A 55756-nucleotide genomic window follows, 5' to 3' on the forward strand; every position below is an offset into this window, starting at 1 on the left:
ACAGATCAGGCACCGGCATCTGCCTCCACCGGAAGCCCGGCAATATGGGCGTACAGGGCTCTGAACTGTTCTGTCAGCGTGTGCTTGGGTGCAAAGTAGACCAGCGGCTGATGCGCCTGGTGTGACTCCTTCATCTTGACCGAGCTGTTCAGGCGGACCGGCAGTACCGGCAGCCCTTCGTCCTCCAGCGCCTGGACCAGGGTTTGCGGCAGAGAGGCGCGTGGCTGGAACTGGTTGACCACAATTCCTTCGATGGTGAGCTTCGGATTGTGATCTTCCTTCAGGTCCTGAATCTCCCCGAGAATGGCGTACAGTGCCTGACGGGCAAAATCATCGCAATCAAAAGGAATCAGCACCCGATCGGCTGCGATCAGGGCCGATCGGGTATAGAAATTCAGCGCTGGTGCCGTGTCGATATAGATTTCGTCAAAGGTGCCTTCCAGCTTTTTCAGCGCATCCCTGAGCTTGTAGATCTTGTGCCGGGCTTCGAGCTTGCGTTCCAGGTAATCCATTTCCGGGCTGGCCGGCAACACGAAAAGCCCCGGAAACTGCGTGGCGTGGACATAATCCTCAAACTTCTTGTTGAACAGATTGAAGGCAATGGTCTGTTCGAAAAAGTCGGCGGCATTGTCCCTGACCTGAGATTGCCCGAGCAGGTAGAGCGTGCTGTTGCATTGCGGATCCAGATCCACCACCAGCGTACGTCGCCCGTGGCTGGCGCTGACGGCGGCCAGGTTGCAGGCGATGCTGGATTTGCCGACTCCGCCCTTCTGATTGAATACGACCCGAGTGATCATGCCTGTCTCCTTGTTTTCCGAGCCATGTTAACGATGCTTTACCAGCCTGTCACCTTTTTGATGAAGGGGACGGTGATGCGGCGCTGCTCGGCTAGTGACAGGTGGTCCAGCTCATCCAGCAGGTGAAGCAGTGCCGGCAGGTCGCGGGTGGCCCGACGCATGATGAACTGCCGCACCTCGTCGTCAATGACGATACCGCGCTCCCTCGCCCGCTCCGTCCAGAAGGCAAACATGCTGTCCTCGTCCAGCCGGGGCACCTGGCGTACGATCCCCCACTGCATGCGGCTGACCAGATCCGGCAATGTCAGTGGCAGTTCACGTGGTGACACGGCAGCACTGACCAGCCAGCGGCACCCGGCTTCACGACAACGATTGAACAGATGAAAGAAAGCCTGTTGCCAGCTTTCGCCCAGGGACGGTTCCGACAGGGCATCCAGATCATCGATGCAGAGCAGGTCAAGAGATTCCAGCCCTTCAAGCATGCCCGTATCACAGGTGACAAGCTCGCGTACCGGCAAGTACATGACGGTCTGGCCGGCCTCGCTGGCCGCCTGCGCCCCCCCTGGAGCAACAGGGTACGGCCCGTTCCGGCGCTTCCCCAGAGATACAGCAGCATTTCGTCACACTGGCCGAGGACAAACTGCCTGACCAGCGGCTTCAGCGGTGGCTCGGCCACATCCTGCCAGTCATCCAAAGAACTCGACCCGGGCCACCGGAACGTCAGCGGTATCTGTGCTGGGATCCTGTTCACCGGGCCGCCTCCTTTTCCCGGCGTCCGCGGATCCACCACCGCAGGGTGTAATCCAGCGCACTGACACCTGCCAGGGCAGTCACGGCCCACATCAGGACACGGATCCAGACGTCAGACAGAGGCAGTCCGGCACCCTGAACAATGATGCTCGCCAGATAGGCGATCTGAAAGAACGTGGACAGCTTGCCCCAGAGTGAAGGCTGAATTTCGAAGTGCCCCGTCCACAGTCTGTACATGAGCGTGCCGGTGATGATCCACAGATCACGGGCCAGCGCCAGCCACATCAGCCACATCGGCACCTTGCCGCTCAGGGCGAGAATGACAAAGGTCGTGACCAGCAACAGCTTGTCCGCCAACGGGTCCGCCATGGCTCCAAACCGGGATCGCCAGTCAAACCGGCGTGCGAGAAAGCCGTCCAGGGCATCCGTCATCCCGGCGATCAGAAACAGGCCGATGGCATTGCGATAGTGCTCCGCCTGCAGCTCCCAGGCCACAGGCACCACCAGGCAGATCCTGATCAACGTGAGGACGTTGGGCAATTGTCTCATGGTGTGCTGTCCGTGACCTCATCAGGATAGCGGTAGTACAGTGTTGTCGTGCTGTCCGCACCAGCGCTGCCCTCCGCTTCCGGCAACATCGGCTGCAGAAAGGGCCGCAGGGCCATGTATTCGGTCAGTTTTCCGGGCGTGCTGGCTAGCTCCAGTTCCACCGTCATGGTGCTGTCCCGGAGTTCGACCGGACGCACCTGTTCAATCGGCGGCAGGCTGTCAAGCCATGACAGCGTGCGCGCATAGGCATGATAGCTGCCGACATTCCGAACGATCATGCGTATCTGGTTGCGGGCAGCCGTGTCGTACACGACCGCGTAACGACGCGAGAGCACCCTGGCGACCTGCCGGACGACGTCCGCCATGAGTGCCCCGGGTTCGCCCTGAGCCGCCTCCAGGGGTTGCGGTGCATCCTGCCCCACGGCCAGTTGTCCTGTCAGACGCATGCGGGCACCATCGCTGTCGCGCAGACGCAACACAAGATAACCTTCCGCCCCGAACGCAGGCTGGGCAGCCACCAGTGAGTCCGGAAAACCACCGGCCACCTCTGCCATCCTGACCTGCTGCAGCACCTCGGGACGGCTTTGCGGCCAGACGAGCGGGATGCCCCAGTACTGTGCCTGCCGGCCGAGTGCCTGGCCAGCCTCATCATCCGGTCCGACCCAGCTTCGTCCGCCCAGGCGCTCCTGCAGCACCCATGCCACCATCTGAGGTCGAGGCCCCTCCCAGATGGCATAGCCGCCCTGCTTGAGTATCCGGGACACCGCCTCACGGGAGAAGGTCACCGAAAGCATCAGTTGCCTCGGCGCCGCAAGCCCCTGAAGAGCCAGAAGATCCGGTTCCGCCTGCTCACCTTCATCCGGAATCACTTCCCTGTAGGCATAACGCTCCACCCACTGATCCGACCTTGGGATGGCGGCGCTGACTGCAGGATCCTGTCGCCAGATATCATCCCCCACCAGCCGGTCAAACACTTGGGACAATGCCTGAGAGAAGGCGATCTGACGCGCCTCGGGTGAACGGTCTTCAACTGCCACCTCCGCATCGTAAAGGGGGATGACAACTGCAGACTGCGCCTGGAAAACAGACAGCACCAGAACAAAAAACAACAGGACGTGCCTGATTGGATGACGTGTCACGTAGGAATTCTGCCTTGCCGATAAATGGATTACGGGGCAAAAGGATACACAATTTGAAGCGACCGGAATACCGTTTTGAGAGTTGACCTGCCCGGCAAACCCGCTATAATCCGCCTCCTGACTCCATCCTGTGCCGGAGTGGCGGAACTGGTAGACGCGCACGACTCAAAATCGTGTTCCTTCGGGAGTGAGAGTTCGATTCTCTCCTCCGGCACCAATTTGTGACATTTTCCATCCCGCTCGCCCCCTGCTCTACGCCTGAATAATCAGCAGGTTAAACGCATAACCTGATGCGCTGCTTCACTTTCCGCATGTTTCTGCAGTCATGCACCCGACATGTCGCAGGTCATGTTGCCCATAACGATGATGCCGCCCCGAACGACATAGTGTGCCCCGGAGCGCCAGCCAGCTGCCGAAACCGCAACCTCGGTAGCTGACGTCAATCGCATCAAAAAGATTGGAAGGCGGTGAATGCGATGGCCACCCGGAGCGCACCGGAGCCGGTTCGCGGGAGCAGGTGGACAGCATTTCCCGGAAACGTCTCAGGCTGCGAAACGGCTCGGGGAAGTGTTGTCGGCTTGCCAGCTCTGCCGGCCCTTTCGGGTGTAGGCCTTCCTGTTCTGTACCACACGCATGCGGAACAGGGGGGTTCTGACAACCGCCTTGACGGCACTCTCTTCGATGGGCTTGCGTTTCTTCCTGGCCATATGAATCTCCTCGGCACTGGTGAATGAACACTGGCCATTATACACGTCCGCAACCGCTTGTGCGCGCCCGAAAATTTCCGTGACACCGGCAGGCGATCCCCCGTCCGAAACCGGTTTGTCGCTCCGCCGGTGAGGCATGCTGTCAGACCCGCACGGCAGACGCTGACATCAGGCACCCGCGCATCCCGGGATGCGCTCAGGGGCGGGCACCGGCCCGAGGCCGGAATACCCGCAGGCGGTCAGGCCAGTGCCTTTTCGAGAATACGGCGACTGGCTGCCAGGTCGATGGCCTTGTGCTCACCCAATGCCACCATGCCATGTTTCTCCAGCTGGGAGAGGATGGCAGAAATGGCACTTTCCCTGGCTTCCCCATAGTCGCGGAGCTGTGTTTCCACATCCAGACTCTGGTAAAAGGTCTCCAGGGCATCAATGGTCCGCTCGGCAAGGTCCGGGCCATCATTCAGGCCAAAGACGGTTGTACCAAGCCGGTTCAGCCGTGCCCGCTTGGCTTCGATCTGGTCCCGGAGCAGCCAGGGCTGGATAATCGCCAGCGACCGCGCATGATCCAAACCATAGCGGGCGGTCAGCTCATGACCCAGCATGTGAGTGGCCCAGTCCTGGGCAACACCGGTGCCGATCAGACCGTTCAGGGCCTGGTTGGCGGCCCACATCAGATTGGCACGCCATGCGTCCGTCTGACGGTGTCGCAGCCGCCCCAGTTCCAGCAGAGTGCGCAGAAGGGTTTCCGCATAGCCTGTCTGTACCCAGGCATCATTGGGATGGGTCAGGTACTGCTCGCACACATGCACGAAGGCGTCCACAATGCCGTTCATCTTCTGCCTTTCCGGCAGGCTGCGGATCACATCCGGATCAAGCACCGCGAACTGCGGATAGACCGCGGGGGAGGCAAAGAACAGCTTTTCCTGCGTGGCCGCCCGGGTCACCACGGCGGCAGAATTCGACTCTGACCCGGTAGCCGGCAGCGTGAGTACAGCACCCAGCGGCAAGGCTTCCGAAACCTTGTGCCGACCGGTCAGGATATCCCACCCGTCACCGTCGTAACAGGCCGCAGCGGCCACATACTTGGTTCCGTCAATGACGGAGCCGCCGCCGACGGCAAGCAGAAAAGTGATTCCCTCCTCTCTTACCCGGGCAACGGCGCGATTGAGTGTTTCGATGGTGGGATTGGGCTCGATGCCGCCGAATTCCGACCAATGATGCTCGCCGAGTGCGGCAATCACCTGGTCATAAACACCGTTCCGTTTGATGGATCCTCCGCCGTAAAGCACCAGAATACGTGCATCCTTGGGCAGATATTCCCCGATGGCACCGATCTGCTGTTGTCCGAAAAGGATGCGGGTAGGATTGAAAAACTGAAATTTCATGCGCTGGCACTCCGTGATCGCCCTGAAAAAACTGAGTTCAGGCGACAGGATACGTCCGTTGGCGTTGCGGCGCTACCCTGACTTGATACCCATGTCAGAGACGATCAAAGAGTGACAGGCGCGTAACCTGGGCATAACTCTGCTGTGCAGCCTGCAGAATGGTGCTCTGCAGGGTGAGCTGGCTGACCGCTTCGGCAAAGTCCACATCCTGAAGCTCGGACAGCACTTCCTTGGTCAGCACCTCCACATCCCCGTGCAGCTGCTGGGTATTCTCAATGGTGTTGAGCCGTGCACCCAGTCCTGCCCTGACCTCCAGCAAACGGGTTTCCGCATTGGTGAGGTTGGCCAAGGCGCTGTCGATCTGATCCTTGAGCACCTGGCGCCCGGTATCCGTATCGGAATAGCGCTCCAGACTGTCCGCCAGACGCTCGACGGTGGTCAGCAGGCCCTGTTTTTCCGACGAATGCACAAAGTAGGTATCGCCGGGCGCCGGATTACCGACAATTTCGAACTGAATGCCATTGGCCGAAATCGGCTGACCGCTGGTGAAGGTCTGATTGCTCAGGATGGGGCGCCCGTCCGATACTCGGCGGATACTGTATTGCGGCGGTGTGGAGGCATCGAATTCGATGACCATGTCTTCAGGATAGAAGGCATCCCAGGCGGCCTGGTCGATCACGCGCCCCTGCGTGATGACCGGCTTGGGGACCGCCTGATTGTTGGGATTGGCTTCCGTATAAAACGTCTTGTTGGCGCTGGGAATCTCCTCGAACAGGCGCTTGCCGTTGTCGCCCACCGCCACGGAAACGGTGCCGTCGATCTGCACGGAGCGCACCCCTTCATCGCCACGGTAGATATAGTGTCCGGATTCATCCTTCACAAAGGGCTCCTGACGTCCCTGAAAGCCTCCGAAGATGTACTCGCCACTGGCATCCCGGGTGTTCATGATCCCTGCCAGCTGATCCAGGCGCTGGCGGATTTCCGAAGCGATGAACTTCTTGTCGTCGGCGTTCTGACTACCGTCTCCGGCCTGCACCGCCAGTTCACGGAGACGCTGCAATACATCCGCCACATTGCCGAGCAGGCTGTCTTCCAGTTTGAGACGGTTTTCAGCCAGATTGATATTGCGCTGGTACTGGCTGATCTGTTCCAGTTCCTGGTTGACCCTCAGGATCCGGGTGGCGGCAACCGGATCATCTGCCGGCGTCTGCACCTTGCGCCCGCTGCTGATCTGCAGTTGTGTCTTCTGGAGCTGCACGGTCACGTTCTGGATATTGTCCAGGCCGCGATTGAAGAGCAACTGGGTGGATATGCGCATGGTAGGCCTCCGTTACCTGAAGGTGCTCAGCAAGGTATCAAACAGCTGCCGGGCGATCGAAACGACCTGAGCCGAAGCGTTGTAGGCGGCCTGATACTGGATCAGCCGGCCCGCTTCCTCGTCGAGGTTGACCCCTGCCATCTCCTGCAGACGGTTTTCGGATTGTTGCAACAGGGACTTGGATGCATCCTTATCAATCTGAGCCTGGTTGGCCGCCGAACCGATGGTTTCCACGAGCTGTCCATAGGCCTCATTGAAAGTGCTCACCTCCCCGTCAAGCCAGCTGGTGTTTTCAAGGTTGACGAGATTCAGCCCGTTGCGGTTATCCGAGACGCCCGAGGTGTTGTAGACAATGGTGAAGGTATCACCCTGTTTGGGCTGTCCGTCGAGCTGGACCTGAAAGCCGGTGTAGGTGGATTTGGCGACCGGTGCCTGGGTAAACAGCGTGTTGGTGTTTGCCGTGAGCGTCACCCCGTCATCCAGCACCACGTCCACAAAACCGCCGACGGTTGTCTCCGTTCCGCCCGAGACAACGACCGGACCATCGTTGGGCGTGGACACACTGACGCTGTCTCCGCCCGAACCACTGAGACTGATTCGCAGATCATAACCCTGAGTGGAACGAATGGTCAGTGTGGTGCCATCACTCTGAGCAAGGATACCCTGATCCTGAAGCACCGAATCATTGTTGATCAGATCCACGTAGTCATCCGGACCAAAGGTACTGCCGGCCGGCAGCGTCAGGCTGCGTCCGTTGATACTGAGCGCCGGAGCCGGTGCACTGCCATCGTCCACAAAACCGGTCAGTGAGGCCAGGGTGTAGGCATAGGCCGTGACCCCCTGACGTTGCGTCAGCGCTGCCGCAATGTCCCTGGCGGAGCTGTTGGCCGCAATATTCAGTGCCGGTTGTGTGGTCACGATCCCGGTTTCCGGATCCCGGTTCTGCAGCGTCAGCGTCTGTGCAGGATAACCATTGGTGGTCACGGATGCGGCAGGTGCCGGAATCTGTGCAACACTGGTGCCCTCCATGCTGACCTGCGTCTGCCCCGGATCACTGCTGAACAGGTTGTTGTTGATACCCGCAACATGGGTACGATTGGTGACTGGTGGATCCAGGGGTTTCGGATTGGCCGGATCGGTGTTGTCGAGGATCTCGTAGACATTATCCGTAATGAATCTCACGATCAGCGGGGGTGTCAGTGCCCCCGGATTCCGGAACTCCGACAGGATACCGCCGGTTGCAGGATGGTTGACGTCCAGCAACTCCCCCGCGCTGATGCGGGCGTTTCCGGTATTGCCGATGCTTGCATCGGTTCGTACGGGACTGGCCAGAGCCAGCTCTTCCACCCGGTCAATGGTCAGATCGATATCACGTGCGCCATAACGGGTCGGCGTGACCAGAAAGCTGTCACCCGTCTGGAAGCTGCCTGCATCAAAGTTAATGCGAATCCCTTCAAGATCCACGGAAGCCGGCAGGGGGGAAGGCAATACCGCACGCTGAATCAATTCGCCTGTTTCTGCATCCAGTATGCTGACGTCCTGATTGGTCGGACCATCAAAGCTCACCTTGTAATCGCGGGTAGTGAGCTGGGTGCTGTCCACAATTTCCACGCGCATCTTGCGGTCTTCGGGCAGGGCGTTGGCCTTGCTGGGTGTCACCCGGGCACGCATCAGCGCATCATCATTCACATCATTGAAAAACAACCCGCCCAGATTGCCTTCCAGATCAATGCCTTTCTGGTGCTGTCGGTTCACCGCATCGGCCAGCGCAATGGCCACACGACCAATACTGTTGAACGCATCGCGCAGCACCGTATCCCGGAAGCGCAACAGTCCACCGATACTTCCCCCGGACATCTCGCTGGTAATTTCATTGGTCCGGCCGGCTTCAGACAAGGCAATCTGAAGTTCCTGCGGGTCATCCGGACTGACCTGTGTCGTCAAACTGTTGGCCCGGGTACCGACCACCAGTGCCTGGCCCTTGCCAATCAATACGTTGACGCCCCCATCTCCCGTATTGACGGCGGTGACCTGGGTGAGTTCCGACAACTTGCGCAGCAGCTCGTCGCGCTGATCCAGCAGTTCATTGGGCTGCTGGCTTCCGCTCCCTCCCTTGGCGGTGGCAATGGCCTGGTTGAGTCGTGCGATACCCTGCGCATAGCTGTTGATCTCCGCGACCTGAGCCTGAAGATCCTGATCCAGTGCCTGCTTCTGGGACAGCAAGCGCCCGTAGAGCACGTCAAACCGATTGATCAGGCCCCTGGCCTGGCTGATGACCAGCTCCCGTTCGGGAATGGCCGAAGGGTCATCCACCGCACCATGGAGTGCGCCAAAAAAGTTCGACAGGCCGGGAGACAGGCCCGTGGTGGGGTCGGCCAGCAGGCTGTCGATCTGGCTGATATTGGATTCAAAAGCTTCCAGTTCGCTGTTCATGGTGGTGTCAATGCGCACCTGATTGACCAGAAACTGGGCGGTTGTCCGCTCGATGGTGGTGACCGCGACCCCGGTACCCTGATAGCCTGCCCCCATGTAGTTGGAATCCGTGGCCTGAAACTCCACACGCTGGCGGCTGTAACCGGGCGTGTTGGCATTGGTCACGTTATTACCGGTTGTGGACAGGGCCGTCTGGTGTGCACGCAGGCCCGACAGCCCGATGTTGATCAGTCCGCCACTCATGATTCCTCACCTCCCACGGCTGCGTCCGGTTCGCGCAGACGCCCCAGAATGCTGAGAATTTTACGGCTGTAGGCCGGATCCGTGGCATAGCCGGCCTCCTGCAAGGCCTTCGTATAAGCCTGCGGATCCGCTGCCTGCTCCAGCGCCGGTGCGTAGCGCGCATTTCCTCTGAGAAACTGCAGATAGTCCCTGAAGCTGTCCTCGAAGGAGTCGTACGCACGGAAAGGCGCACTGATTTTGATGGGTTTTCCACCCACATATTCAGTGGTCTGCGTCCAGGCGGTCCTGCCTGTCCATCCCTCCCCTGCCTTGATACCGAACAGGTTGAAACTGTTACCGCCCGCTTCGTCCCGGATCATGTGCCGCCCCCAGCCGGTTTCCAGAGCTGCCTGTGCCAACAGGACGCGATAGTCCACACCCAACTCATCCGCAACGCGCCGTGCTGCCGGTGCCAGTCGGGTGACAAAATCCTCGGGCGAGTCGAAAGCCTGATCTGCTCTGCCCGCGTCCGGCGAGCGGGAGGACGATGCAACGGGGCCGCCCTGCGAGTCTTCGGGATGCCGGATATCCGTCCGGGCATGCGTGTCACCGTCATTCGGGTGAGTGACAGAAGCCAGGATGCCATCCATTTCCTGCAGCATGCGCTCTTCAACCTGAGTCAGCGGCCGATCAACCGGATGCTTGCGGTAATCTTCAAGATTCGCATAACGTGTGGGCCAGCTGCTGTCGCCGCCCAGCTGCTGCACCAGCAGCCGGGCCAGCCCCAGACCTTTTCCGGTTGACAGACTGACCGCCAGCTGCTGGTCGAACATGTCCTCATAAAACTGAGTGGACCAGGTGTTGAGGGGGTTGTCCTTCGCCAGCACCCGGTTGGCACTGCGCATGGCCTGCAGCATCTGCGCGGTCAGGAGCGACTCGAATTGCCGGGCAACCGCTTCAAGTGACGCCTGTTTGTCCAGGGACGGGCGCTTGAGTGCCTGCAGTGCAGACAGATCCGCATAGCTTTGTGTGGCGCGGGACAGATAGGGTTGCGTCGTCATCTCAGATCACCAGTATCTCCGCGCGCAGGGCGCCCGCCTGCTTCAGCGCTTCCAGAACCGCCATCACATCCCCGGGTGCCGCCCCCACTTCATTGACCGCACGCACAATATCGTTCAGCGTCGTGGCCGGACCAAACTTGAACATGCGGGAAGGTTCCTGATTCACATTGACAGTGGACTGCGGCACCACCGCAGTCTGGCCGCCTGCCAGGGCATTGGGCTGGCTGACCTGGGGATTTTCGGTGATGGTGACGGTCAGGTTGCCGTGTGTGACCGCCGCCGGAAAGACCCGAACGTTGGCCCCCACCACGATGGTTCCGGTTCTGGAATTGATGACAACCCGGGCAGGTGCTTCCGCCGGCGAGACATCCAGATTTTCCAGAATGCTGAGAAAGCTCACCCGCTGGGACGGGTCACGAGGCGCCTGAACACGAATGGATGCCGCATCCAGTGCCTGAGCCACTTCCGGCCCCAGGAGCTGGTTGATGGCCTCTTCCACACGCTTTGCCGTGGTGAAGTCCGGGTTGTTCAGGTTCAGCGTAATGCTGTCACCCCGGTCAAAGGCATTGGGTACACTGCGTTCCACGGTGGCCCCGTCCGGAATGCGCCCCACCACCTGAACATTGACCGTGGTTTTCGATCCGTCCGCCCCCTGAGCACCAAACCCGCTGACCACCAGGCTGCCCTGAGCGATGGCATACACCTTGCCGTCCGCCCCTTTCAGTGCCGACATGAGCAGTGTGCCGCCGCGCAAGCTCTTGGCATTGCCAATGGAGGAGACGGTCACGTCAATCTTCTGACCCGGCTTGGCAAAGGGCGGCAATGTGGCATGCACAGATACGGCCGCCACGTTCTTCAGTTTGGGATCCACCCCCTGAGGCAGCGTGATGCCAAAGCGATTCATCATGTTGCGGAAGGTCTGGTCGGTAAAGGGTGCCTTGTCCCCGGTACCGTCCAGACCCACGACCAGTCCGTAACCGAACAGCTCATTGCTGCGCACGCCGGCAACGGTGGTCATGTCCTTCAGGCGATCCGCTGCCGCAGGCAGACTTGCAACAACCACTACCCATGCAATGAAGATCCGCTGCATCAGGCTCATAACGGCCACCATTCACTGTTGAAGAACCGGGTCAGCCAGCCCTGGCGGTTCACATCGGCAAAGGCGCCGGTACCGCTGTACGCAATCCGGGCATCGGCGATCTTGGTGGACAGTACCGTGTTATCGACACCGATGTCCTCGGGCCGCACCAGACCGACCAAGCGGATATATTCATCACCCTCGTTGAGCTGCAGCCATTTTTCGCCCCGGATGCGCAACAGCCCGTTGGGCAGTTCCTCAGCGACGGTCACGGTAATGGTACCCTTGAGGCTGTTGCTCTGGTCGCTGTCCGCCGAGCCACTGAAGGAGCGTTTCTGCTCCGGGTTGGTCAGCAGACTCAGGTTGGCCGCGGACACGGACGTGCCGAGGATGCTGGCCTCATTGAGTTCATTCTTGGAGTTCTTGCTGACCGTCGTCCCGGCACTTTTCTTGCTCTGGGTGGTTTCCTGAAGAATCACGGTCAGCACGTCCCCGACCCGCGTGGCAATGCGATCGCCGTACAGGGTGTAACCTGATACCTGTGAATAGATGGATCCGTCCACCGGGGCAGGCACACGAAGCGCCGGCGGTTCCACGGGCGCCCAGCTTGGATCCCCCGGGCGGGGCAGCTCACGGGTCATGGGCGCACAACCTGTCATTGCGACAACCGAACAGATTACCAGCCAGCGGATCATCTCAGCCCCCCTGATCACAGGTTATTGGTGATGAACTGAAGCATCTGATCGGCGGTGGAGACGACCTTGGAGTTCATCTCGTAGGCGCGCTGAGTGGTGATCATGTTGACCATTTCCTCGACGATCTCCACATTGGATGACTCCACCATACCCTGACGCGTCGAACCCAGGCCATTCAGTCCGGGCGTACCCTGAAGCGGGTCGCCGCTGGCAGCCGTCTGAGCAAAGAGGTTGTTGCCCAGTGCCTGCAGTCCGGCAGGGTTGATGAAATCCACCAGGGTAATGTTGCCCACCTGGGTGGGTGCCGGATTGCCGGCCTCGGTGACTTCAACCGTACCATCCGTACCGATGGTGATGGAGGTTGCGCCGGACGGAATGGTAATCGCCGGCTCCAGCGGCAGGCCACTGGCTGTGACGATCGTACCATCCGAGCTGAGATGGAACTGGCCGTCGCGCGTATAGGAAATGGTGCCATCCGGCATCAGAATCTGGAAGAAACCGCGGCCATCGATGGCAATGTCCAGCGGCTGTTCGGTCACTTCCAGATTACCCTCGGTAAAGACCTTCTGCGTCCCCACTACCCGCACGCCGGTACCCAGCTGAAGGCCGGAAGGCAACTGGGAATCCTGGGTAGTGCTGCCACCGGGCTGCCGCTTGATCTGATAGAGCAGGTCCTGAAATACCGCACGGTCCCGCTTGAAGCCCGTCGTATTGACGTTGGCCAGGTTGTTGGCAATGGTCTTGAGCTTGGTGTCCTGGGCACTCAGCCCGGTTTTGCTGACCCAAAGTGCGCCGTTCATGTTCAAACCTCCTGACAATCACTCCCGTGGGAGCATCCGGGCAAAACGGCGGAAAATTGCCGTTCTGCCCCTGTTATCAGGAGTTCTGCAAGATGCGTGCCGATGCTTCCTCGGCCTGATCAGCCGCCTGCATGACCTTGACCTGCATTTCATACTGGCGTGCCAAGGTCAGAATGGAAGTCATCTCTTCTACAGCGCTGACATTGGAGGCCTCGACAAATCCGGGTTCCAGACGGACGGTACCATCCGGCGGCAACGGCTGCCCTGCGGCATCACCCTTCTGCCGGACCAGCCCGTCCTTACCCTTTTCCAGAGTGTCCAGAGGCGGATTGACGAGCTTGATACGATCTACCTGGGCCAGCGTTTCGGGCCCCTGCCCCAGCGGCACGATGGAGACCGTGCCATCCTGCCCGATCTCGATTTTCGAGGCCGGCGGAATCACGATCGGGCCTCCCTCGCCCAGTACAGGCTGACCACTGCCGGTCATCAGCAAACCGGTGGCATCCATCTGCAGTTCTCCGGCACGGGTGTAGGCTTCCTGCCCTTCCGCATCCTGAACCGCAATCCAGCCGGGCCCGGCGATGGCCACATCCAGCTCGCGTCCGGTTTCGATCAGGGTGCCCTGCTCGAAGTTGGTCGCCGGTCTTTCGCTCATGGCATAGACCCGGCTGGGAAATGTTTCGCCAAACACCGGCATGGCCCGTGCCTGCTCCCAGTCCGCCTTGAAGGCGGTCGTGTTCACGTTGGCCAGATTGTTGGCATGGGCACGCTGAGACAACATGTTCTGCGCGGCCCCTGTCATGGCTATGTAAAGTGCACGATCCATGACGCTTACCTCAGGTTGATGATGGTCTGGGTGACCGCATCGGCCGTTTCAATGGTCTTGGCATTGGCCTGATAGTTGCGCTGGGCAATGATCAGGGACACCAGCTCCTCCGAAAGCTCCACGTTGGATTGCTCAAGGGAACTGGAACGGATAGCCCCCAGGGAAGCCGTTCCCGGATTGCCGATAATCGGGTTGCCGGACCGGAAGGTTTCCACCCAGGTGGTTTCACCGACAGGCGCCAGACCCTCCTGATCATTGAAGTCTGCCAGCGCCACCTGCCCCAGCACTTTCGACTCTCCGTTGGTATAGCGAGCAAAGATGATCCCGGCATCGTTCACATCCAGCCCCACCAATCGCCCGGTCGTGAAGCCATCCTGCTGCATGTCATTGACCGCAAAGGCGCTGCCGAACTGTGTCATTTTGGAAATATCCACCTGAAAGTTGCTGCTGGTCGGCGGATCCGGAATCGGCAGTGCGCCACCGTTGGCAACGTTCAACGGGCCATCCGCCCCATTGGGATTGCCGGACTCATCCAGAGGTGTCCAGTTGCTGATCAGGACCTGGTCAGACAGGTTGGTATTGAGCGTACCGTCATCATTGAAAACCAGACTGTACGACGCACGGGTTGCCGCACCACCCGGTGTTAACGGATCTCCCACATCCTGCCCGTCAATCTGGACATACATGGTCCAGAGGTTGGCCGGTGTCGAAGTGGTCTGGCGTTCCTTGACGAAATACATCGTCAATACATGGGGGTTACCCAGGCTGTCGTAGATGGTTGTGGATGTTGCGTGGTTGTATGTGTTTTCGTCCGTCGGGCTGAAGGTGTTGCTGACAAAGGGGGTCCCGGTGAAGGTCTGTACAACGCTATTGCCCGAGCTGGAAATCGTCACGCCATCATTGACGGTGAAGTCAATTGTCCCCCCCACAGTTGCCTGGGTATTGGTGCTATTGAGTGTTTGGCTTGAGCCGCCGGCACCCTGCACGACAAAAGAGTCTGTACCGGCACCGCTGAATGTGAAGCGAAGGTCATTGCCCCGGTTGTCACGGACCACCAGATCCGATCCGTTCAGCACCGCACTCACCCCCACCAGTGACGGAGAGTTGTTGATCCGGTTGGCCAGGTCAGTCAGGTCAACGGGATTATCGAAGGGCACACCATTGATGGTGACGCGCAGCGTACCGGATGCATTGTTGAAGCCCGCAGCCGTCAGCGTTGCCGAGGTACTGGCCGAGGCATCGATACCGTCCAGCTGATTGAATTTCGCAGCGATGGAGTTGGCCGATTCGTCATTGCTGGTGGTCACCGTCGCCGTCGTGCCGTTTTCCAGTGTGACGTTAAAGGTTTGCGCCTGGTATCCGTTGGTGGTCCCGGCGACAGCCTGCCCCACGTCCGTACCATCACTGGTCAGCGTATAACCGGCCTTGGACAGAACCGGCTGGCTGGAATCCAGATTGACCTGTGCGTCCACATTGGTGGTCCGGCGGGGCGCCAGATTGCCACTGTCGATGATCAGATCACCCAGCACACCGTTTACCACCCCCTGATCATTGGCACTGAATCCCTGCAGGCGCATGCCCACGTTGTTGACCACATATCCATCCTTGTCCACGCCAAACTGACCCGCGCGGCTGTAGAGACGTGCACCATTGTCACTCAGGATGAAAAATCCGCCACCGTTGATGGCCAGATCCAGGCCATTCTCGGTAAAGTCGATGTTGCCCTGGGCAAAGGATTGCCGGATCTTCTGCACCCGGACACCATCTCCCACCGGATTGGTGCCCAGACTCAGAAAACTGTTGGCATACAGGTCACCAAACTCCACACGGGACTGCTTGAAACCTACCGTACTGGCATTGGCAATATTGTTACCGGTGACTTCCAGATCCACAGATGCGGCCCGGATACCGGTCAAGGCAACATTAAACGGCATGGTGACTCCCCTCCGTTACAGAATTTCTTTGACATCGGACAGGCTGGCCTGCCCCATACCTGCCAGATTCAGGAGAATGGATCCGGTCTGACTGATCGAGACGCTGTCCACATTCGCGGCCATGTAAGCGTTCAGTTGCTGAGTCTCGCTACCGTAGCGCGCCTCGGCTTTCACCGTATACAGGCCTGCCGGCATGGATTCGCCCTTGGCATTGGTTCCGTCCCATTCAAACCGGATATCGCCGGCCGGCTGCTGTCCGAGCTCCATGCGCTTCACCAGTTCACCGGACGGGTTCAGTATGGAAACGGTCAGTGAAGACGTACTGCCCGGCACCTCGATCACGCCCGAAATCCGCCCCTCCGGCCCCAGAACACCTTGGGCATTGGGCACCAGCACATTGCGGCCCACCATGGCGGACGCCTGTAGCGCCTGATTGGAGCGGAACTGGCTGGCCACGCTGTCCACGGACTGATTGAGCTTTTCGATCCCCTCAACTGAGCTGAACTGAGCCAGCTGTGCCACGAATTCGGAGTTGTCCTGGGGCTCCAGGGGGCTCTGATTCTTGAGCTGGGCAATCATCAGCTCCATGAACTGGTTCTGACCCAGTTCATTGGACTTCTTGCTTTCCTGCTGTATGGCATACTTGGCCAGTACATCGCTGGACGCATTGAGAGATTGGATATCCGCCATGGTCATCACTCCTGATTATTGCCCCAGCGTCAACAAGCGCTGCATCATGGTTTTGGCTGTATTCATCACATCGGCATTGAGCTGAAAGCTGCGCGAAGCAGACATCATGTCGGCCATTTCTTCCACCACATTCACGTTCGGGTAATACACATAGCCCTCTTCATCCGCCATGGGATGGTCAGGCTCATAGCGACGCTCCAGTGGTGCCTGACTCTCTACAATGCCCAGCACTTTCACGCCACGACGGGATTGATTGTTCACATCAAGGTCGGAGAATGCCCGATTGGCCTCCTCCTGAACCGCGGCAAACACGGGCTTGCGGGCCCGGTAGGTCTGATCAATGGAGGAGCTGACTGACTCGGCATTGGCCAGATTACTGGCCGTGGTATTGAGCCGTACGGACTGTGCACTCATTGCCGACCCGGCAATATTGAAAATCGAATGAAGCGCCATGCTTATTCCCCCTTGATCGCGGTCACCAGTCCCTTGAACTTGCTGTTCAGGAACTGAAAGGACGTCTGAAAGTCGAGTGCGTTGCGGGCAAACTCGGCAGACTCGATCTGCGTATCCACCGTATTGCCGTCAATACTCGGCTGAACGGGTACACGATAGAGCAAATCCCCCTCGGCAGCCGAACTGTCGTCCGGAATATGCCCCTCATGCGTCCGCTCCAGCGGCAGACGATTGCCCCTTGCCGCCTCGCCGGCAAGGATTGCCCTGAAATCCAGGTCACGCGCCTTGTACCCCGGTGTATCCGCATTGGCGAGATTGTCCGCCAGCACCTCGGCCCGCTGAACCCGCACCTCCAGCGCTTTCTGGTGAATCCCGAGCGCCTTGTCGAATGACAGTGCCATAGTCTTTCCCGCAACAATTCATTTCATCTCTGCTGTCTGTAAAGCAATGACAGTGCCATTGAGCCCTTTTCCTTATATTTCAATTCATTGCAATCGCCACGCCTGTTTCCGAACGGCAAATGCCCGCCGCCGCCACGGCAATGCCAGCACAGCTTTCTACGCAAATGTCCAGCCTTTCTTTCAGCCGATAAGCCGCTATAATGCGCCCCCCGTTCCAAAGCAGTGTTTCGGAGTAGCAGAGCCCCATGATTGTTTTTACCGTTCGCAACAAAGTGACCGGACAGGTTTATGTCGGCACAACCAGCCTCACCATTGAAGAACGTTGGTCCCAGTTCGTGCACTCCATCCACACCTCACTGGATTACCCGCTGTACAACGATATCCGGCAGTATGGCGAGGACGCCTTCGAGCTCCATGAGTGGGCGGTTGCCGAAACCCGTGAAGAAGCCCGCGATCTGGAGGCTGAAGCAATCGAGTCCGAAAATGCGCTTTCGCTGAGGGGATACAAGACGGCGGCCACACTGCGCAGCCAGCTGAAGAAGGCCGATATCGACAAGGCCGTGGAGCGCATGCTGGAAGAGCTGAATTCCCCGTCCGTGTTTGCGGAGGAACGTCCCGCCAGAACAGGCTCACCGTCACGTCAGACGCATTCCGGGGAATCGGTTGCCACTCGGACTGCTGCGACAGGAACATCAGGGGAGCACACCGGATTTTCACGCACGGTCAACCGTGACCCGCATGGTGCCGGCACGCTCAGGCTCTCGACGCGAACCCGGCCGAAAGTTGAGTTACCCAAGAAAGAACCGCTGCAAAAGCGCCTGTCCTCGAGCAAGGAGAAGCGCATCCGGGAAGCGATCAAGGCAGAGAAAGCCCGGATCGAAGCCGAGAAGAAAGCCCGCATTCAGGCTGAACAGGATGAAATGGCCGCCATTCTGGCGCGGCTGGACGAACGTTCCAAATCCGCCGCCAAACTTCACCGCAAACGCTGACAGCTCACTCACCACACCTCCATTTACCTTTTAAGACCGCCGGGTGGAGGTGTGGCCAGGAACCGTCGCTCCCCTAAATACCGTGGAAGCGAGTCCGCTCGATGGCATCGATCACTGCCCGTTGCGGAGGCTCCCCCGCAGGTGTACCCACATACAGATACCCCACAATCGTCTCATGATCTGCCAGGCCAAGCTCCCGTGCGACCTCACGGGATTCCGCCACCGGCCCTGTGCGCCAGATTGAGCCATAACCCAGTTCACTCAGTACACACTGCACCTGATAGGTGGCCAGGGCCGCAGCAATCATCTGTTCATGGGGAGGCACCTTGGGATGAGACTGATGGCTGCACACCGCCATGATAATGACGGGCGCCCGGAATGGCATCTTGGCGAGACGATCAAAAAAAGCCTCATCCTGCTCCGGCTGCGCCAACCTCAGCCCTCTGACATAAGCCTCAGCCAGCAGCTGTCGCCCTTCCCCGGCAAACACATCAAAGCGCCAGGGGTTCAGTCTCGCATGATCGGGGGCCGTCTGCGCACACGCCAGTGCGCGCTCCAGATCGGCGCGTGACGGACCGGGCTCCGTCAACACGGGAACGGAGCGCCGATTCCGGAAAAACTGTTCTACACAACCTGTCGATTCATCTTCACGCATCAGATTTCCCACCTTAGGGCACGGAGATCGCCGAATCACCACGCACGGCTTGCTTTCCAGGGACATGACATATGACATGCCTTCAATCTGCCTATCCTAACGTATTCCCATGCGACAGGCAGCATCGCTGCACCCGGTGAAAGCGATTGCGACTTCACCCGACGACCATCCGGTGATCCGGAAAACACCAACCGGGCATTCAGACGGCTCCCGTGCAGAGTTGCCTTTTGCGTTCCGAGGGGAGGCCACACGGCCACGGCGCCATATTGACAACATGTCACCTTTTAGCCATAGTGGCCGAAATACCCACACAACAATACGACATGTCACTGCAACATACCTTTCACTTTCCGTACCCGGCCAGGCGCGTCTTTCGGCTGTATACCAGCAAACAATTCATAGAAGGGCGGTTTGCCGAGAGTGGCATCCCCTCCCCCGCCGTGGAGGTGGAACAGATGGCCGGAAAAATGCGGATCACCTCCAGGCTGGACATCCGCCACCAGCTCGGCAAGGCCCGATATCTGCTACGCCCCCTTGGCCTGGACACATTTATGCTGGACTATGCCATCGAATGGCACGAGCACTCGGACGCACACATGGAAGCAGAATACAGCTATACCCCTGTCGGACTGAACATGAAACTGGCCGGCACGCTGAAGCTGAGAGAAACCATCCCCGGACAATCCACCCTGGAGCACCGTACCCGCTGGGATGGCCCCTTGTCAGGCCGGCTCCATCAATGGCTGGAAAACATGCTGGTCGAACGCGTCCACAAGGAGTTCAGCGCCGACATGAGCGCACTGGAAATGTTGCTGGAAAACGAGTCAGAAAAAAACGCCCCGTCAGAACGAGGCGCTTGAATGCTATGTCCGTGAAGCCTGGGGGGCGCTGGCGGAACCACGGTGCCGGCTTCTCCTGCCGCCCCGGCCGGCATCCGCCCGGCCTTCCCCGGCGCGTTTTGCCCCGGCAGAAGCCGTTCTCCCGGACCTCGCGTTACCTTGTCCGGCACCACGATCCGACGCCTTTTTTCTGGCGGCGCCATGGGGTGACGGCTCACGTGGCGCCATCGTCGGAACGTCGTGTTCCGGTTCAAAATCATCCACGTAATGTCGCGTGATCTTCTTGCGGATCAGGCGCTCGATGCCGGCCAGTTCCCGCGCCTCATCGGCGCTGACGAGCGATACCGCCTGACCACTCGCACCCGCCCGGCCCGTCCGGCCAATCCGGTGCACGTAATCTTCTGCCACATTGGGCAATTCGAAATTGACCACCTGGGGCAATTGCTGGATATCCAGCCCCCTCGCGGCAATGTCGGTTGCGACCAGCACCCGGACTTCACCTTTCTTGAATCCGGCCAGAGCACGGGTGCGTGCGCCCTGACTCTTGTTGCCATGGATAGCCATGGACGTGATGCCGTCCCGTTCCAGCCTCTGGGTCAGCTTGTTGGCGCCATGCTTGGTCCGTGTAAACACGAGCACCTGTTCCCATTGATGATGCCGGATCAGGTGAGACAACAGCTCGGGCTTGCGCTGCTTGTCAACCGGATGGAGCCACTGACTGACGTTGGTGGCGGTGCTGTTCGGCGGCGTGACGGACACGGATACGGGATCCTTGACCATGGTCGCCGCGAGCTTGCGGATTTCACCGGAAAATGTTGCTGAAAACAGCAGATTCTGACGCTTTGCCGGTAACGCCCGCAAAATCCGGCGGATATCGTGGATGAAGCCCATGTCCAGCATGCGATCCGCTTCGTCCAGCACCAGCACTTCCAGGTTGTCGAAACGTACCGCATTCTGACTGTAAAGGTCCAGCAGGCGTCCCGGCGTCGCAACCAGAATATCGACACCCTTCCTCATGGCCATGAGCTGTGGATTGATTTTTACTCCTCCGAAAACCACTGCGGAGCGCAGGTTCAGATAGCGGCCATATTCCGTCACATTTTCAGCTATCTGGGCTGCCAGTTCGCGTGTCGGTGTCAAAATCAGCGCACGACACTGATTGGCTCCGGCTTTCCGGCCTCGACTCAGGCGATCAAGAATCGGCAGGGTGAACCCTGCGGTCTTGCCGGTGCCGGTCTGGGCGGCGGCCATCAGATCACGTCCCGACAGGACGACCGGAATGGCTTTGGACTGGATGGGAGAAGGTTTTTGGTAGCCTTTTTCTGCGACTGCGCGCAGTATCGGTTCGGCCAAACCGAGATCAGAAAACAACATTCAGATGAGACTCTCGGCGCTCGGGGCGCATAAAAAGGATCTGTATGATCCTGTTAAAGAAGCCCAGCATAGCGCGAAAAGCGATAAAAAGCGAATTCTCCTCTTCCATACCAGGGAACAGACACTGTCAGCGGAGGTTTTCAGCTGCCCGGGGGCTTTGCCATGGCAGCGCGACGACGCAAAACGGGCGCCAGAGCGCCCGTTTGAGTGCAGCCATGGAGCGGAATTATTTCGCGCCGAGCATGGCCTGCTTCAGGTTTTCCTGAGCCGGCTTGTCTGACAGCCAGATACCGAACAGGGCTTCCTTGAACGCCAGACCACCGTCGATGGTGGACTTGAGCGTACCATTCTTGTACACCTCAACACCCTTGCCCGGCTGATACACCAGGTCAAAGACATCATTCTCCTTGATCTCTTCACTGAAGATATCCATGAACTCGTCAATCTGCTCGGCGATCGGATCAATGTTACCATGAGTGGAGTTCTCGAAGCCTTCCATGGTGGCCTTCTTCATCTTGTCGCTGGACACCAGCCCGGACACCATGTGCAGCTTGATGGCCATGGGCTCATCCGCCTTGATGATCTCTTCCGGATTCTGCTTCTGCTGCGGCAGATACAGACCGCCTACATAGATGTCCATGAACCATTTGGTCCGAACACCCGCGCCATTGAGCTTGAGCTCGGTATTGGCGGCCTTGATGGCATCCGGAATTTCCACGTCAGCCACTTTGGCTGCGAACGTAAAGGGTGACAGGCTCAATGCCAGAATCAGCGTTGCAATAATCTTGTTCATGTTATTTCATCCCTAGCCTTTTGTGTGGTTATAGTCGTTATATGTCGCCTCACCTGATGGTGCCGCATCGGGGGCCGAACAGGCCGCGACCCGGTCATTATAGGAAGGCAGCAGGCCAGGAATGAATAGACCAAATGGCAAACAGGTGCGCCGATGTCAAAAAGTGCCGAGCAGTTCACATACTGCCCGGCACTCCAGTCGGCCTGAAAGGAATGATTCTCAGTTGAACAGTGTCTCGCCGGACAGCCCCTGCTTTTCCAGTATGGAACGCAGACGCTTCAGTGCCTCGACCTGAATCTGTCTGACCCGCTCCCGCGTCAGACCAATTTCACGTCCCACCTCTTCCAGCGTGCCCATCGGATAGCCGCGCAGCCCGAAGCGGCGGGCAATGACTTCCTGCTGCTTGTCCGTCAGCTGATCCAGCCATTTGTCCAGACACTGCTGCAGATTGTTTTCCTGGGTCTGCTCGGCCGGGTCATTGCACGCATCATCCGAAACCGTTTCGAGGATGGACTTGTCCGAATCATAGGACAGCGGGCAATCCACGGAGGTGATGCGCTCATTGAGTGCAAGCATCTTCTTGACGTCCTCGACCGGACGATCCAGCTCTGCCGCAATTTCCTCGGCACTGGGCTCATGGTCGAGCTTTTGTGTCAGTTCGCGCGCGGTGCGGAGGTAAACATTGAGTTCCTTGACCACATGAATCGGCAGACGAATCGTCCGGGTCTGGTTCATGATCGCCCGCTCGATGGTCTGGCGGATCCACCAGGTGGCATAAGTGGAGAAGCGGAACCCCCGCTCGGGATCAAACTTTTCGACTGCACGAATCAGACCGAGGTTACCTTCCTCAATCAGATCCAGCAGTGACAAGCCGCGGTTGACGTAACGGCGGGCAATCTTCACCACAAGGCGCAGATTGCTTTCGATCATGCGCTTGCGGCCCTGTTCGTTGCCGGCACGCGCCAGACGGGCATAATAAACTTCTTCCTCGGGAGTCAGAAGCGGAGAAAAACCGATTTCATTCAGGTAGATCTGGGTGGCATCAAAGGTTTTGTGTCCCTCTGCGCTGAACCGGTTGGCGTACCGCTTGACGTAGACTTCTGACAGATCTTCCGTGTCGTCCAGATCCAGGTCCAGATCCATTTCGGACTCGTCGATATCCATCAGGTCTTCTTTGATTTTCTGCTGTGCGGTCATTGTCTTGGCCCTGCTGTCAACGGTTGTTCGGCCCCTCACGGGGATCTTCTTATACTTCTTCTTGTTCGGGCGTCAGGCCCGTCTTGACGCGGGTTATCGGCCCGGATTGCGTGGCAGGTACTTGAGTGGATCAACAGGTTTGCCATCACGGCGGATTTCGAAGTGAAGCTTCGGTGTCCGCGTTCCGGTGGCACCCAACTCGGCGATGACTTGTCCGGCCTTCACCCGCTCGCCTTCTTTCACAAGAATGCGGCGGTTGTGGGCATAGGCACTCAGGTAATGTTCATTGTGATTGATGATTACCAGGTTCCCGTACCCCAGCAGCCCGCTGCCGGCATAAACGACTTCACCGTCAGCGGCTGCCCGAACCGGATCTCCGATTCGGCCGGCAATATCAATACCTTTGTTGATCTTGCCTCGCACAGAATATCTATCAAGAATCTTGCCAACATGGGGCCATTGCCATGCCACCGCCCCCCCGAAGAGCGGACCGGAGAGACTGAACGTGAAGGAACAGTCACCGACGGCTTTTGTATCTTTTTGTTACTGACGGAGGGCTTGACTGACTTTTCCAACTGTTTGGCAGGACGTTTTTTTGACCTTTTGACCAAAGTCGACGTCTTTTTATCAGTTTGGTACACCTGACCCTTTCGGTCGAGACGGATGATCTGCCCCGGATAAATCGTATACGGAGGCTGAATGCCATTGGCATCCGCCAGCTCGCGAAAGTCGCGCCCATAGCGCCAGGCGATGGAATAGAGGGTTTCGCCGGCACGAACCTTGTGCTGGCCCCAGTAGACAGGCGGGTTATAGGAGGGATCGGTCTGGATGGCTGGCCCGAGACATCCTGTCAACAGAGCTGACAGTGTCAATAATATGACTGTTCTCTTTATGCCAGCAAATATCACGCCAGAATCCGTTTACATCATGTTACAAAGAGGTCGCAATACGTGATTCCGTTCAATCGATCGCAGGCGTTTTTTATTCTTTATCGTTATATAAAAACCAATCCATGGTTCACAATTCTCTAACGAACTTTAGCTTTTTTGCGTAAGTTCTTAATATGTTGTGATATTACGAAACGCTATAGTGACCATTCCGTGTCACCATTTCGCTACCCGCGTTACCCCTGGTAACACCAAGGCTTTCCGTTACGTAACACCTTTGCGCTCATTTCTGTGACCTGGTTCCCAGTTTTAACATCCAGATCACCAGAAAGCCGCCCAATACCGCCATGGCCACCGTTGCCCAAAGCATAGCAGGCTGTCCCGTCATCTGCTCGAAAGATTGAGGCCAGACGTTGGCCTGAACCAGCGGAAACGGATCGCGCCCGGGCCGGTACTGATACTCAAGGGTATACTTCCAGGGCCACAGCTTGAACAACGCTCCGGCCATGACACCCGCCAGTAACGCCACGCCAATCTGATGATAACGCGCCAGTAACCAGTGCAGGATACGTGAAAAGGAGATCAGGCCGACCACACACCCTGACGCAAAGATGGCCATGACCGGTATGTTCAGGGATTTGACCGCCTCAATGACGGGCAGGTAGAGCCCGAGCAGCAACAGAATGAAGCTTCCGGAAATGCCCGGCAGGATCATGGCGCAGATGGCCAGGGCGCCGCCCCAGAACAGGTTCCAGGGTGTGGGAGGCAATTGAGCCGGAAAGCCGTTGGAGGCCACCAGTCCGACTGCGGCGCCGCACAGAAATGCCAGGGCCAGCGCCGGTGTGCGCGGAAGCGGCCGGACGAGCACATACACCCCCGAAAGCACCAGACCGAAGAAAAACCCCCAGACCAGTTGGGGCCAGGCTGAAAGCGCCCAGGTCATGACATGAGAAAGTGTCAGAATGCTGACCAGAATGCCCGCAGCCAGCGTGACCAGAAAGCTGCCGTCCATGGCCTGCCAGGCCGCAGACCACCCCTGCCGTCGCCAGATACCCAGCAGTCCCGGCCCCAGTCTCGCCAATGCGCCCACAAGCCGGTCATACAGACCGGAAAGGAAAGCCACCGTGCCACCGGACACGCCCGGAACGATATCCGCCGCCCCCATTGCCACGCCGGTGAGGAATATCCGCAACGCTGAAGGCATCATGAACGGATCACGCCTCCCACCAGCGGGACAAAACGTACCGGTTCCACCGGGGTACACTGAAATTCATCACCGTCCCGGTCATACACCTCGAGTCGCTGCGACCGTCCGCCCACCGGGATGATCAGGCGTCCCTGAGGCTTGAGCTGGGCAAGCAGCTCATCCGGCACCTGCTCCGGTGCAGCCGTGACCACGATCACGTCATAAGGACCGTTTTCTGCCCAACCCCAATGTCCGTCATCGAGCTTCAGCCGGATGTTATGGAGCCTGAGTGCCCTGAAGCGCTCCCGGGCCCGTTCCTGAAGCCCCCGGATACGTTCCACACTGAACACCTGTTCAAAGAGCGAGGCCAGCACCGCGCACTGATATCCGGATCCGGTACCCACTTCCAGAACCCGGCCCTCTCCCCTTCGCTCCAGCGCCAGCTCGGTCATGCGTGCAACAATGTAAGGTTGAGAGATGGTTTGTCCGTATCCGATGGGCAGCGCCGTATTTTCATAAGCCCTGTGAGCCAGCGCTTCGTCCACGAAGATATGTCTTGGCAAGGTGCGGATCACATTGAGCACCGCCTCATTGCGGATGCCCTCCTCCCTGAGCTTGTCGGCCAGGCGGTTCCGGGTCCGCGCCGAGGTCATGCCGATACCCTGCAAATCAAACTGACGACTCACAGTGACAGCACCTCCTGCAAGGGGCCCATCAGGTCCTGCTGACTCATGTCCACAGACAGTGGCGTGACGGAGACATAATCCCTGTCCACCGCATGAAAGTCCGTACCGGGCCCGGCATCATCGCTTTCTCCGGCCAGGGCAATCCAGAAACGCTCGTGACCGCGCGGGTCCGTGATGCGTATGGGCTCCCCACCCTTGTGCCGGCACCCGAGCCGGGTGACCCGAATCCCCCGGAGCGCCGCCCAGGGCACATCGGGAACATTGACATTCAGAACGGTACCTGCCGGCAGGTTCTGTTCGCCGAGACGCTCCAGCAGCTCGACAACCACACGCGCCGCCGTATCATAGTGCCAGTTGCCCCGGTTGACGAGCGATACCGCAATGGGGGTCTGCTTCAGGAAACGCCCTTCGATGGCCGCTGCCACCGTACCGCTGTACAGGACATCATCACCAAGGTTGGCATGCGTGTTGATACCCGATACCACACGTTCGGGCCGGAACCCCAGCGTGTCACTGATCCCCAGATGCACGCAGTCGGTCGGCGTGCCGTCCACGGCATAGTACCCGTTCGCAGTTTTCTGCACCCGCAGCGGCCGCGTGAGCGTCAGCGAATTGCTGGCACCACTGTGATCCCTGTCGGGCGCCATGACGGTCACCTCTGCACGCTGTGCGAGCGCCTCGGCCAGCACGGCGAGACCGGGCGCATTCACGCCATCATCGTTGGAAACCAGAATTCTCATGCCACCTCTCTTCGGTCGGGCTGAATCAGTTCAAACATCATTTCCAGCAGGACGGAAGCATAGACACCCCGACCCAGCGTGAAGTCTAGCTGCATTCCCCGGTCAAGCCAATGCCAGACAAGATTCTCCGGCATCGCCACAAACGGCCGCCAGTCAGGCCGCAATCCCTGGCGATGAAGAAATGCCAGCACATCGTCATAACGATCATTCACCGCCTGCTCGAACCGGCCCGCCTCACCCTCCTGCACGGGCAGACCACCCCAAAGCGGACCCTCGGCACAAGCGAGTGATGTCATGTTGCCCGGTGCGGCGGCGGTTGTCTGACGCTCACCTTCCAGAATCGCATTCCAGCTGCCATGGCGAACACGCTCTGCCAGCAAGGCATTGAATACTTCAGAACGCAGCGCCGACAGTACCATGCTTTTGACATGACGTCCGCCCGGACGCCAGCGTCCCGCCATCCAGGCACGGCCTTTCTCCAGATTCCGGCCCTCAATTCCGAAGCGCTGATGGCCGTAATAGTTCGGAAAGCCATGGGTACTGATATCGGTCAGGATGCGCCCGACCTCCGCGCCATCCGGCCCGCCGTCACCCTCCGGCCAGTACAAGCGGATGCTGAAACGGTTGCCTAGGTGATCACCGCGACGGCATTTCTTCAGTGAACGGAGACAGGTCCCCCACTTCACTCCATCCAGCTCGGGGAGCACGGGTTCCGTCTTGTGGCCGGGAAGCTGGATGCTCATCCATTGTCCCGTTACAGCGTGACGATCCTTGAGACCGGCGTAACCGACCGCCACTTCCCTGACGCCAAACGCCTGCGCCAACTGGCGGGCAACCCAGTCGGTATTCTGACCGCGCTTTTCCACCCAGATCCACCAGTGCTCACCGTCACCACCCGCCACAGGCGGCATGCATTCCGTCACGGAAAAATCTTCGGGTTGCCGGCGCCAAAGTGCCGGCCAGCGATGCTCAAGCCAGGGAGAGGGCCGTGACGGCAGCGTCGGATCGCTCATGCACTTCGCCTCTCGAGCAGGACAACCACATGTACGGCGATGCCTTCTTCACGACCGATGTACCCCAACCGTTCCGTGGTGGTGGCCTTGATGCTCACGCAGCCGGCTTCCACGTCACACAGCCGCGCCACAGCTTCGCGCATGGCCCCGATATGGGGCGCAAGACGCGGTGACTGTGCCACCACGGTCACGTCACAGTTGCCCAGTTGCCAGCCTTCACCCTGAACACGCCGGCAGACTTCACGCAGGAGCTCACCGCTGTCCGCCCCCTTCCATTTGGAATCCGTATCCGGAAACAGATGTCCGATATCCCCCAGTGCTGCCGCCCCCAGCATGGCATCCATAAGGGCATGCAGCAGCACGTCACCATCCGAATGGGCCTTGAGTGCCCAGTCGCAAGGGATATCCAGGCCACCCAGGCGGATCGGCCCGGGGCGCGACTTGTCAAAGGCATGCACATCAAAACCATGGCCTATGCGCATGGCGTTTCCTCCGTATGCGGCAAGAGACATTCAATCAATGAAAGGTCCTGCGGATGTGTCAGTTTCAGGTTGTCTGCCTGGCAGGGGACCAGTAACGGATGAAAACCGGCCATTTCCATGGCCGATGCCTCGTCCGTGACAAGGCGCCCGGCCTTGAGCGCTTCATCCAGCGCCCGCCACAAGGTTCCCAGCGGAAACAGCTGTGGTGTACAGGCCCGCCACAGGGCGGTACGGTCAACCGTTTCATCGATCCGGCCATCCGCTGCGGCCCGCTTCAACGTATCGGCAACAGGCATTGCCAGCAGCCCGCCATCGGCCTGCTCGCCCACCGCCTCGATCAGGCGGTGCACATCCGAAATCCGGACACAGGGCCTCACCGCATCGTGCACCATGACACGCGTCGACTCGGGACAGAGCTTGCGCAAATGGGTCAGCGCGTTATAAACCGAGTGCACCCGCTCGGCCCCGCCGCGCACGGTATGCAGCCGACCGAGCCAGCTTTCCGGCCAGGTACGCCGGAGATGCGCGTGAAACGCCTCCCATTCCGGATCTGTCGGCGACACGGCAACCACGATACCGCTCAGCGCCTGCACGGCCATCAATCTGGCCAGGGTATGCTCGAGAACCGGCTTGCCATGAATATTCAGATATTGCTTGGGGCGGGCGATCTGCATGCGTCGTCCACTGCCCCCGGCTGGCACGACGCCCCACAATTCAGACATGCTTGACAGACACTGTTCAGATGCCGGTTACTCAGGATCTACCAGCAGATAGAAGGTTTCGCCACGGGCAATGTAGCCGAGCTGGGCCCGGGCCTTTTCATCGACGGCGGACAAACCACCCCTGAGCTGCCGGATTTCTGCCTCCAGCCGGTGGTTTCTCGCAGCCAGGACACTGTTTTCCTGCGCCTGTGCCTGAATCTGGGATTGAAGTGACCATGCATGAACCAACGACCCCTCGCCGGTCCACAACCTCAGCTGAAGACCGAACAGAACCAGACCCATACCTGCCCAAAGCCACTTGGTATGCGATTCGACCACCTGAATCCCCGTTTATCGTTGTTATGTGTTCAAGGGGCGGCAGTTCCCTTGCCGCCCGAGGACTTTATCAGCCCTGGCCCTTGATTTCCTTCAAACCATTATAGGGCGCTTTTCCGTTCAGTGCCTCTTCAATACGCAGCAACTGATTGTACTTGGCGACACGATCGGAGCGGCACAGGGAACCGGTCTTGATCTGTCCGGCGCAGGTACCCACTGCCAGATCCGCAATGGTGGTATCTTCCGTTTCACCGGAACGATGGGAAATGACGGCCGTATAACCGGCATCTTTCGCCATGCGGATGGCATCCAGTGTTTCGCTCAGACTGCCAATCTGATTGAACTTGATGAGGATCGAATTGGCAATGCCTTTTTCAATGCCCTCTGCGAGAATTCTGGTGTTGGTCACAAAGAGGTCATCCCCCACCAGCTGGATACGGTCGCCAATCTTGCGCGTCAGCACGGCCCAGCCGTCCCAGTCGCTCTCATCCATGCCATCCTCAATGGACACAATGGGATAGCGACGGGTCAGCTCATCCAGATAATCGGCAAACTGCTCCGAGGTGAATGTCTTGCCCTCACCCGCCAGATTGTAGATGCCGTCCTTGTAGAACTCGGACGACGCACAGTCCAGCGCAAGGGTCACATCCTTGCCCAGCTCGTACCCGGCGTTCTGAATGGCTTCACGAATCACTGCCAGGGCTTCTTCGTTGGAGGGCAGGTTGGGCGCAAACCCGCCTTCATCCCCGACTGCCGTGCTGAGACCGCGGGCCTTGAGCACGGCCTTGAGGTGATGGAAGATTTCCGCACCGTAGCGCAGCGCTTCGCGGAATGAAGGGGCGCCGACCGGCTGAATCATGAACTCCTGAATGTCCACGTTGTTGTCGGCATGTTCGCCCCCGTTGAGAATGTTCATCATGGGAACGGGCATGGAGTACTGGCCGGGCGTACCGTTGATTTCCGCAATATGCGCATAGAGCGGAATGCCCTTCGCCGCAGCCGCTGCCTTGGCCGCAGCCAGTGACACGGCCAGAATGGCGTTGGCACCCAGCCGGGTCTTGTTCTCGGTGCCGTCCAGATCCAACATGATCTGGTCAAGGGCGCGCTGATCTGCTGCATCCTTGCCCACCAGGGCATCACGGATCAGGGTATTGACGTGCTCAACCGCCTTCAGTACGCCCTTGCCCAGATAACGGCTCTTGTCTCCGTCACGCAATTCGAGCGCTTCGCGCGAACCGGTCGAGGCCCCTGAAGGCGCACAGGCGATCCCCACGTGACCTGAAGTGGTGATGACTTCCGCTTCAACCGTCGGGTTACCGCGTGAATCGAGAATTTCGCGGCCCCGGATTTCTTTGATTTCTACCATCTTGCTGTCTCCATTGATAAGCCATGGTGTTTCCCGGCAGGGTGTCAATCAGGCCGTATCCAGCTCTTCAAACTGCTTCACCAGATCATCCAGCTGCTTGAGCTGTGCCAGGAAGGGTTCCAACTGACTGAGTCTGAGCGCACAGGGACCATCGCACTTCGCCTGATCGGGATCAGGGTGAGCTTCCAGGAACAGGCCTGCCAGCCCGGTTGCCATGCCGGCCCGCGCCAGTTCGGCCACCTGAGCCCGCCGTCCGTCCGCGGAGTCGGCCCGGCCACCCGGCATTTGCAGCGCATGGGTCACATCAAAGAAAACGGGGTACCCCATTTTCTTCATGATGCCGAAGCCCAGCATGTCCACCACCAGGTTGTTGTAACCGAAGCAGCTGCCACGCTCACACAGAATCAGCCTGTCGTTACCCGCCTCTTCACACTTGCGGAGGATATGGCGCATTTCCTGGGGGGCCAGGAACTGTGCCTTTTTTATATTGATCGGCTTTCCGGTACGGGCCAGCGCCACGACCAGATCCGTCTGCCGGCTGAGGAAGGCCGGCAGCTGAAGCACGTCCACCACCTCGGCCACCGGTTGCGCCTGCCAGGGTTCGTGGACGTCCGTGATGACCGGCACACCAAAGGTGGACCTGATCTCTTCAAAGATGCGCAGCCCCTCTTCCAGACCCGGCCCACGGTAGGAATGCATGGAAGACCGGTTGGCCTTGTCAAAGGAGGCCTTGAATACGTAGGGAATGCCCAGCTTTTGAGTCACCTCGACGTAACGCTCGGCCACCTGCATGGCCAGATCGCGGGACTCCAGAACATTCATGCCGCCAAAGAGTACAAACGGCAGTTCATTGGACATGCGGATGGATCCGACTTCGACGACTTTCTGAGTCATGGGATTGTTCCGGATTGCAAATACGCGGTTAATAAAACAGAGGCCGCTACTTTAACAGAAGCGGCCTCCCGATTCATCCACCTGACGGCTACGCCTGCCCTATTGCCGGGCCTGACGATAGGTCAGTGCCGCGCGCACAAATCCCTTGAACAGGGGGTGGCCGTCACGGGGCGTGGAGGTGAACTCCGGGTGGAACTGGCAGGCCACAAACCAGGGATGGTCCTTGACTTCCACCACCTCGACAAGCGCACCATCCATCGACTTTCCGGCAATACGCATGCCGGCTTCCTCCAGCATGGGCTCGTAGTGGCCATTGACCTCATAACGATGGCGATGGCGCTCGGAAATGACCGTCTTGCCATAACAGGACGCAGTGGTTGATCCGGCGGCCAGACGGCACTCCTGCGCCCCCAGTCGCATGGTTCCCCCCAGATCGGAGTCTTCGGTACGCTTCACGACTTCACCCTCGGGCGTGCGCCACTCGGTGATCAGGCCGACGACGGGATGCTCGCAGTCACGGTCAAACTCGGTGCTGTTGGCATTTTCCAGACCCATGACGTTTCGGGCGAACTCGATGACCGCCACCTGCATGCCCAGACAGATCCCCAGATAGGGAATCCGCTTCTCGCGCGCATATTGCACGGTGCGGATCTTGCCCTCAACGCCCCGCTCACCAAAACCTCCCGGCACCAGGATGGCATCCACCCCTTCCAGGATACCGACACCTTCCCGCTCCACACGCTCGGAATCGATGTAGCGCATGTTGACCCGTGTCCGGGTGTGAATGCCGGCATGCTTCATGGCCTCGATCAGTGACTTGTAGGCATCCAGCAGTTCCATGTACTTGCCGACCATGGCGATGGTGACCTCATGCTCGGGGTGACGCTCGAGATCCACCACCCGCTGCCATTCACTCAGATCCGCCTCGCCACACTGCAGACCGAAACGCTCGATGATGATGTCATCCAGGCCCTGTTCGTGCAGTTTCATGGGAATTTCGTAGATGCTGCGCGCATCCTCGAGGCCGATTACCGCACGTGAGTCGACGTTGGTGAACAGGGCGATCTTCTTGCGGGACGCCATGTCGATGGCATGTTCCGAACGGCAGACGAGGATATCGGGCTGAAGACCGATGGACCGCATTTCCTTGACGGAGTGCTGTGTCGGCTTGGTCTTGATCTCTCCCGCCGTGGCAATGTAGGGCACCAGCGTCAGATGCATGAACAGGGCGCGGTTTGCGCCGACATCCACCTTGAGCTGCCGCACGGCTTCCAGGAACGGCAGGGATTCAATGTCCCCCACCGTACCCCCGATTTCGACCAGTGCCACATCCACATCACCGGCACCTTCCACGATACGGCGCTTGATTTCGTCGGTGATATGGGGAATGACCTGAACGGTACCGCCCAGGTAGTCACCCCGCCGCTCGCGGCGCAGGACACGCTCATACACCCTGCCGGTAGTGAAATTGTTGCGGCGGGTCATGGTGGTCCGGATGAACCGCTCGTAGTGTCCCAAGTCCAGGTCGGTTTCGGCCCCATCCTCGGTCACGAAAACTTCACCATGCTGAAACGGACTCATGGTGCCCGGGTCAACGTTGATGTATGGATCCAGTTTCAGAATGGTGACTTTCAGCCCCCGGGCTTCAAGAATCGCCGCCAGTGAAGCGGATGCGATACCCTTGCCCAAAGACGAAACAACCCCACCGGTGACGAATATGTATCGCGTCATGAGAGTCCCGTTATCAGCTGCGTTTCAGTCAGTAAGAAGGAGGGAGAATTGCTTCTCAGGATGGGACGCCAGAATACCAGAAAGCCGGAACCCGCTCAATGTGGAAATCACCTAACCCCTCATTGAACAAGACAGACGACACGACCGCCGCGTGCCATTGTCAGACCATGACAAAGCAGCATACCGAAGCCAACGAGTCCGGATCAGTCAGAGGCGGGTCAGGAGGAAGATACTGGAGCGGGTGATGGGAATCGAACCCACGTTCTCAGCTTGGGAAGCTGATGTTCTACCATTGAACTACACCCGCAAACACGGCTGTACTGCACCCGGCTGAAATGGCGTCCCCTAGGGGAGTCGAACCCCTGTTACCGCCGTGAAAGGGCGGTGTCCTGGGCCTCTAGACGAAGGGGACGCAAGAGCAGGATGCGGCGAATCTTAACGGCGCACTCCCCCGCCGTCAAGTGCATTTTCCGTTCCATTCGTCTTGCACTATACTCAGACGCACATCACAAAAAAAGGTAACCCGCCGACATGACGGCCAGCCAGATCACCCTTGCCATTGGTGCCCTTGTTATTGTCGCCACCGTGGTCATCATTTTCATCCGCAGCCGCGAAAAGGCCCGCATTGAACAGGCGCGCCTGCTCCACACCCTGCAGCAGAAACTCAAGCGGCTGATGATGCTGGTCTCGGAGCTGCCTCCCCAATACACCACACCCGATATCAAGGCGCTGATCCTGCGGGAAGCACAGTCCACCCTCGATCAGATTCGCACCCTGGATCCGAGGCCGGTGCATGAAGACACCGCGGCAGCCCTGGCCAAATACGCGGACAACCTGGATGCCGGTGGCAAGATCCCCCCATCCGCAACGCGGAGCAGGCCAAAACGATCCGCAAGTTGCTGGAAGTGCTCTACCGCTTCATTGACAGACAGCGCCAGCGCAAAAGAATTGATCCGGCCACGGCGCGCAAGCATCTGGAACAAACTGCCTTTCTCATGGCGAAGACGCTGGCGGATGTGCACACCTACAAGGCCAAGGCCGCCGCTGATGCAGGCAAGCCCAGGATCGCCATCCATCACTACCATGACGCCATCGCGGCCATGATGAAGATCAAATCCAATCCGCTGGCAAAAAAACACATTCTCATCTATAAAAAACGTATGGATGAATTGGAGAAACAGGCGGCAGAGCTGGTCAGACAACAACTGCCCGAGAAGGAACCCAAAGCAGCCAAACTGGATGAAGAATGGAACAAGGTGCTGTCCGAAGATGAGTCATGGAAGAAGAAACAAACCTATGACTGACCGCCATGCGGGCCCAGCCCTGTCCGGCCCGGGCAGTCCATTGGTTCTCTGTCCAAGGCGGATTCCGTGAATCTGAAGCTCACAAACAGGCTGTCCTTTCGTCTGGCCCTCAACGCGGTCCTGATTGCCCTGTTCCTTGGCATTCTGCTCAGTCTGCTTCAGGTGCTGGTGGACTATATCTCGGAGAAGAGCGCACTGGACAAGGACATCCGGGCCATCATCAGCATCAGCCATGCACCCGCCTCCCAGATTGCCTACAATATTGATGCGCGCCTGGCCGAAGAACTGCTGGAAGGACTGCTCAAGCACCCAGCCATCATACACGCGGAGATCGTGGATACGGACAAGCGCGTCCTGGCCAGCCGGCAGCGTGGCCGGGTCGAATCGTCCTATCGCTGGCTCAGCGACATGCTGTTCGGTCGCGACCGGACATTCAGTGAAGCGCTCTATGTTCAGCAACTGGATGATGTCAAGCTCGGCGACCTGACCGTGGTCGTGGACACCTATCCGGCCGGCGCCGATTTCCTCCAGCGCGCAGCCTTCACCATTCTTTCCGGTTTTGTCCGGAGCCTCATTCTCTCCGTCGTCCTCCTCATCCTGTTCTACACCATGCTCACCCAGCCCCTGCTCAAGGTGATCGAGGCGGTTGCGGAAGTGGACCCTCATGAACCGGAGAAAGTTCGCCTGCCGGTACCCGCAGGCCACGAACAGGACGAGATCGGCGTCCTCGTCCGGGCCACCAACGCACAACTCCAGGCCATCGAACAGAACCTCAGCAAGCTGCGTCAGGCGGAAGCACGCCTCAAGAGCTACTCCGAGCAACTGGAACAGATCGTGGATGTCCGGACCCGGGAGCTTTCGGAGAAAAATCGCCAGCTCATCAAGATCAACCACGACCTGCGTGTTGCCAAGGAAGATGCCGTGCGACGCGCCAAGGCCCGGGCCGATTTCCTGGCCAGCATGAGCCACGAAATCCGCACCCCGTTCAATGGCGTGCTGGGCATGATCAGTCTGACACTGGAAGAACCGCTGACCGACAAGCAGCGCGAGCAGCTGAATGTGGCCTATCAGTCCGGCGTGGCATTGCTGGAGCTGCTCAACGACATTCTCGACATCTCCAAGGTCGAAGCCGGGAAGCTCACCCTGGAGCACATTCCCTTCAATCTGAGACGGGTGCTGGAGGATACGGCACGCCTGCTTGCCAACAACGCCCAGGCCAAGGGGGTGGCACTGCATACCGACATCGCGCCGGAATTTCCCGAAACCTTTGTGGGTGACCCGACGCGGATCCGGCAAGTGGTCTCGAACCTGCTCAGCAACGCCATCAAGTTTACCGAGCAAGGCAGTGTCACCTTGCGTGTACGCCTGAATCATGACAGCAACACGGTCATCGAGGTCATTGATACCGGCATCGGGATTTCCAGAGACGCCTTGGACAGCATTTTTTCCCCGTTCTCCCAGGCCGATGCGGGAACAACGCGCAAATATGGCGGTACCGGACTGGGGCTGACGCTGTGCAGACACCTGGTATCACACATGAACGGACAGATCTGCGTCGATTCCGAGCCCGGTCGCGGCAGCACATTCTCCGTGACCCTGCCACTGGAAATACAGGACCGCTCCTCCCCTGATCAACGCGAGCTGCCGCTTGCCGGCCAACGCTACCTGGCCATTTTCGCCGCGCACAATCCACTGTGCACCACACTGGTCCATTACCTGAATTTCTGGGGTGCGCAGGTCGACTCTCAGACCTATCATACCGTACAGGACCTGGACTACCAGCACCTGGACATACCGGAGGGCTGCCAGGTCATCGTGGATTCGCGCGCCATCCTGCCGCTTCTGGAATCCCGGATCGACATCAGTCAGCGTCCGCTGATTCTGACAACCCACATCCCCCTGACCGCGGACAAGTCGACACTGGAGGCCATGGGCATCCGTGCCGTCATCAGCGCTCCCTTTTCACGTGACCGGGTACTGGATCAGCTGCTCGGCAAGTCCAGTCCGGAACAGAAACATGCCGGAGACAACACGCCCGCCGGCACCTCGAGACATGCACGGGTGCTGCTGGTGGAGGACAATCGTGTCAATCAGATGGTGGCCAAAACCATCATCCGCAAGCTGGGCTATGAAGTCGTGACGGCCAACAACGGAAAGGAAGCCGTGGAGATGGTTGCTGCCGATCAGTTTGACCTGATCCTCATGGACTGCCACATGCCCATCATGGATGGTTACGAGGCATCACGACGCATCAGGCAGAACCCGGAGTGTGATGATATCCCGATCATCGCTGTCACGGCCAACGTCATGCGCGGCGACAAGGAAAAATGTTTTGGTGCAGGCATGAATGACTATATCACCAAGCCCTATGAGAAGGACGTGCTCCTCAAGAAGCTGGATGAATGGCTGAACCGGCAAAAGCACCATCCGGCGGACTCATCAGCCGCCAGCTGATCCGCTCTCACGCTCCAGCACCGCCAGCAGCTGGCGCAGCTCGTCCCGCCACTTCGAAACCATCTCCGGATCCGCGCCTGTTGCACAGAGCAATTGCCGGGGTACCGCCTCGGCCCGGATATGCAAATCTTTCCCCGCTGTCGTCAACGAGATCAGCACACGACGCTCGTCGTCCGCCTCCCGCTGCCGCACGATCAGGCCCATTTCGGCCAGACGCTTGAGCAGGGGCGTGACCGTTCCCGTATCCAGCTTCAGACGCCGGCAGATATGGGAGACGGGCACCCCCTCCCCGACCGCATCTTCCCAGAGCACCAGCATGACCAAGTACTGCGGATAGGTCAGCCCCAGATCACGCAAGAGCGGTCGATACAAGGCAGTCATGCGGCGCGAGGCCGCATACAGCAGGAAGCAGAGCTGCTGGTCGAGATGAAGCAGGCTCACTTCAGAGCCCCAGCAGCTTCCGGATGTCCTTTTCCAGTTCTTCCGGCTTCGTCGTCGGCGGATAGCGCTTGATCACCTTGCCGTTGCGATCCACCAGAAACTTGGTGAAGTTCCACTTGATCGCCTCGGATCCCAGCAGCCCCGGCGCTTCCTTCTTCAGGTATTTGAACAGCGGATGCGCATCCGGTCCATTGACGTCCACCTTCTTGTGCATGGGGAAGGTGACGCCGTAGTTCAGACTGCAGAATTCGGCAATCTCTTTCTCGTCACCAGGATCCTGATTCATGAACTGATTGCAGGGAAAGCCGAGCACCACCAGCCCCTGATCCTTGTACTGCTCATACAAGGCCTCCAGCCCCTTGAACTGCGGGGTGAAGCCGCACTTGCTGGCCGTATTGACGATCAGCATGACCTTGCCCTCGTATTCCTTCAGAGGATAGGTACGGCCGTTGATGTCTGTTACTTCGATATCGTATATGGACATGAGCTTCTCCTGTTGCGTCACATTATATTGTGCACAATATATTATCTGGTTCGTTTTGACAAGCATGGCACGTCATATTTTTACGCACAGATGGAGGGCCGGGCTTTCTTGCAGAGAATCAGCCTGTCGTCATGGCAGGGGGCGTAGACACCGACAACTCAGGCATCTGCCTCAGCAGGCCTGAACTTCAGGGAAACCGAATTGATACAGTAGCGCAACCCGGTCGGCGGCGGCCCGTCTTCAAAGACATGCCCCAGGTGGGCATCACAGGATGCGCAGCGCACTTCCGTTCTCACCATGCCATGAGAGCGGTCCTCGATGGCCGTCAGCTGCGCCCCGTCGGCGGGCTGCCAGAAGCTGGGCCACCCCGAACCGGAGTCGTACTTGTGCCGGGAATCAAAGAGCAGCGCGTCACAGCAGACACAATGATAGGACCCCTCTTCCCAGAAATTGTAGTAGCGCCCGCTGAAAGGCGGCTCCGTACCGCAGTTCCGACAGACAGCATACACCTCTTCGGGAAGCTCTTTTTGCCATTCTTTGTCGTCTTTTATAATTTTACTCACGGTCTGCTCTCACTGTATGATGCCGGAAAAGATAACCATCGCCCGGAAGGCTAAAAACTATATGCTCGAAGTCAGAAAATCAACCAAACTCAACAATGTCTGCTACGAGATTCGCGGCGAAGTCCTCAAGGCCGCGAAGCAGATGGAAGAAGAAGGCCACCGCATTCTCAAGCTGAATATCGGCAATCCCGCACCTTTCGGGCTGGAAGTACCGGACGAGATTCAGCAGGACGTGATCTACAACATGAATCTGGCCCAGGGCTACTGTGATGCCAAGGGCCTGTTTTCCGCACGCAAGGCGGTCATGCAATATGCCCAGCAGTGCAACATCCGCAACGTCGATATTGAGGACATCATTCTGGGCAACGGCGTGAGCGAGCTGATTGTCATGACCATGCATGCCCTGCTCAATGACGGCGACGAAGTCCTGATCCCCTCCCCGGACTATCCGCTCTGGACCGCAGCGACACGACTTGCCGGCGGCAATCCGGTGCACTACGTCTGTGACGAGCAGTCGGACTGGTATCCGGATCTGGCGGACATTGAAAGCAAGATCACCGAACGCACGCGCGCACTGGTCATCATCAACCCCAACAACCCGACCGGAGCGGTGTACAGCCGCGAGATTCTGGAAGGTCTGCTGGACATCGCCCGGCGGCACCGGCTCGTTGTCATGTCCGACGAGATCTACGACAAGATCCTCTATGACGGTGCACGACACATCCCCACCGCATCACTGGCGGATGACCTGCTCATCCTCACCTATAACGGTCTGTCAAAGAACTATCGGGCAGCCGGCTACCGGTCCGGCTGGGTGATCATCAGCGGTGCCAAGCTGCGCGCAACGGACTTCATCGAAGGTCTGGAGATGCTGGCAGCCATGCGCCTGTGCTCGAATGTTCCCGCTCAGCTGGCCATTCAGACCAGTCTCGGCGGATACCAGAGCATCAATGATCTGGTGGCACCGGGCGGGCGCCTCTATGAACAGCGCCGTGTCGCCTACGATGCGCTCACGGCCATCCCTGGCGTGACCTGCGTCAAGCCCATGGGTGCCCTGTACATGTTCCCGCGCCTTGATCCGAAACGTTACCCCATTCACGATGATGAGCGGATGGTTCTGGATCTGCTGCGGCAGGAAAAGATGCTGATTGTTCAGGGATCCGCATTCAATCTGCAGGATACCCAGCATTTCAGGATTGTGTTTCTGCCCCGAGAGGATATTCTGGAAGACGCGATCGAAAGACTGGCCCGTTTTCTGGCCCTTTACGAGCAGTAATCATGCACGACCTGCATATCGACGATTTTTTCAAGGACGCCGCGCGGATTCTGCTGCAGCTTTACATGGCCTTTCCGCGCCCCATCCTGTTGATCGCCGAAGACATCAGTGGCCCCGATACGCCTGACGAGTATGGCCTGCACAGCCCGCGCCATCAGGCCTGTCTGGCCACCATGCTGTGGCTGGCGGAAGAAGGCTGGCTCCGGTATGAAAGCCAGCTGCGTCAGGAAGGTCTGGATCAGGCGGTCCTGACCGCGCGCAGCGTGGCCAGACTGAGCGCATCCGCCTCGCCGGGAGTCAGCCGCGCCCACGAACTGGCAGATCTGATCCGCCACGGTACCTCGGACGCACTGCGTACGTGGATGCAGGCACTGCTCTTTCCTCACTGAAATTTCATCTTCGGAATGCTTGAAAGCCATGGCTTGCTCCCCATACTAGTGAGCAGGCAGGTCCGGCAGCGCCCGCGGCACCGTCCGGACATCGCAACCCGTCAATCACTCAAGACAAGCGAGGATCCATGAAGCGAATCGTGCTGTTTCTGGCAACCAACCTGGCCGTCTTGCTGGTCGCCAGCGTGACGCTGAAGGCGCTGGGTGTTGAGCGCTATCTGGCGCAACAGGGTATCCCTTATGAGGGGCTCCTGATGCTGGCGGCGGTATTCGGCATGACCGGTTCGATCATCAGCCTGCTGATGTCCAAGACCATGGCCCGCATCAGCACCGGCACCCAGATCATTGAGACGCCGCGCACCCCCATGGAGCAGTGGCTGGTGGGCACAGTCGCCCAACTGGCTCGCGAAGCCGGCATCGGCATGCCTGAAGTGGGCATTTTCCCGGCCCGCCAAGCCAATGCCTTTGCCACCGGCTGGAACAAGGACAACGCCCTCGTTGCCGTCTCCAGTGGTCTGCTGGAACGCTACAGTCAGGATGAGATCAGGGCCATTCTCGGCCATGAAATCGGTCACGTGGCCAATGGCGACATGGTGACCCTGGCGCTGCTTCAGGGCGTTCTGAACACCTTTGTGATTTTCTTTGCCCGCATCATCGGCACGGTGGTGGACCAGGCACTCTTCCGGCGTAACGATTCGGAAAGCCCGGGCTGGGGATATGGTCCCGGTTATTACATTGTCAGCATCATTGCCGAACTGGTGCTGGGCATCCTGGCCAGCCTCATTGTCATGTGGTTTTCGCGGCAGCGCGAATTCAGGGCGGATGCGGCGGGCGCCCAACTGGCCGGGGCCGGTGCCATGATTGCCGCACTGCGTCACCTGCAGGCCGAGACCAGCCTGCCGGATGAAATGCCCGAGACCCTCACCGCCTTTGCCATCAATGAGGGCTTCAAGCAGGGCATGGCAAGACTGTTCTCGACTCACCCGCCCCTTGAGGAACGCATTCAGGCCCTGCAGGCCCGTCTCTATGGCTGAAATCGGCGGCACGGGCCTTCAGATGCCCGTGCCGTTATCCGTCAGTCCCGGTTATCGAGATCCACCCATTCCGCATGCTCAGGGCCGACATACTCGGCCGAAGGCCGGATGATACGGTTGTTGGCACGCTGTTCCTTCACGTGTGCGGCCCAGCCGGTCACACGGGACATGACGAAGATCGGCGTGAACAGAGGCGTGGGAATGCCCATGAAATGATAAGCCGATGCGTGGAAGAAGTCGGCATTGCAGAACAGCTTCTTCTCGCGCCACATCACCTCTTCACAACGCACGGAAACCGGATACAGTACGGTGTCGCCCACATCCCTGGCCAGCTTTTCGGACCAGGCCTTGATGATGGCGTTGCGCGGGTCCTTTTCGCGATAGACCGCATGCCCGAAGCCCATGATCTTTTCCTTTCGTGCCAGCATGTCCAGCAGCTGACGCTCCGCATCATCCGGATCCCGAAACTTCCCGATCATGTCCATGGCTGCCTCGTTCGCACCACCATGCAGCGGACCACGCAGGGCACCGATGGCGGCAGTGATGCAGGAGTGGATATCCGACAGAGTGGACGCCACCACGCGCGCCGTAAAGGTGGACGCGTTGAATTCGTGCTCGGCATACAGGATCAGCGAAACATTCATCACCCGGGCATGAAGGTCGTTCGGTGCCTTGCCGTGCAACAGGTGCAGGAAATGGGCGCCTACGGAATCATCATCCGTTTCGGTATCAATGCGGACGCCATCCTGAACGAAACGCCACCAGTAGCAGATGATTGAAGGAAATACGGCGACCATGCGATCAATCTTGTCGTCCTGCTCCGAAAAATCCTTTTCGCCTTCCAGATTGCCCAGCACCGAACAACCGGTACGCATGACATCCATGGGGTGGGCATCAGCCGGAATGCGTTCCAGCACCTCCCTGAGTGCCTGTGGCAGGCCGCGCTGGCCTTTCAGGCGAGCCTTGTAGGCCTCCAGTTCCTGACGGTTGGGCAGCTTGCCACGCAGCAGCAGCCACGCCACTTCCTCAAACTGTGCCTTTTCCGCCAGCACTTCGATGGGGTAGCCACGATAGGTCAGGCCATGCCCTTCCTTGCCGACGGTACACAACGCCGTCTGTCCGGCCACCTGCCCCCTGAGGCCCGCGGTATTGGTTTGCTTGTCAGCCATGATGCATTCCTCCTGCACTGTCAAAAGTTATGATTATCGGGATTTGCTGCCCTTGAACAATTCATCCAGCTTGGCTTCAAAACTGTGGTAATTCAAAAAATCATACAGCTCCATGCGCGTTTGCATGTTGTCGATCTGATCACGCTGATGCCCCTTCTCGAAAATATCCTGATAGACCGCCAGCGCCGCCTTGTTCATGGCCCGGAAGGCGGACAGGGGATACAGCACCATGGCCACACCGGTTTCCGCCAGCTCGTCACAACTGTACAGCGGCGTCTTGCCAAACTCCGTGATATTGGCGAGCACGGGCACGTCCAGTGCCTGCGTAAAGGCCCGGTAATGATCCAGCTCGGTCACGGCCTCCGCAAAGATGCCATCTGCACCCGCTTCCACGTAGGCGCGTGCACGATCCAGGGCAGCCTCCAGACCTTCCTGCGCAAACGCATCCGTGCGTGCCATGATGAAAAAGTCCGGATCGTTTCTTGCGTCGACCGCGGAACGTATCCGGTCACACATTTCCTCCGTGGACACGATGGCCTTGTTGGGCCGGTGTCCGCAGCGCTTCTGGGCCACCTGATCCTCGATGTGCACGGCGGCCGCACCGCCCCGCTCCATCTCACGGATCGTGCGGGCGATGTTGAATGCCCCGCCCCAGCCGGTGTCGATATCCACCAGCAGCGGCACTTCCGTCGCCGCCGTAATCCGGCGGACATCCTCCAGCACGTCGTTCATGGTAGTCATGCCCAGATCGGGCAGGCCGTATGACGCATTGGCCACACCGCCGCCGGAAAGATAAATGGCCCGATGTCCGACCCGCTCGGCCATCATGGCACAGTAGGCGTTGATGGTCCCCACCACCTTCAGTGGCCTTTCTTCTTCAAGTGCCTTGCGAAATCGCTGTCCGGCGCTCATGGTCAACCCTCCTGAAAAATCAGTTCATTGTTGTTGAAGGCAGCTTCCAGATTTCTCCGGGCCGCGCTGATATGACGCCGCATGAGCAACTCGGCCAGTTCACCGTCCCGGTCCTCGATGGCGTCAATGATGTGCTGGTGCTCCTTCAGCGCCTTTTCCGGGCGCCCCCTGGCAGTGCTCAGCCGGTAACGGTACAGGCGCAGAAGATGGTAAAGTTCACCGTCCAGCACGCGGTAAAGGGTCTCGTTGCCGCTGGCCCTGACAATGCGGTAGTGAAAGTCCACATCCCCCTCGCTCTGGTAATAGGCCCGGCCTTCATCACGCGTGATCTGGGCCTGATGCTGCTCCAGCAAGTTGCGCAAATCACGGATGTCATCGTCAGAGGCCGATTCGGCCGCAAGCCGGGCTGCCAGACCTTCCAGCGCCTCCCTCACCCGGTACAGCTCAAGAAGCCTGGGATAGGACAGACTGACCACGCTGGCACCGGCGTGTGGCCGACGCACGATCAGTCCACGCCCTTCGAGACGCCGAATCGCCTCGCGCACCGGTCCGCGCCCGAACCCGAACCGACTGCAGAGACTGGCTTCACTGATCTTTTGTCCGGCCGGCAGCTCACCCCGGACAATGGCATCCTGAATGCGTGCAAAAGCCAGATCAAACTGTGTGCGGGTGATATCCTGAGCCTGCATGACCGCGCCCTGTGGATGAATACTGAACGCAGTCTAGGGGAGAAACACCGGATTGTAAACAATACCAAAGCATGAATGCTTTTCACGGGCTGATTTTCCCCCAAAGGCAAGACATCAGCCTTTTCTTGTCTACAATCCAGAAAGAGACAGGTTAAGCTGCCGGTACGACACGAGGCTCGGTTTCCAGACGGATGCCAAAGCGGGCTTCCACGGTCCGTCTGACCGCCTCCGCCACGGCAAGGACATCTCGCCCGGGACGGCGACCCGGATTGACCAAAACGAGTGCCTGGCTTTCCGACATGCCGATGCCGCCTTCCAGCCGCCCTTTCCATCCGGCCTGTTCGATCAGCCAGGCGGCGGGCAGCTTCACCTCGTCCTGGCCCGCAGGATAACCGGGTAACGACGGATACTGCGCCTTCAGGGCCTCAAACTGTGCCAGGGAAACAAAGGGATTCTTGAAAAAACTGCCCACATTGGGGATGTCCCGGGGGTCCGGCAACTTTTCCTTCCGGATCCTGTCCACGGTCCGGGCCACCCCCAGCGGGGTCATGTCATGCCCCCAGAGCCGGTGGCGCTCCGCCAGATCTCCGTACTCCAGCCGCGGGGCCCAGGTTTCGCGAGTCATCAACCTCAGATGAATCCGGACAATCACCCAGTGCCGGGCCTCCGCGGTCTTGAAAATGCTGTCCCGGTAGCGTAACCGGCACTCTTCACGGGTGAGCGCAAAAGCCTTTCCTGAACCCGCGTCCAGCACGTCAACCGCTTCCAGCACATCCGCCAGCTCGACACCATAGGCGCCAATGTTCTGTACGGGGGCAGCCCCTGCAGTGCCCGGAATCCGAGCGAGATTCTCCAGCCCCCCGAGGCCGGCCCCAGTAAGTCGCCAGACCAGGTCGGACCAGGGCTCACCGGCTTCAACCGACACCCGTACCTGTCCGCCGGCAAGGGGCTGTGTGATCACGCCACGTGTGGCCATGCGCAGCACCACACCCCGGTAATCACCCTCGAACACCAGATTGCTGCCACCCCCGAGTAGCATCCAGTCCGTACCATCGGCCACACAACCGGCCAGCATCCGGGACAGCTGTCCGGCATCGGTGACTGTTTTCAGGTCGGCACACCGGGCGGGAGTGGCGAGTGTCAGCCAGGGCGTCAGATCGTTGTGGTCCACCGGGGTCTCAATCCTGTTTGCTGAGCAACCGCCCGATCAGGGCGTCGCTGGCCACCTCGATCAGATCCAGCACCCGGTCAAAGCCTTCCGGTCCGCCATAGTAGGGATCGGGCACCTCCCGGACACCCAGTTCCGGAGCCAGTTCGAGAAACAACCCCAAATGCCCGCGCCAGTTGTCCGGGCACAGACGCTGAAGATCGGCAAGGTTTTGCTCATCCATGGCCAGAATCCAGTCGAAGCGGGAGAAGTCGGACGGGCTGACCTGTCGTGCCCGCAATGCAGAAAGATCATATCCCCGGGCGCGGGCAGCGGCCTGAGCGCGACGATCCGGCGCTTCGCCCACATGCCAGCCACCCGTGCCGCACGAATCCACAAGCAGATCCCTCAGGCCGGCCTGCTTTGCCCGGTGCCGAAACACCGCTTCCGCCGTGGGAGAACGACAGATATTGCCGAGACAGACAAAGAGCACGCCCTGCGTCATTCAGACCGCCTCCTCAAGAATGCGGCGCACACGCACCAGATCCGCCTCCGTATCCACACCACCGGGTGGTGTTTCACATGCCACGTCAACGTGAATACGGTAGCCATTGGACAGGGCCCGCAACTGCTCCAGAGATTCCAGGCTTTCGAGCGGACTCGGGGGCAGCCGGGTAAAATCCTGAAGAAAACCCATCCGGTAGCCGTAGATGCCGATATGCCGGTAGAACTCACCACCCGGTGCCAGTTCCCCATCCCTGGCAAACCCGTCACGGTCCCAGGGAATGGGTGCCCGGGAGAAATAGAGGGCCAGTCCGGAAAGATCCGTGACCACCTTGACGACATTGGGGTTGAACAGCGTCTCCCGATCATGGATCCGCTCGCAGAGCGTGGAAATGGAGACTTCGGGCCGCGCAATGAGATTGCCGGCAACCTGGTCAATGACCGCCGGCGGAATCAGCGGTTCATCGCCCTGCACATTGACCACACAGTCCTCTTCGTCCAGGCCCAGCAGGCGTGCGGCTTCGGCCAGCCGATCCGTACCGGTCGGATGTGCCGCAGAGGTCATGACCACCTCGCCGCCAAAGGCCTTCACGGCAGCCTCCACGTCCGGATGGTCCGTTGCGACCACAACCCGCTCTGCCCCGCTTTCTCGTGATCTTTCCCAGACGTGCTGTATCATGGGCTTGCCGCAAATATCGGCAAGCGGTTTCCCGGGCAGCCGGGTCGACGCATAGCGGGCAGGTATGACCACCGTATATCGCATCAGCCCAGCCGCTCCTCGGTTGTCAGCGTACGCGCTTCACTTTCCAGCAAGACCGGAATACCATCACGAATCGGAAATGCCATGCCGTCCGCCCGGCAAATCAGCTCCTGACGTGTCTTGTCATAGCGCAACTCGCCCTTGCACACCGGGCAGACCAGAATACTCAACAGTTTCTTATCCATGCTTCCCCCTTTGGGTCAACCGTTCCGACAATGCACGATCAAAGCCGGCCCAGAAGGCATCCGGCAGAACGGCCTCTACTCTCAGCATCCAGACGCGCTCATCGGCCCAACCGGCACATTTTACGGCGTCCTTCTCGGTCATCAAAACCGGCAGTCCGTCCGCGCCGGGCAGATCAGCCGGCGCATAGTGGTGATGGTCCGGGAACGGATGCTCGATGACCTCAATTCCGGCCTGACGGAGTGTATCAAAAAAACGCTTCGGGTGGCCGATACCCGCGACGGCATGAACCCGCTTCCCTCTCCAGGAGGCCAGCGTGGCCGTTGCGCCTGTTGCCACCTGGATAAGTTCCCCGGGCTGCAGCATCATGACCTGAGCCCCGGGTGAATCCGCACAGGTGCCGCCATTGCTGATGACAAAATCCACGGCTCGCAAACGCGACCGTGGCTCCCGCAGCGGGCCGACCGGCAGGCAATGACCATTGCCGATGCCGCGGGCGGCATCCATCACCACCAGCTCCAGATCCCGCCAGAGCCGATAATGCTGAAGCCCGTCATCACTGATGACCACATCCACATCATGCCCGGCGAGCAAGGCCGAGACGGCGGCCACCCTGTCCGGGTGCACAACCACCGGCACAGCGGTGAGGCGGGCCAGCATGACCGGTTCATCACCACAGGCCCGGGTGTCCCCGCTGCCTGCCTCGGCGGGAAAAGGGCCCTTCCCACCGTACCCCCGACTGACAACTCCCACCCTGAGGCCGCGTGAACGCAGATACTCTACCAGCGCAGCCACCAGGGGGGACTTGCCGGTGCCACCCACCGTGATATTGCCGACAATCACTACAGGAACAGAAAAGGGGCTGGCACGACGGGCATGAAACCGCCGGCGCCACCAGGCAACACACCGGAAAAGCCATTCCAGCGGCCATAAACACCACAGCCAGCCGGGTCGCCCGTACCAGCGGCGCTCAATCTCAGTCCGCAGATCCACTGAACTGCATCCGGTGCAAGGCGGCATACATGCCGTCACGGGCCAGCAGGTCCTGGTGGGACCCCATCTCCACAATGCGGCCCGCATCCATGACCACGATACGGTCAGCCTGTTCAATGGTGGACAACCTGTGTGCGATGACCAGCGTCGTCCGGCCCTTCATCACTTCCTGCAGCGCCAGCTGAATGATCTTTTCCGATTCCGTGTCCAGCGCTGACGTGGCCTCGTCCAGAATCAGTATGGGTGCATCCTTGAGCAGTGCCCGGGCGATCGCCAGACGCTGACGCTGTCCTCCGGACAGCAGACTGCCATTGTCACCGATCACGGTATCCAGCCCTTGGGGCAGCTTTTCGATAAATTCCCACGCATGTGCGGCCTTCGCGGCCCGTTCGATGGCCTCACGGGGTGCGCCACGCAGGCTGCCATAGGCAATATTGTTGGCAACGGTATCATTGAACAGGACAACCTGCTGTGTCACCACGGCAATCTGGTTGCGGAGACTGCGCAGCCGGTAGTCATCCAGCGGGACATCGTCAAGCAGGATACGACCGGCTGTGGGACTGTAGAAACGCGGCAGCAGATTGACCAGCGTGGACTTTCCGCTCCCGGAACGGCCGACCAGCGCAACGGTTTCGCCGGGCCGGATGTTCAGACATACATCGTGCAACACCTCCTCGCCCGGTGCATAGCCAAAACTGACACGATCATAACGGACTGCACCCCGCACACGTTCCACCTCCAGCGTGCCCTTGTCCAGCTCCGGCGGCAGATCCAGTTGTTCAAATACGTCAGCCGCTGCCGTAATGCCCTTCTGGATGATGGCGTTCACTTCGGTGAGCTGGCGAATGGGCTTCGCAATGGTCGTTGCCGCGGTAATGAACGCCAGAAAATCACCCGTCGTCATCCCGGACATGACTCCGGGCGACAGGGCAATCCAGACCAGCAGGGCGATGGAAAGACTGACAAAGAGCTGTATCACGGGAACGGACAGCGCCTTGGTGAACTCCAGCTTCAGACTCTGACGGGTATTGTTTTCGCTCACGGTCTCGAAGCGTCGGGTTTCCCAGTCTTCGCCCCCGAAGATCCGGGCCACACGATAGCCGTTGAGCGATTCACTGAGCACATGTGTGACATCCCCCATGGAGTCCTGGATACGCTTGCTGAGACGGCGGAAACGCTTGGTGACATAGGCCACAATCAGACCAATGACCGGGCCGAGCACCAGAAAGATCATCGTCAGTTTCCAGTTCTGCCAGATCATGAAACCCAGCAGCCCGATGACCGTAAAGCCTTCGCGGACCAGGACGGTCACGGCATTGGTCGCCGCGCCGGTCACCTGCTCCACGTTGAAGGTGATCCGGGAAACAAGATGCCCGGTGGAGTGCTCGTCAAAATAACGACAGGGCATGCGCATCAGCGCACTGTAGACCTGGGTGCGCAGGCGATGCACGATGCTGCGCCCGACACGGGCAATGTTGTACCCGCCCAGAAAACTGCCCAGGCCACGGATGCCGAACAGGGCGACGATCAGCCCGCTGACTATCAGGCGGTTTTCCGCTGTCGGATTCTCGATGGCCTGATAGACATATTTCATGGCCGGTGCCATGCCGGCACTGGCGGCGGCATAAACCAGATTGCCCAGAATGCTGAGCAGAAAGACGGGCCAGATGGGTTTGAGATAAGCCAAAAGGCGGCCATATACAGCCGCCGGAGTCATGTCGGACATGCCTGCCTCATGGACATTCAGGGGGTTTGCGCCGTCCGCTGGGTGGTAATGCTCAGCTTCTGATAGCCAAGCTGACCGGCTGCATCCATGGCCCTAACCACATATTCATGCGGCGTCCGGGCATCGGCCGTGATGATGAAGGGCAGGCTCGTGTCGCCGTCGGACAGTTTCTGGATGGCGCGCTTGAGCGTGTCCAGACTGTTGTTGATCAGCACCCGGTCATTGACCGTGTACTGCCCTTCGGCATTGATGACGACCTCCACCTGCCTGACCTGTTCCGAGCTCACCTCGCCCTTGGCCTCCGGAAGTGTCACGGTCAGGTGACTCTCCTTGGTGAAGGTGGTGGAGACCATGAAGAAAATGAGCAGCAGAAAGACCACGTCAATCAGTGGTGTGATGTTGACATCCAGCTGATCGCGGGACTGGCGCCTGAATTTCACGACTTGCGCTCTCCGTTGGCCGGCTCCCGCTCACCATGCACCACTTCCACCACGCGCAGGGCCTGCTGTTCCATCTCGACGACCACCTCGTCGACGCGGCGCTGGAAGTAACGATGAAACACCAGCGCCGGGATGGCGACTGTCAGACCCGATGCGGTCGTGATCAGGGCCTTGGAAATCCCGCCTGCCAGGGCTGCGGTATTGCCGGTACCCGCCACCTGAATCTCGGTAAACACGTCAATCATCCCGACAACGGTTCCGAGAAGACCCAGCAGCGGCGAGACGGCCGCAATGGTACCGAGAGCCGTCAGGAAGCGCTCCAGCTCATGAATGACATGGGAGGCTTCTTCCTCGATGCTTTCCTTCATGATTTCGCGACCGAAACGGGCATTCACAAGCCCGGCCGCAAGAATCTGCCCCAAAGGGGAAGACTGCTTGATTTCACGCAGTTTGGCCGCGTTCAGGTCCTTCTTCCTGAGCGAGGCAATCAGATCCTTGACCAATCCTGGCGGCGCAATCTTCTGTATCCGCAATGTCCAGAAACGCTCAATGATGATGGCTACAGCCAGCACTGAACACAGCAGAATGGGAATCATGATCAGGCCACCGGCCTTGAGCAGCTCAAACACGCTGTCCGTCCTCCTTATGAAAAGTCCGCATAATGTAGCATAGCCCGTCCGAGCCTGTCAGCCGCCACCACGCCAAATGAGAAAAAAGTCCGCTGCCGTCATGACTTAGAGGCGAAACGCCAGGTCGCCGGGGCATCGGGGGTACGCCATTCGACATGAATCTGTCCCGTTCGGGCCGTACTGAACCACGACACACCCGCCGTATCGAGCCATTGGAGCACCTTCTGCGACGGGTGCCCGTAGCGGTTGTACCGTCCCGCAGAGATGATGACCGCGCTCGGGCCAAGTGCGGACCAGAACCGCTCGTTCAGCCCGTTGGCCGCGCCATGATGCGGCGCCACCAGGATTGTGGTTGTCCCGGCCAGCGGGGCCAGCAGCGCATACTGCCAGCGTCTTTCCAGATCACCCGTCAGGAGCACCTGCGATTCTCCGACTTTCAGACGGACGACGCAGGAGTGAGCGTTATCCGGTGCGGACGGATCCAGACGGTCATCCGGCCAGACAATATCCAGCAGGACACCGGGCTCGCGATGGAGTACCTGTCCGGCTTCACATCGGGTCCAGTCACCCGGCAAGGTTTCCGGTTGACCGGCCAGACGCAGACCATCCGGCCACTCGCTTTCCAGCACCGGCATGCCACCGGAATGATCCGTATCGGAATGGGAGGCCACCCGGTTGAGTACCTTCACACCCTGATAGCGCAGCCAAGGCGCCACCACCGACCGGGCCGCCCACTCCGTACCACTGTCCACCAGCCATGTCTGGCCGCCAATCCGGATCACTGCGGCACTGCCCTGGCCCACATCGAGAATGTCCAGTGCCACGGCCGGATGGGTCTGCCCTGTCCGAAGGACCACCAATGCCAGACACAGCAGTCCAAGCATGCGCCAGGACAACGAAATCCCCAGGGGCAGCAGCAGAACGACTATCCACGGCAGCAGTGCAGCGTCCAGCGGGATATGGAAGGTTTTCCAGGAAGCGGACCATTCTGCCCAGCGCCAGAACAGGGAAAACCCGCCATCCGCCAGACCAAGCAAGTTCAGGCCGGCAAAAGGCCAGATACCTGACAGCACATATCCGGTGACGGAAAGCGGAAACAGAAACCAGACCACCAGAGGAATGGCAATCAGGTTGGCCAGCCAGCCCATGACCGGCACCTGATGGAAAAGTATCGCCAGTATGGCACCGCCAGCCAGTGTCAGCCAGAGCTGGGCCCGTGCCATTTCGAAAAGCCAGCCGCCGGATCGACCGAGGCGCCCCTGAAAACCAAGGAATAGCGCTGCCACAAGCCCGAAGGACAACCAGAAACCGGGCATCCAGGGTGCACCCGGCTCGATCGCACAGACGACAGACAGCGCGACCGACCAGGCCAGCCACGGGCGTCGAAGCCGATAGAATGCCCAGGCCAGCAGCCCCGCAATGCCCATGACCGCAGCACGCATGGCAGGAATGGACGCACCGGTCAGCCAGGCATAGCTGATCACCAGAAGGGTACCGATCAGAAGCGTTCCCCAGCGCCAGCGGTCGGCCGGCCGCCCCGATTTGCGCCGAAGCGCCTCGGAGACCAGCACCCAGACCCAGAGTACCCCGCCCATATGCAGCCCCGACACCACAAGCAAGTGCATGAGACCGCTGTCGGCAAGAATGCGCCATTGCCCGGGCGTGAGACCGCTCCGGTCACCCAGCACCAGCGCCCGGACCGATGCCGCATGTATCAGGCTCGCGTTTTCAATGACCGGATCAGGCCATGCCGCTTCCCTGATCACTCGTACCCTGTTGACAGAAAGATGACCCGCATGGCGGCTCAGCCGCCAGAATGCGGGGACGGTGTAACGGCCTTCGTTGACCAGCCACTCGGGCGGCCGGAGGCGGCCTCTGGCCTCCAGCTCGACAGGCTGCCTGTCCGGATGACCGCAACGGCGACAGCGGATATCAACCGTTTTGCCAACCAGCGACGGCGCCGTTGCAGAAAACAGCACACGACACCCACGGAACACCAGGGAGGGTTCGGCAGAGCGTTCAACCCGGGCACAGTCTGCAGCACGAATGGTGTGTACGGATCCGTAAAGTCCTTCCGGAGGCTGATGATCAAGGTGCCAGGCATGCACCATCCAGCCCAGCGCGGCCCCCGGGATCAGGAGCACGGCGGGCCACCGTTGACCCGTCAGCCAGAGTGCCGCAAAGGGCACTCCCAGCCAGAACAGCAGATCCGGCTGCCAGGTTCCGACAAACTGTGCCAGGAGAAAGGCTGGCATCCCTGTCATGACGCGCACTCCCTGTGCTATTTCATTCTGGCGCCGAAGACACTAAACTAGCGCACTCGCCCTCTGTCAGCAGCGCCCTACAGTATGCCAAAGAACCTGATCAAAAAATACATGCCGCACCCGGACAAGATCAGGGAAATCAAGTCCCTGCATTTTCTCGGGGACGTACTGCATGAACCCAATCTCTGGCATATCAACCGGTACTCGGTCAGACGGGCCATGCTCATCGGCCTGTTCTGGGCCTTCATTCCCATGCCCTTTCAGATGGTAGCCTCCGCACTCTGTGCCATCCGGTTCAATGCCAACCTGCCGATCTCGGTGGCTCTGGTCTGGATTACCAATCCTCTGACCATGCCTCCCATATTCTACTTCAACTACGTGTTCGGCAGCTGGCTCTTGCAGATGCCGCCCCATGACTATCATTTCGAGCTGACCTGGCACTGGTTCACGCAGAACTTGGCGGATATCGGGATCCCCCTGTACTTTGGCTCCGTCGTGCTCGGCCTGGTGTTTGGTGCAACCAGCTACCTGGTCGTGGACTGGCTCTGGCGGCGCAAGATCCGTCATGACTGGCTGCGCCGCCAGAGCCGCAAGAGACAAGGTTAGAACGGCCCTCCCATCAATGCTTCATGCCGTGACCGGACAGGTCAGCCGCACGCCAGGGAAGCGAGAGCGGCACAGAACTGCCGTCATCAAGCTCCAGGTTCAGCACCAGCCTGTCGTCGCCGGACGCAGGTGCCCTCAGCCCGAACAACATGAGATGATCGCCGCCCGGACGAAAGACATGCTCCGCCCCGGGTGCCAGGGTCACGCCACCCTCTATCCGCGTCATGTGCATGACGCCATCCTTCATGGTCATGGTATGCAGTTCAATCTTCCGCACATCAGGTGAGGTCGCCCCGACGAGTGTCACAACACGATCCCCCGTATTGCGCACAGTCAGGTAGGCCGCCGTCATGGTCTTGCCCGGAAGGGGCATCCGCACCCAGCCGTCCGTCATTTCCAGAGACGCCGCGTGCACCGTAACCGTCCAGGCCAGAGTGAACACCAGTGCCAGGGCACCCATACCGAATTTCCCGAATCGCATGATTTTTCCTCAATCAGTCAGTCAAGACAAAGCCCGCTCAGGGCAGGTTTTCAGAACGCCAGATGCGCTGACTTGACTGCTACACAAAGTTTTTGGCGTGCGGGATCAGCCAATACATTTACTCAGCAGCCCGGCTGGGCCAGAATAGGCGCGACACACAACAGCCGGATCCACAGTATCCCTGTTGTGATGTCCCTTGTGGAAGTCATTCAACCTGCCCCGGAGCGAAAACCATGCTCATTATACTGCATGCCGATACGGATCCACAAAGCCCGGACTACGCGTCCCTGCTGAAATTTCTGGAATCCCTGCCTGAAGTGGAATACCGGATTCACGAAGTTCAGGGAGCCGAACAAAAACTGACCGAAATCTATCTGATCGGCAATACGGCAGCGCTCGACAAGGAGCAGATCGAAGCATTCGAGGTGGTCGACCGCGTCATCCGGATTTCTGATGAGTTCCGAATCCTGGGTCGCCACCGGGATGACAGACGGGCCACCGGTTTCGACTATCAGGGGCTGCACTTCGATCAGGACACCTTCCACTTGTTCGCGGGTCTCTGTGCGGTGGACACCCCGGAACATGTGGAAGCCATGATGAAAGCCCTGCAGCGAACCGGACAGGTCTGTACGCGCATGGGCGCATACAAGCCGCGCACCAGCCCCTACGCATTCCAGGGGCATGGCAAGAGTTGCCTGCCCTGGGTGTTCGAACTGGCCGGCAAGTATGGCATCCGGGTCATCGCCATGGAAGTCACCCATGAATCCCATGTGGATGAAATCCACGAAGCACTGGAACACACCGGCAGACCCACCGGCGTGATGTTGCAGATCGGCACCCGGAATACCCAGAATTTCGAACTGCTCAAGGCCGTCGGACGTCAGCGGACCTATCCGGTTCTGCTCAAGCGTGGCTTCGGCATCACGCTGATTGAGTCCCTGAATGCAGCGGAGTATCTGGCCAGCGAAGGTAATGCCAACGTGGTGTTCTGTCTCCGGGGCATGAAAACGGACGCCGGCAAGCCGCACCGAAACATGGTGGACTTTGCACATGTCCCCGTGGTCAAGCGACTGACCCGCATGCCGGTCTGCATTGACCCGTCTCATTCCGTCGGCAGCCGCGAACGCTGTCCGGACGGAATCCTCGACGTGGCGCACGTGACCGCACAGGGCATCGTTGCCGGCGCCAACATGGTTCTGGTGGATTTCCATCCGCGCCCCGAGAAGGCACTTGTGGACGGGCCTCAGGCCCTGCTGCTGGATGAACTGGAATCCTTCATTGAAGACATGATGCTGGCTCGCGAGCTGTATCAGAAGCGGATTGCACTCTGGAACCGCGGAGGGCGCAAGGCATGATCATCATTGGTCACCGTGGCGCCAAGGGCGAAGCTCCCGAAAACACGCTGGAGGGCTTTCTGCATGCCTATGAGAACGGCATCAGGCATTTTGAGCTGGATGTGCAGATCAGCAGTGATGGCGAGCTGGTCGTCCACCACGACTCTACGCTAAAGCGTACCGCCAACGAAAAAGGCCGAACCTATCAGCATACCGCCGAAATGCTCGGCAGAATGGACGCGCGGCACAATACGCCACCCTGGCACATGCCCACCCCCATCCCCACGCTGCGAAGCATTCTTGAAGCGCTGCCCGACGCATTGAGTTTTCAGCTTGAGGTGAAGGGCACTTCCCGCGCCCGCATGACGGCAATTCAAAATGCGCTCATGATGCTGCTGACACCACGTGAACGGGAACGCTGTGCAGTCACCTCATCCCATTTCAATTGGATTGCCCGGCTCAAGCACGGAGATCCGGGACTGAAAACCGGCGTCGTCGTGGAATATGCCTGGGAGCAACCCATTGAGCGCCTGCGCCAGACCCGTGCAGACATTCTGGTACTGAATCACCACCTGTGCACCCCTGCACGCGTCAACTCGGCCCACAAGATGGGCAGGGAAGTTTCGGTCTGGACCGTCAACGATGTGTACCGAGCGATGGCCTTGCAAAACATGGGGGTGGACAGCCTCATCACCGACTACCCCACCCACATGCAAAAGGCCTTTGCCCAGCACCTGCCCGAGCCGCGCTAAAATATGCGGCTCAGGCCATTCAGTGCCGCGACCCGGTAGGCTTCCGCCATGGTCGGGTAATTGAAGGTCGTGTTGACGAAATAGTCGATGGTGTTGAATCCCTCGGGCTGGTTCA

Annotated in this window: 61 protein-coding genes, 3 tRNA genes and 1 pseudogene (2 of these 65 running past the window's edge); 11 read left to right on the plus strand and 54 right to left on the minus strand. The window is 59.2% G+C overall.

Annotation, left to right across the window (positions count from 1 at the left end; genetic code table 11):
• The 5 genes from AAIA72_RS04435 to AAIA72_RS04455 all read right to left on the minus strand — a co-directional run.
• Positions 1 to 19, minus strand: the 5' end (the start) of a protein-coding gene (locus AAIA72_RS04435; RefSeq protein ID WP_369602220.1) for a YqcC family protein. The gene continues 332 nt to the left of window position 1, outside the view; only the first 19 of its 351 coding nucleotides appear in the window; its start codon is at positions 17 to 19; its stop codon lies beyond the left edge, outside the window.
• Positions 6 to 794, minus strand: a complete 789-nt coding sequence (locus AAIA72_RS04440; RefSeq protein ID WP_369602966.1) for a ParA family protein — start codon at positions 792 to 794, stop codon at positions 6 to 8. The genes AAIA72_RS04435 and AAIA72_RS04440 overlap by 14 nt, the downstream gene beginning before the upstream one ends.
• 41 nt (positions 795 to 835) lie before the next feature.
• Positions 836 to 1321 (minus strand): DnaA/Hda family protein, encoded by a 486-nt coding sequence (locus tag AAIA72_RS04445; RefSeq protein ID WP_369602221.1) that lies wholly within the window; start codon positions 1319 to 1321, stop codon positions 836 to 838.
• 223 nt (positions 1322 to 1544) lie between these two features.
• A complete protein-coding gene (locus tag AAIA72_RS04450; RefSeq protein WP_369602222.1) occupies positions 1545 to 2096 on the minus strand; it encodes a CDP-alcohol phosphatidyltransferase family protein in 552 nt (183 codons plus the stop codon).
• Entirely contained in the window at positions 2093 to 3235 is a 1143-nt protein-coding gene (locus AAIA72_RS04455) for a DUF2066 domain-containing protein (protein ID WP_369602223.1), read from the minus strand. Before AAIA72_RS04455 ends, AAIA72_RS04450 begins: the two co-directional genes overlap by 4 nt.
• Before the next feature lie 132 nt (positions 3236 to 3367).
• On the opposite strand from AAIA72_RS04455, the gene AAIA72_RS04460 reads away from it, so the two are divergent.
• Positions 3368 to 3452 (plus strand) — tRNA-Leu (locus tag AAIA72_RS04460).
• Between the two features lie 325 nt (positions 3453 to 3777).
• On the opposite strand, the gene arfA is transcribed toward AAIA72_RS04460, so the two are convergent.
• From arfA to flgB, 13 genes are all read right to left on the minus strand, one after another.
• Positions 3778 to 3942, minus strand: a complete 165-nt coding sequence (gene arfA / locus AAIA72_RS04465; RefSeq protein WP_369602224.1) for an alternative ribosome rescue factor ArfA — start codon at positions 3940 to 3942, stop codon at positions 3778 to 3780.
• 239 nt (positions 3943 to 4181) lie between these two features.
• Positions 4182 to 5327, minus strand: a complete 1146-nt coding sequence (locus tag AAIA72_RS04470) for an iron-containing alcohol dehydrogenase (RefSeq protein ID WP_369602225.1) — start codon at positions 5325 to 5327, stop codon at positions 4182 to 4184.
• 94 nt (positions 5328 to 5421) lie between these two features.
• On the minus strand, positions 5422 to 6645 hold the full coding sequence (gene flgL, locus AAIA72_RS04475) for a flagellar hook-associated protein FlgL (RefSeq protein ID WP_369602226.1): 1224 nt from the start codon (positions 6643 to 6645) through the stop codon (positions 5422 to 5424).
• Positions 6646 to 6657: 12 nt separating this feature from the next.
• Positions 6658 to 9321, minus strand: coding sequence for a flagellar hook-associated protein FlgK (flgK, locus tag AAIA72_RS04480; RefSeq protein ID WP_369602227.1), 2664 nt, complete (start codon positions 9319 to 9321; stop codon positions 6658 to 6660).
• Positions 9318 to 10361 carry a flagellar assembly peptidoglycan hydrolase FlgJ gene (gene flgJ, locus AAIA72_RS04485; protein WP_369602228.1) on the minus strand — a complete coding sequence of 348 codons (1044 nt, stop codon included), beginning with the start codon at positions 10359 to 10361 and terminating at the stop codon, positions 9318 to 9320. Before flgJ ends, flgK begins: the two co-directional genes overlap by 4 nt.
• Before the next feature lies 1 nt (position 10362).
• Positions 10363 to 11451 carry a flagellar basal body P-ring protein FlgI gene (locus tag AAIA72_RS04490; RefSeq protein WP_369602967.1) on the minus strand — a complete coding sequence of 363 codons (1089 nt, stop codon included), beginning with the start codon at positions 11449 to 11451 and terminating at the stop codon, positions 10363 to 10365.
• Between the two features lie 5 nt (positions 11452 to 11456).
• Positions 11457 to 12134: a flagellar basal body L-ring protein FlgH gene (gene flgH / locus AAIA72_RS04495; RefSeq protein ID WP_369602229.1), complete on the minus strand. Its 678-nt coding sequence runs from the start codon at positions 12132 to 12134 to the stop codon at positions 11457 to 11459.
• A 14-nt stretch (positions 12135 to 12148) separates the two neighbouring features.
• Positions 12149 to 12934 (minus strand): flagellar basal-body rod protein FlgG, encoded by a 786-nt coding sequence (gene flgG / locus AAIA72_RS04500; RefSeq protein WP_369602230.1) that lies wholly within the window; start codon positions 12932 to 12934, stop codon positions 12149 to 12151.
• A 76-nt stretch (positions 12935 to 13010) separates the two neighbouring features.
• Complete coding sequence (gene flgF, locus AAIA72_RS04505) at positions 13011 to 13760, minus strand: flagellar basal-body rod protein FlgF (protein ID WP_369602231.1); 750 nt, start codon at positions 13758 to 13760, stop codon at positions 13011 to 13013.
• 5 nt (positions 13761 to 13765) lie between these two features.
• Positions 13766 to 15694, minus strand: a complete 1929-nt coding sequence (locus AAIA72_RS04510; RefSeq protein WP_369602232.1) for a flagellar hook-basal body complex protein — start codon at positions 15692 to 15694, stop codon at positions 13766 to 13768.
• Positions 15695 to 15709: 15 nt separating this feature from the next.
• The gene (gene flgD, locus AAIA72_RS04515; protein WP_369602233.1) at positions 15710 to 16384 is read right to left on the minus strand and encodes a flagellar hook assembly protein FlgD; all 675 of its coding nucleotides are present in this window, start codon (positions 16382 to 16384) and stop codon (positions 15710 to 15712) included.
• A 15-nt stretch (positions 16385 to 16399) separates the two neighbouring features.
• Positions 16400 to 16837, minus strand: coding sequence for a flagellar basal body rod protein FlgC (flgC, locus tag AAIA72_RS04520; protein WP_369602234.1), 438 nt, complete (start codon positions 16835 to 16837; stop codon positions 16400 to 16402).
• 2 nt (positions 16838 to 16839) lie between these two features.
• Entirely contained in the window at positions 16840 to 17238 is a 399-nt protein-coding gene (flgB, locus tag AAIA72_RS04525) for a flagellar basal body rod protein FlgB (protein ID WP_369602235.1), read from the minus strand.
• A gap of 245 nt (positions 17239 to 17483) precedes the next feature.
• Here flgB and AAIA72_RS04530 point away from each other — a divergent pair, with 245 nt between their 5' ends.
• Complete coding sequence (locus AAIA72_RS04530) at positions 17484 to 18227, plus strand: GIY-YIG nuclease family protein (protein ID WP_369602236.1); 744 nt, start codon at positions 17484 to 17486, stop codon at positions 18225 to 18227.
• 73 nt (positions 18228 to 18300) lie between these two features.
• On the opposite strand, the gene AAIA72_RS04535 is transcribed toward AAIA72_RS04530, so the two are convergent.
• Positions 18301 to 18882 carry a nitroreductase gene (locus AAIA72_RS04535; protein WP_369602237.1) on the minus strand — a complete coding sequence of 194 codons (582 nt, stop codon included), beginning with the start codon at positions 18880 to 18882 and terminating at the stop codon, positions 18301 to 18303.
• A gap of 323 nt (positions 18883 to 19205) precedes the next feature.
• Between AAIA72_RS04535 and AAIA72_RS04540 the strand changes: the two genes are divergently transcribed.
• The gene (locus tag AAIA72_RS04540) at positions 19206 to 19742 is read left to right on the plus strand and encodes a DUF2505 family protein (protein WP_369602238.1); all 537 of its coding nucleotides are present in this window, start codon (positions 19206 to 19208) and stop codon (positions 19740 to 19742) included.
• A 3-nt stretch (positions 19743 to 19745) separates the two neighbouring features.
• Here the strand turns inward: AAIA72_RS04540 and AAIA72_RS04545 are convergent, their stop codons facing one another.
• The 18 genes and pseudogenes from AAIA72_RS04545 to AAIA72_RS04630 form a co-directional block, all read right to left on the minus strand.
• Complete coding sequence (locus AAIA72_RS04545; RefSeq protein WP_369602239.1) at positions 19746 to 21095, minus strand: DEAD/DEAH box helicase; 1350 nt, start codon at positions 21093 to 21095, stop codon at positions 19746 to 19748.
• Between the two features lie 226 nt (positions 21096 to 21321).
• Complete coding sequence (locus AAIA72_RS04550) at positions 21322 to 21888, minus strand: chalcone isomerase family protein (RefSeq protein WP_369602240.1); 567 nt, start codon at positions 21886 to 21888, stop codon at positions 21322 to 21324.
• A 219-nt stretch (positions 21889 to 22107) separates the two neighbouring features.
• The gene (gene rpoS / locus AAIA72_RS04555; protein ID WP_369602241.1) at positions 22108 to 23085 is read right to left on the minus strand and encodes an RNA polymerase sigma factor RpoS; all 978 of its coding nucleotides are present in this window, start codon (positions 23083 to 23085) and stop codon (positions 22108 to 22110) included.
• Between the two features lie 93 nt (positions 23086 to 23178).
• Complete coding sequence (locus AAIA72_RS04560; RefSeq protein WP_369602242.1) at positions 23179 to 23508, minus strand: murein hydrolase activator EnvC; 330 nt, start codon at positions 23506 to 23508, stop codon at positions 23179 to 23181.
• 293 nt (positions 23509 to 23801) lie between these two features.
• A pseudogene (locus tag AAIA72_RS04565) lies at positions 23802 to 23993 on the minus strand (LysM peptidoglycan-binding domain-containing protein); the annotation flags it as partial.
• A 262-nt stretch (positions 23994 to 24255) separates the two neighbouring features.
• Positions 24256 to 25179 (minus strand): DUF368 domain-containing protein, encoded by a 924-nt coding sequence (locus tag AAIA72_RS04570; RefSeq protein ID WP_369602243.1) that lies wholly within the window; start codon positions 25177 to 25179, stop codon positions 24256 to 24258.
• Positions 25176 to 25811 carry a protein-L-isoaspartate(D-aspartate) O-methyltransferase gene (locus AAIA72_RS04575; protein WP_369602968.1) on the minus strand — a complete coding sequence of 212 codons (636 nt, stop codon included), beginning with the start codon at positions 25809 to 25811 and terminating at the stop codon, positions 25176 to 25178. The genes AAIA72_RS04570 and AAIA72_RS04575 overlap by 4 nt, the downstream gene beginning before the upstream one ends.
• 29 nt (positions 25812 to 25840) lie before the next feature.
• Positions 25841 to 26584: a 5'/3'-nucleotidase SurE gene (gene surE, locus AAIA72_RS04580; protein ID WP_369602244.1), complete on the minus strand. Its 744-nt coding sequence runs from the start codon at positions 26582 to 26584 to the stop codon at positions 25841 to 25843.
• On the minus strand, positions 26581 to 27597 hold the full coding sequence (truD, locus tag AAIA72_RS04585; RefSeq protein WP_369602245.1) for a tRNA pseudouridine(13) synthase TruD: 1017 nt from the start codon (positions 27595 to 27597) through the stop codon (positions 26581 to 26583). Before truD ends, surE begins: the two co-directional genes overlap by 4 nt.
• Positions 27594 to 28079: a 2-C-methyl-D-erythritol 2,4-cyclodiphosphate synthase gene (gene ispF / locus AAIA72_RS04590; protein WP_369602246.1), complete on the minus strand. Its 486-nt coding sequence runs from the start codon at positions 28077 to 28079 to the stop codon at positions 27594 to 27596. Before ispF ends, truD begins: the two co-directional genes overlap by 4 nt.
• Complete coding sequence (ispD, locus tag AAIA72_RS04595) at positions 28070 to 28801, minus strand: 2-C-methyl-D-erythritol 4-phosphate cytidylyltransferase (RefSeq protein ID WP_369602247.1); 732 nt, start codon at positions 28799 to 28801, stop codon at positions 28070 to 28072. The genes ispF and ispD overlap by 10 nt, the downstream gene beginning before the upstream one ends.
• A gap of 27 nt (positions 28802 to 28828) precedes the next feature.
• A complete protein-coding gene (locus tag AAIA72_RS04600; RefSeq protein ID WP_369602248.1) occupies positions 28829 to 29119 on the minus strand; it encodes a septum formation initiator family protein in 291 nt (96 codons plus the stop codon).
• A 67-nt stretch (positions 29120 to 29186) separates the two neighbouring features.
• On the minus strand, positions 29187 to 30482 hold the full coding sequence (gene eno / locus AAIA72_RS04605) for a phosphopyruvate hydratase (RefSeq protein WP_369602249.1): 1296 nt from the start codon (positions 30480 to 30482) through the stop codon (positions 29187 to 29189).
• A 48-nt stretch (positions 30483 to 30530) separates the two neighbouring features.
• Positions 30531 to 31376 (minus strand): 3-deoxy-8-phosphooctulonate synthase, encoded by an 846-nt coding sequence (gene kdsA / locus AAIA72_RS04610; protein ID WP_369602250.1) that lies wholly within the window; start codon positions 31374 to 31376, stop codon positions 30531 to 30533.
• A gap of 99 nt (positions 31377 to 31475) precedes the next feature.
• On the minus strand, positions 31476 to 33107 hold the full coding sequence (locus AAIA72_RS04615; RefSeq protein ID WP_369602251.1) for a CTP synthase: 1632 nt from the start codon (positions 33105 to 33107) through the stop codon (positions 31476 to 31478).
• Between the two features lie 233 nt (positions 33108 to 33340).
• A tRNA-Gly gene (locus AAIA72_RS04620) sits at positions 33341 to 33414 on the minus strand.
• 29 nt (positions 33415 to 33443) lie between these two features.
• A tRNA-Glu gene (locus AAIA72_RS04625) sits at positions 33444 to 33519 on the minus strand.
• An 83-nt stretch (positions 33520 to 33602) separates the two neighbouring features.
• Positions 33603 to 33902 (minus strand): hypothetical protein, encoded by a 300-nt coding sequence (locus tag AAIA72_RS04630; RefSeq protein WP_369602252.1) that lies wholly within the window; start codon positions 33900 to 33902, stop codon positions 33603 to 33605.
• Between the two features lie 101 nt (positions 33903 to 34003).
• Here AAIA72_RS04630 and AAIA72_RS04635 point away from each other — a divergent pair, with 101 nt between their 5' ends.
• Together AAIA72_RS04635 and AAIA72_RS04640 are read left to right on the plus strand one after the other, a co-directional pair.
• Positions 34004 to 34411, plus strand: a complete 408-nt coding sequence (locus tag AAIA72_RS04635) for a hypothetical protein (protein ID WP_369602253.1) — start codon at positions 34004 to 34006, stop codon at positions 34409 to 34411.
• A 66-nt stretch (positions 34412 to 34477) separates the two neighbouring features.
• The gene (locus tag AAIA72_RS04640; RefSeq protein WP_369602254.1) at positions 34478 to 36865 is read left to right on the plus strand and encodes an ATP-binding protein; all 2388 of its coding nucleotides are present in this window, start codon (positions 34478 to 34480) and stop codon (positions 36863 to 36865) included.
• Here the strand turns inward: AAIA72_RS04640 and AAIA72_RS04645 are convergent.
• The 3 genes from AAIA72_RS04645 to msrB all read right to left on the minus strand — a co-directional run bounded on the left by AAIA72_RS04645 (position 36851) and on the right by msrB (position 38353).
• Positions 36851 to 37246, minus strand: coding sequence for a MarR family winged helix-turn-helix transcriptional regulator (locus AAIA72_RS04645; protein WP_369602969.1), 396 nt, complete (start codon positions 37244 to 37246; stop codon positions 36851 to 36853). The two genes, AAIA72_RS04640 and AAIA72_RS04645, sit on opposite strands and share 15 nt — an antisense overlap.
• 61 nt (positions 37247 to 37307) lie before the next feature.
• Positions 37308 to 37790: a glutathione peroxidase gene (locus tag AAIA72_RS04650; RefSeq protein ID WP_369602255.1), complete on the minus strand. Its 483-nt coding sequence runs from the start codon at positions 37788 to 37790 to the stop codon at positions 37308 to 37310.
• 158 nt (positions 37791 to 37948) lie between these two features.
• Positions 37949 to 38353 (minus strand): peptide-methionine (R)-S-oxide reductase MsrB, encoded by a 405-nt coding sequence (msrB, locus tag AAIA72_RS04655; RefSeq protein WP_369602256.1) that lies wholly within the window; start codon positions 38351 to 38353, stop codon positions 37949 to 37951.
• 61 nt (positions 38354 to 38414) lie between these two features.
• On the opposite strand from msrB, the gene AAIA72_RS04660 reads away from it, so the two are divergent.
• From AAIA72_RS04660 to htpX, 3 genes are all read left to right on the plus strand, one after another.
• Positions 38415 to 39629: a pyridoxal phosphate-dependent aminotransferase gene (locus tag AAIA72_RS04660; RefSeq protein WP_369602257.1), complete on the plus strand. Its 1215-nt coding sequence runs from the start codon at positions 38415 to 38417 to the stop codon at positions 39627 to 39629.
• A 2-nt stretch (positions 39630 to 39631) separates the two neighbouring features.
• Positions 39632 to 40018, plus strand: coding sequence for a hypothetical protein (locus tag AAIA72_RS04665; RefSeq protein WP_369602258.1), 387 nt, complete (start codon positions 39632 to 39634; stop codon positions 40016 to 40018).
• Positions 40019 to 40146: 128 nt separating this feature from the next.
• On the plus strand, positions 40147 to 41052 hold the full coding sequence (htpX, locus tag AAIA72_RS04670; protein WP_369602259.1) for a protease HtpX: 906 nt from the start codon (positions 40147 to 40149) through the stop codon (positions 41050 to 41052).
• A 41-nt stretch (positions 41053 to 41093) separates the two neighbouring features.
• On the opposite strand, the gene prpC is transcribed toward htpX, so the two are convergent.
• The 12 genes from prpC to AAIA72_RS04730 all read right to left on the minus strand — a co-directional run bounded on the left by prpC (position 41094) and on the right by AAIA72_RS04730 (position 52468).
• Complete coding sequence (prpC, locus tag AAIA72_RS04675) at positions 41094 to 42221, minus strand: 2-methylcitrate synthase (protein ID WP_369602260.1); 1128 nt, start codon at positions 42219 to 42221, stop codon at positions 41094 to 41096.
• 33 nt (positions 42222 to 42254) lie between these two features.
• Entirely contained in the window at positions 42255 to 43133 is an 879-nt protein-coding gene (gene prpB / locus AAIA72_RS04680) for a methylisocitrate lyase (protein ID WP_369602261.1), read from the minus strand.
• A 2-nt stretch (positions 43134 to 43135) separates the two neighbouring features.
• Positions 43136 to 43822, minus strand: a complete 687-nt coding sequence (locus AAIA72_RS04685; RefSeq protein WP_369602262.1) for a GntR family transcriptional regulator — start codon at positions 43820 to 43822, stop codon at positions 43136 to 43138.
• A 151-nt stretch (positions 43823 to 43973) separates the two neighbouring features.
• Complete coding sequence (gene murB / locus AAIA72_RS04690; protein ID WP_369602263.1) at positions 43974 to 44993, minus strand: UDP-N-acetylmuramate dehydrogenase; 1020 nt, start codon at positions 44991 to 44993, stop codon at positions 43974 to 43976.
• Positions 44994 to 45000: 7 nt separating this feature from the next.
• Positions 45001 to 45474 (minus strand): low molecular weight protein-tyrosine-phosphatase, encoded by a 474-nt coding sequence (locus tag AAIA72_RS04695; RefSeq protein ID WP_369602264.1) that lies wholly within the window; start codon positions 45472 to 45474, stop codon positions 45001 to 45003.
• Complete coding sequence (kdsB, locus tag AAIA72_RS04700; RefSeq protein WP_369602265.1) at positions 45475 to 46236, minus strand: 3-deoxy-manno-octulosonate cytidylyltransferase; 762 nt, start codon at positions 46234 to 46236, stop codon at positions 45475 to 45477.
• Complete coding sequence (locus AAIA72_RS04705) at positions 46236 to 46418, minus strand: Trm112 family protein (RefSeq protein WP_369602266.1); 183 nt, start codon at positions 46416 to 46418, stop codon at positions 46236 to 46238. Before AAIA72_RS04705 ends, kdsB begins: the two co-directional genes overlap by 1 nt.
• A complete protein-coding gene (lpxK, locus tag AAIA72_RS04710) occupies positions 46411 to 47409 on the minus strand; it encodes a tetraacyldisaccharide 4'-kinase (protein WP_369602267.1) in 999 nt (332 codons plus the stop codon). Before lpxK ends, AAIA72_RS04705 begins: the two co-directional genes overlap by 8 nt.
• On the minus strand, positions 47393 to 49135 hold the full coding sequence (gene msbA, locus AAIA72_RS04715; RefSeq protein WP_369602268.1) for a lipid A export permease/ATP-binding protein MsbA: 1743 nt from the start codon (positions 49133 to 49135) through the stop codon (positions 47393 to 47395). The genes lpxK and msbA overlap by 17 nt, the downstream gene beginning before the upstream one ends.
• A gap of 17 nt (positions 49136 to 49152) precedes the next feature.
• On the minus strand, positions 49153 to 49575 hold the full coding sequence (locus AAIA72_RS04720; protein WP_369602269.1) for an ExbD/TolR family protein: 423 nt from the start codon (positions 49573 to 49575) through the stop codon (positions 49153 to 49155).
• Positions 49572 to 50204: a MotA/TolQ/ExbB proton channel family protein gene (locus AAIA72_RS04725; RefSeq protein WP_369602270.1), complete on the minus strand. Its 633-nt coding sequence runs from the start codon at positions 50202 to 50204 to the stop codon at positions 49572 to 49574. The genes AAIA72_RS04720 and AAIA72_RS04725 overlap by 4 nt, the downstream gene beginning before the upstream one ends.
• Before the next feature lie 98 nt (positions 50205 to 50302).
• Positions 50303 to 52468 (minus strand): DNA internalization-related competence protein ComEC/Rec2, encoded by a 2166-nt coding sequence (locus AAIA72_RS04730; protein ID WP_369602271.1) that lies wholly within the window; start codon positions 52466 to 52468, stop codon positions 50303 to 50305.
• An 84-nt stretch (positions 52469 to 52552) separates the two neighbouring features.
• Here AAIA72_RS04730 and AAIA72_RS04735 point away from each other — a divergent pair, with 84 nt between their 5' ends.
• The gene (locus AAIA72_RS04735; protein WP_369602272.1) at positions 52553 to 53074 is read left to right on the plus strand and encodes a DUF2062 domain-containing protein; all 522 of its coding nucleotides are present in this window, start codon (positions 52553 to 52555) and stop codon (positions 53072 to 53074) included.
• A 13-nt stretch (positions 53075 to 53087) separates the two neighbouring features.
• Here the strand turns inward: AAIA72_RS04735 and AAIA72_RS04740 are convergent, their stop codons facing one another.
• Positions 53088 to 53555, minus strand: coding sequence for a copper chaperone PCu(A)C (locus AAIA72_RS04740; protein ID WP_369602273.1), 468 nt, complete (start codon positions 53553 to 53555; stop codon positions 53088 to 53090).
• A 233-nt stretch (positions 53556 to 53788) separates the two neighbouring features.
• Between AAIA72_RS04740 and AAIA72_RS04745 the strand changes: the two genes are divergently transcribed.
• Positions 53789 to 54910: a 3-deoxy-7-phosphoheptulonate synthase gene (locus tag AAIA72_RS04745; protein WP_369602274.1), complete on the plus strand. Its 1122-nt coding sequence runs from the start codon at positions 53789 to 53791 to the stop codon at positions 54908 to 54910.
• Positions 54907 to 55641 (plus strand): glycerophosphodiester phosphodiesterase, encoded by a 735-nt coding sequence (locus AAIA72_RS04750; protein ID WP_369602275.1) that lies wholly within the window; start codon positions 54907 to 54909, stop codon positions 55639 to 55641. Before AAIA72_RS04745 ends, AAIA72_RS04750 begins: the two co-directional genes overlap by 4 nt.
• On the opposite strand, the gene sthA is transcribed toward AAIA72_RS04750, so the two are convergent.
• Positions 55638 to 55756, minus strand: partial view of a Si-specific NAD(P)(+) transhydrogenase gene (sthA, locus tag AAIA72_RS04755; protein WP_369602276.1) — the 3' end only. It continues 1276 nt past the right edge of the window; the window shows 119 of its 1395 coding nt (coding positions 1277-1395); the start codon falls outside the window, past its right edge; the stop codon is at positions 55638 to 55640. The genes AAIA72_RS04750 and sthA overlap by 4 nt on opposite strands.

Origin of the sequence: Thermohahella caldifontis, from assembly GCF_041153465.1 — a bacterium.
GTDB classification, from domain to species: Bacteria; Pseudomonadota; Gammaproteobacteria; order Pseudomonadales; family Oleiphilaceae; genus Thermohahella; species Thermohahella caldifontis.

What these genes read in the sequence shown, in the direction of transcription:
- AAIA72_RS04445 (WP_369602221.1), bottom strand. Translation starts at nt 1,321, where the DNA reads ATGTACTTGCCGGTACGCGAGCTTGTCACCTGTGATACGGGCATGCTT.
- AAIA72_RS04450 (WP_369602222.1), bottom strand. Translation starts at nt 2,096, where the DNA reads ATGAGACAATTGCCCAACGTCCTCACGTTGATCAGGATCTGCCTGGTG.
- arfA (WP_369602224.1), bottom strand. Translation starts at nt 3,942, where the DNA reads ATGGCCAGGAAGAAACGCAAGCCCATCGAAGAGAGTGCCGTCAAGGCG.
- AAIA72_RS04470 (WP_369602225.1), bottom strand. Translation starts at nt 5,327, where the DNA reads ATGAAATTTCAGTTTTTCAATCCTACCCGCATCCTTTTCGGACAACAG.
- flgL (WP_369602226.1), bottom strand. Translation starts at nt 6,645, where the DNA reads ATGCGCATATCCACCCAGTTGCTCTTCAATCGCGGCCTGGACAATATC.
- flgK (WP_369602227.1), bottom strand. Translation starts at nt 9,321, where the DNA reads ATGAGTGGCGGACTGATCAACATCGGGCTGTCGGGCCTGCGTGCACAC.
- flgJ (WP_369602228.1), bottom strand. Translation starts at nt 10,361, where the DNA reads ATGACGACGCAACCCTATCTGTCCCGCGCCACACAAAGCTATGCGGAT.
- AAIA72_RS04490 (WP_369602967.1), bottom strand. Translation starts at nt 11,451, where the DNA reads ATGCAGCGGATCTTCATTGCATGGGTAGTGGTTGTTGCAAGTCTGCCT.
- flgH (WP_369602229.1), bottom strand. Translation starts at nt 12,134, where the DNA reads ATGATCCGCTGGCTGGTAATCTGTTCGGTTGTCGCAATGACAGGTTGT.
- flgG (WP_369602230.1), bottom strand. Translation starts at nt 12,934, where the DNA reads ATGAACGGCGCACTTTGGGTCAGCAAAACCGGGCTGAGTGCCCAGGAC.
- flgF (WP_369602231.1), bottom strand. Translation starts at nt 13,760, where the DNA reads ATGGATCGTGCACTTTACATAGCCATGACAGGGGCCGCGCAGAACATG.
- AAIA72_RS04510 (WP_369602232.1), bottom strand. Translation starts at nt 15,694, where the DNA reads ATGCCGTTTAATGTTGCCTTGACCGGTATCCGGGCCGCATCTGTGGAT.
- flgD (WP_369602233.1), bottom strand. Translation starts at nt 16,384, where the DNA reads ATGGCGGATATCCAATCTCTCAATGCGTCCAGCGATGTACTGGCCAAG.
- flgC (WP_369602234.1), bottom strand. Translation starts at nt 16,837, where the DNA reads ATGGCGCTTCATTCGATTTTCAATATTGCCGGGTCGGCAATGAGTGCA.
- flgB (WP_369602235.1), bottom strand. Translation starts at nt 17,238, where the DNA reads ATGGCACTGTCATTCGACAAGGCGCTCGGGATTCACCAGAAAGCGCTG.
- AAIA72_RS04530 (WP_369602236.1), top strand. Translation starts at nt 17,484, where the DNA reads ATGATTGTTTTTACCGTTCGCAACAAAGTGACCGGACAGGTTTATGTC.
- AAIA72_RS04535 (WP_369602237.1), bottom strand. Translation starts at nt 18,882, where the DNA reads ATGCGTGAAGATGAATCGACAGGTTGTGTAGAACAGTTTTTCCGGAAT.
- AAIA72_RS04540 (WP_369602238.1), top strand. Translation starts at nt 19,206, where the DNA reads ATGTCACTGCAACATACCTTTCACTTTCCGTACCCGGCCAGGCGCGTC.
- AAIA72_RS04545 (WP_369602239.1), bottom strand. Translation starts at nt 21,095, where the DNA reads ATGTTGTTTTCTGATCTCGGTTTGGCCGAACCGATACTGCGCGCAGTC.
- AAIA72_RS04550 (WP_369602240.1), bottom strand. Translation starts at nt 21,888, where the DNA reads ATGAACAAGATTATTGCAACGCTGATTCTGGCATTGAGCCTGTCACCC.
- rpoS (WP_369602241.1), bottom strand. Translation starts at nt 23,085, where the DNA reads ATGACCGCACAGCAGAAAATCAAAGAAGACCTGATGGATATCGACGAG.
- AAIA72_RS04570 (WP_369602243.1), bottom strand. Translation starts at nt 25,179, where the DNA reads ATGATGCCTTCAGCGTTGCGGATATTCCTCACCGGCGTGGCAATGGGG.
- AAIA72_RS04575 (WP_369602968.1), bottom strand. Translation starts at nt 25,811, where the DNA reads ATGACCTCGGCGCGGACCCGGAACCGCCTGGCCGACAAGCTCAGGGAG.
- surE (WP_369602244.1), bottom strand. Translation starts at nt 26,584, where the DNA reads ATGAGAATTCTGGTTTCCAACGATGATGGCGTGAATGCGCCCGGTCTC.
- truD (WP_369602245.1), bottom strand. Translation starts at nt 27,597, where the DNA reads ATGAGCGATCCGACGCTGCCGTCACGGCCCTCTCCCTGGCTTGAGCAT.
- ispF (WP_369602246.1), bottom strand. Translation starts at nt 28,079, where the DNA reads ATGCGCATAGGCCATGGTTTTGATGTGCATGCCTTTGACAAGTCGCGC.
- ispD (WP_369602247.1), bottom strand. Translation starts at nt 28,801, where the DNA reads ATGTCTGAATTGTGGGGCGTCGTGCCAGCCGGGGGCAGTGGACGACGC.
- eno (WP_369602249.1), bottom strand. Translation starts at nt 30,482, where the DNA reads ATGGTAGAAATCAAAGAAATCCGGGGCCGCGAAATTCTCGATTCACGC.
- kdsA (WP_369602250.1), bottom strand. Translation starts at nt 31,376, where the DNA reads ATGACTCAGAAAGTCGTCGAAGTCGGATCCATCCGCATGTCCAATGAA.
- AAIA72_RS04615 (WP_369602251.1), bottom strand. Translation starts at nt 33,107, where the DNA reads ATGACGCGATACATATTCGTCACCGGTGGGGTTGTTTCGTCTTTGGGC.
- AAIA72_RS04630 (WP_369602252.1), bottom strand. Translation starts at nt 33,902, where the DNA reads ATGCACCGGCCTCGGATCCAGGGTGCGAATCTGATCGAGGGTGGACTG.
- AAIA72_RS04645 (WP_369602969.1), bottom strand. Translation starts at nt 37,246, where the DNA reads ATGACTGCCTTGTATCGACCGCTCTTGCGTGATCTGGGGCTGACCTAT.
- AAIA72_RS04650 (WP_369602255.1), bottom strand. Translation starts at nt 37,790, where the DNA reads ATGTCCATATACGATATCGAAGTAACAGACATCAACGGCCGTACCTAT.
- AAIA72_RS04660 (WP_369602257.1), top strand. Translation starts at nt 38,415, where the DNA reads ATGCTCGAAGTCAGAAAATCAACCAAACTCAACAATGTCTGCTACGAG.
- AAIA72_RS04665 (WP_369602258.1), top strand. Translation starts at nt 39,632, where the DNA reads ATGCACGACCTGCATATCGACGATTTTTTCAAGGACGCCGCGCGGATT.
- htpX (WP_369602259.1), top strand. Translation starts at nt 40,147, where the DNA reads ATGAAGCGAATCGTGCTGTTTCTGGCAACCAACCTGGCCGTCTTGCTG.
- prpC (WP_369602260.1), bottom strand. Translation starts at nt 42,221, where the DNA reads ATGGCTGACAAGCAAACCAATACCGCGGGCCTCAGGGGGCAGGTGGCC.
- prpB (WP_369602261.1), bottom strand. Translation starts at nt 43,133, where the DNA reads ATGAGCGCCGGACAGCGATTTCGCAAGGCACTTGAAGAAGAAAGGCCA.
- AAIA72_RS04685 (WP_369602262.1), bottom strand. Translation starts at nt 43,822, where the DNA reads ATGCAGGCTCAGGATATCACCCGCACACAGTTTGATCTGGCTTTTGCA.
- AAIA72_RS04695 (WP_369602264.1), bottom strand. Translation starts at nt 45,474, where the DNA reads ATGACGCAGGGCGTGCTCTTTGTCTGTCTCGGCAATATCTGTCGTTCT.
- kdsB (WP_369602265.1), bottom strand. Translation starts at nt 46,236, where the DNA reads ATGCGATATACGGTGGTCATACCTGCCCGCTATGCGTCGACCCGGCTG.
- AAIA72_RS04705 (WP_369602266.1), bottom strand. Translation starts at nt 46,418, where the DNA reads ATGGATAAGAAACTGTTGAGTATTCTGGTCTGCCCGGTGTGCAAGGGC.
- msbA (WP_369602268.1), bottom strand. Translation starts at nt 49,135, where the DNA reads ATGTCCGACATGACTCCGGCGGCTGTATATGGCCGCCTTTTGGCTTAT.
- AAIA72_RS04730 (WP_369602271.1), bottom strand. Translation starts at nt 52,468, where the DNA reads ATGACAGGGATGCCAGCCTTTCTCCTGGCACAGTTTGTCGGAACCTGG.
- AAIA72_RS04735 (WP_369602272.1), top strand. Translation starts at nt 52,553, where the DNA reads ATGCCAAAGAACCTGATCAAAAAATACATGCCGCACCCGGACAAGATC.
- AAIA72_RS04740 (WP_369602273.1), bottom strand. Translation starts at nt 53,555, where the DNA reads ATGCGATTCGGGAAATTCGGTATGGGTGCCCTGGCACTGGTGTTCACT.
- AAIA72_RS04745 (WP_369602274.1), top strand. Translation starts at nt 53,789, where the DNA reads ATGCTCATTATACTGCATGCCGATACGGATCCACAAAGCCCGGACTAC.
- AAIA72_RS04750 (WP_369602275.1), top strand. Translation starts at nt 54,907, where the DNA reads ATGATCATCATTGGTCACCGTGGCGCCAAGGGCGAAGCTCCCGAAAAC.